This is a genomic window from Halosimplex marinum, assembly GCF_051414075.1.
In the GTDB taxonomy this organism is placed as follows: domain Archaea; phylum Halobacteriota; class Halobacteria; order Halobacteriales; family Haloarculaceae; genus Halosimplex; species Halosimplex marinum.
Window position 1 is genome coordinate 616,170 of the sequence record NZ_JBLKNY010000004.1, and the last position, 55,715, is coordinate 671,884.

The window sequence follows — 55,715 nt, forward strand, 5'->3', positions numbered from 1 at the left end:
ACGACCTCGCGGTCGACCCCCGACCGCGAGACGACCGTGTCGACGCCGACCGATTCGACCGTCTCGGCCAGTACGTCGCCGTACGCGCTCCGTAACTCCTCGGCCGACTGCTCGCCCGCGGACTCGAACTCGCCTCTGAGCATACCCCTCCTTCGCGGTCGGCCTACAAGTCACTGTCACTCTCGTCCGCCCGGCCGACTGCGGGAACCCGCGGTGGCGGCCCGGGGGGATGCGGACACCGACTCGACGGGAAACGGATACCACCTGGTCACGGGTACGGACACGGCTCGGCCGAGCCCTCGCCGGACCGATCCCCCGGTGTACAGCCCGACTGCGAGCTCCCGGCGGTCGTGTCGGTCGACAGCGGATACGTCTCGCCCGTCCAGGGCCACTCCCGGGGGCTCGGTCCGGGCTTGGGCCACCCGGCCGACTTCTCGACCATGTTGCCGTCGATGTCACCGACGCCGGTGCCGCCGGGCGGGACGACCACCGTCACCGCCGTCCGCGACGTGAACGTCACCTTCGAGGCGCGGCCCAGCACCTCGGAGGCGCCGTCGCCGTCCAGGTCCAGCGTCGCGTTCCCCCCGTCGCGGACGTACTGCAGCGACGCGTCCCCAACTGCGGGCGTCTGCCGAGGCACCTCGACGGCGAAGCGGGCGTACTGGCCACGGACGGTCACCGACCAGACGTTCGTCGTCGCCACCCAGTTGCCCAGCGGCGGCGCCAGCGGCAGTCCGGCCGGGATCTGGCTGATCGATCGGTTGAGGCGCCTGGAGGCGACCGACGAGATCTCCGACCGCACCTGCCGCCGGACGCGGTCTTTGACGACCGCGGTCGCACCCGTCACCGCCGGACCCGAGACCTTTCCCCGTTTCGACTCCAGCGCGTCGTAGAGCGCGGTTCGCAGCCCCAGGCGCGCCCAGTCGCGCCGTCGCGTCGTCCACTCGTCGTCCGTCCGCCGGACCGCCGCGGCGACGACCGGCTCGACGACCGACCCGTTCGCCATCGCGAGCGCCCGCGCGTCGAGCGCCGCCCAGCGGTCGAGTCCCGCTTCGACGATGGCGTCCCGGTCGGTCGAATCGTTGCCGATGCCGGCGTCCGCCAGCGCCGTCGCCAGCTCCCCCTCGACGGCCTCGGCCGTGTCGTTCAGCTGCTTCCGCAGGCGGTCGCGGCGCTCCCTGACGGTGGCGTTCGGCCGGTGCTCCAGCGTCCGGTTGGCCGCCCGGAGCGCCCGCGCGGCCGTCGAGAGCCGCTGCTCGCGGCTCGTCCCGCCGGGGAGAAGCGCGTTCAACACCACGTCCGTCGCGTCGCCGTACGGAACGGCGAAGTAGTTGACGTTCCGGGCGGTCAGCGGGTGCGTGGCGTTGTCGACCGCCGCGACCTGCCCCGGCGTGACCTCCGCGAGCGTCAGGTACGGCGGCGCGCCGTCGACCGAGTATTCCAGATCGGGCCCGTCGCTTCCGCCCGGTCGTCCTCCGGCGGCCCCGCTCGACCCGCTCCCCGGCCCGGCGTCGCGCCCGTCGGCCCGCCGGGCGTCGTAGCCCGACCGGAGTTGCGACAGCGACGGCCCGCCGACGTCCCCGATGGCGCTCGCGAACGCGTTCCCGCGCTCGGCCCGCTCGTCGGCCCGCCGCTCCAGCCGTCCGATCACGAGCGAGAGGTACCGCCCGCGGACGGCCGCCCGGGCCTTCGCGGCGACGCTGTCGTAGGCGGGCGGCGCGTCCACGAGTTCGGCCCGCCGCGCGCTCAGGTTCGCCGCGAGCTTCGCCGCGGGCGTCGCCTCGCGGGTGCCCATCCGCCCGCGAGAGACCGAGACGGACGCCTCACTGACCGTGCGCCGCAACTCGATCAGGTCGCGGTAGATCCACTGCGATACCTCGGCGGGCCACTCGCCGTCGATCCGCGTCGCCTCCTCGAGAAGCCTCCCTCGGGCCGCGCGGCGAGCCAGGCCGTCGGGGCCGCCCGCGAGTTCGATCGCGTCGCGGACCTTCGGCGGTACGTCGGCGAGGTTCGGCCCGCGGAACCGGCCACTCCGCTCGTGGACGGACGGGATGGGGCGGTCAGGGGCGTGGGGCGTCGGCGCGTGGCGGCCGACGACGGCGACCCGCACCCGTTTGGTCTCCGTGCTCGTCCGCGTCGTCCGGTTGAACGACCCGTTGTGGTGCCACACGGCTTCTCGCTCGTGGCGCAGCCGCACGGTCCGGACGTACGTCTCCAGCCGGTGGTACCCCGGCGGGTCCGAGACCGCCGGGGCGCGGCTCGCGTTCGACACCGCCACCACGTCGGTGTCGGTCGACTCGACGCGGAACTGCCAGTCGTCGCCCGCGGGCGGGCCCGGCCGGTCGGGCGTCCCGCCGGCGACCCGTTCGGTCGCCGCGAGCGTCCGGACCCGGGCGCCGAACACCGAGTCGACCGTCCCGTTGATACCGTCGTCGCCGACGAACTCGCGGAACGCCCTGTCCGCGGAGAGGCCGACCGAGACGGTCACGGTCTCGTTGGGCGCCGGCGCGTCGGTCCCGCCGGCCGCGAGCCCCGGCGCGCCCGCGCCCTCCGTGGGTCCGCCGGCCGTACGGATCCCCTCCTGCAGGAGCGCGCTCGCTGCGGGGTCGTTCGGGCCGTGGGACGCGACGATTTCCCGGAGCCCGACGCGGGCGATGGCCTTTGTCATGGCCTGCCGGCCGTCGGGGTCGCTCGCGCCGAACGTCGACCGCTGGACGCCCAGCATCGCTCCGTTGGTCATCAGTTCGACGTGGCGGTTGGCGACGACGTTGTCGATGGGCGCGCCGCCGTACTGGGCGTAGCCACGTGCCCAGGCGACGGCGTAGAGCCGGGCGGTCAGCCGCTGGCCCAGCCCCGGCTTCGTGACCCCGTGTTTGAGCCGCTCCTGGTAGGTCTCGACGCGCTCGTGGACGGCCAGTACCGGCGTCGGGACGATCACCGTGAACGAGACCCGTTCGGTCCCGACGACCCGGCCGTTCCGCGTCGCTTCGACCGAGACGTTGGAAACCTCGGCGCGGAGCTCCGTTCCGTCGGGACCCGCTCGCTCGACGCCGACCCGGGCCATCGCTTCCTCCAGTGCGCCCGGGGTGGGTGTCGCGGCCAGCGACGCCGACGCCCGGACCCCCCGATGGGTGCGCGCGACGGTCCGCAGCCGCTCCCGTGCGGCGAGGTAGATCCGGAGCTTCAGCGCGTCCCGGAACGCCGTGTCGGGGTCGAGCAGTTCGCCCCAGCGGTTGTTCGTCGGCGCGACGACGGGGTCGCTGGCCGCTTCGACGCCGGCCTCGGCGACGGCCGTCCGGACCGCCGCGCGGGCGTCCGCGGTCGTCCGCTCGACGGCCAGGTCGACCGCCGGTTCGGGCGTCGGCTGCGGGCGGTCGACGGCGCCCGCGAACAGCGCGCTCGTCAGCACCAGCAGGACGCCGACGAGCGCGAACGGGACGCGCCCGCGCCGCCCGAGTTCGAACCCGCGCCGGCTCATCCGGACCACGTCCTGACGACGATGCGAACCTGATGGGCTCGCACCGCTTCGGCCGCGGCGTCCGGCGAGTCGTACTGTCGTCGCAGGTCGGCCGCCAGCCGCTTTGCCAGCCCGCTGGAGAGGCGTTTGTTCGCCTGATCGAGATGCCCTGGGGTGAGGAATTTGGCCGTGTCGACGCCGAGTGTGGCCGATGCACGCCGGTAGCGGTGTGCGACCAGCGCGCGGTCGGGTCCCTCGCTGTAGAGCGCGTCGCGCGTCTCGCCCGGCGGGAACAGGCCGGCGACGACCGCGTCTGCGAGCACGCCCGCGACGCCGTCGTACCCGTTCGCCCGCGCCGCTCGTTCGGCCGGTCCGGTGACGTTCGGCAGGCCGCTCGCGGCGGCGACCGTTGCGACCGACACGTCGGCGTCCCCCGGCGGCGCCTCACCGACCGTAAACGACGAACGCAGCGTCGCGTCCGGGTACGGGCGCCAGGTCACCGCGACCTGCGCCGTCGCCTCGCGGGTGTGCAGCACGCGCTCGGTCGCGTTCCGGGCACCGACCCGCAGGTCCCCATCGACTCCGGTGAGGGCGGTGCCGCCGAGTGACGGGTCGGCCAGCGCGGCCGCTGCGAGCAGTTCCGCGCGCGTCCCGGCGGCCGTCCGGTCGGAAGTGACGGTCACCGTGTCGTCGCCGTCCAGCAGCGCCGAGGACGGGACCCGGGCCGAACGCGTGTAGGTCACCTCGGTCGTGGCCGTCGCCAGCAGGTCCGCCGTCTCCTCGGCGACGCGGTCCCCGCCGGGGGGCCGCCGGTCACCGACCCCCGCGAGCGTCCCGACGGCGACGCCGACGAGCAGGACGAACAGCACCGTGTCGAGCGCCGTGCTCGACGCCCTCAGGTCCATACTCGCACCTCCAGCCGAGCGGGCGCGACTTCGCCCGGACCCGTGCGGACGCTCACGCGTCGGGAGGCCGTGTCGGCGGTCCCCGGCGCGACCGGCCCGGCCCGTTCCGTCCGCCCCCCGAAGTCGAGGGTGGCGTTGATCCGATACCCGTCCGGGCCGCGGTCGAGCGCGGCGGCGAGGCGGTCGGGCCGGGCGACGCCGCCGGCAGTCAGCGCACGTTCGACCCGGTCGGCGGCCGCCTGGGCGTGGTTCCGTTCGACGGGTCCCGGAAAGTTCGCCTCGAAGGCCCCGGCGTAGAGCGCGAGCGCCAGCGCGACGACCACGACCGCTACGACCGCCGCCAGCGGCTCGGTCTGGGCCTCACGCCCCCACGAGCGTCGCATTCGTGTCCCCCCAGGTCACCCGTCTGACGAGCAGCCGCTCCGGCGCGGACCGCCACGACGGCTCGGTCGTCCGCGAGCGGTCGAGCGTCCGTGCGAACGTCGCCTCGCTGCCGAACACGCGTTCCGGCGGGACCCCGCGGAGGACGCGGCGGAGCCGGTCGCCGTCGCCGCCGACCGCCGGGACGACCGGGCCGTAGGCCAGCGAGGCGTGGGTGTTGCCGCCCGGGCTGCGCAGCCCGACCCGGTGGGCGCCGATCCGGATCTCTCGGGCGTCGAGCGGGTGGCGGGCGGTCGCCTCGTGGGGACTGGCAGCGACGCTGTCGACGGTGCGGGCGAGCCCGGTCGCGTCGGGCGGCGGCGCGGTCGGGACTCGCAGCGCGAGCCCGAGTATCCCGGCGCTCACGATTGCGAGCCCGAGCCAGACGTGCGTCGATTCGACGGCGGTGTCGAACATGGGCCGGCCTGGTCGCCCGTTTCGATTTAAAGTTTCAGACCAGCCACCCGGTGCCGACGAGGCCGGCGACGAAGACGGCGCTGGCGAGGCAGAGCGCGCGGCCGACGCGGTAGCCGACCAGCGAGCGGTCGAGCCCGCGTTCCAGCCCGGTCGCGAGGACCGTCAGGATCGCGGCGAGGGCCATCACGTACGCGCCGACGGCGAGCCCGAGCGCGGCGGGCGAGACGGCGGCCGTCAGCGGGCCGTCCGTGCTCATCTGGTCGGCCAGCGTGATCGTCGCACCGCCGACGAGCGGGCCGAACACCGCCGCCGTGTTCGCGAGCGTCGACGTGACCCGCTCCAGGTCGCGGCGGATCGTCCGCTCGACGCCCTGCAGGTCGTCGAGGTGGTCGGCCATCGCGACGACCGCGGGCCCCGCGGGTCGGCCCTCCGAGGCAGCGACGGCGAGCAGTTCCGCCGTGCTCCGCGCGCGCTCGCTCGGCACCGTCGCGAGCGCGCCGTGCTCGCCGAGAAAGGACTCGCGGACGCCCGCGCGGACCTGGCGCTGCTGGCGGACGGCGTCGGCGAAGACCTCGCCGGTCACCGAGTCGAGCAGTTCGACCGCGTCGTCTAGCGCTGCCTCGACGGAGCGGCCCCGATCCACCTCGCGGCCCACGAGGTACAGCGCGTCGGGCAGCCCCGACTCGACGGCGGCGACGCGGTCGCGGACGGCGGTCATCGGCCGGTAGGCGACGACGAGTCCGATACCGAGGCCGGCCGCAGGTGCCGTGACCAGGGCCGCCCACGGCGCCGCGACCCGGGTGACGACGAGCCAGGCGCCCGCACCTGCCGTCGCGCCGGCGACCGCGGCGGGCCACCGGCTGTCGGGCACGTCGGGGTGCGACCGGGAGACGGGCGCGGGCGGGAACGCGACGGGACGGCGGGCGAGCAGCCAGCCACTGGCGACCACCAGTGCGGCGGGCAACAGCAGGTCGTAGCCGACGACGACCGCCGCCAGCGGGACCTCCAGGCCGACGGTACCGGCCGTCGGGAGCAGGGCCACGAGCGCCAGCGGGAGGAGGACGCCGAACGCGTACAGCGCGGTCGCCGGCCCCTGGACCCCGGCGGCGAACTCGGCCATCGCCTCCCGGGTCCCCTCCAGCGTCACGTCGAGCGCGCCGTCCAGCGCCCGCTCGCGCTCCTCCGGCTGTGCCGAGCCCGCCGACTCGACGAGCGTGAGCGCGCGCCGGAGGGCGGGGAACCACTCGGCCCACTCGTCGGCGAACGCCGACAGCCCCGACCGGCCGGTCCCGCGCGCTCGGCGGACGTGCGCCGACAGGCTCCGCGCCAGCGGCCCGTCGCTCGTCTCGGCCGCGAAGGCCGCCGCCGTCTCGGGCGTCGGCGCCAGCCGCATCCGCAGGACCGCGCTGGAGACGAGTTCCGGCGCGGTCCCGAGCGCGCGGGTCCGCCGGGCGGTCGCCAGCCCGCGGGGCAGGTACCGCGCGGCGGCCGCGACGGCGAGCCCGACCAGCAGCCCGACAGCGACGGCGACTGACGGCGCTCCCAGGAGCAGAGTGAGCGGGACCGCGACCGCGACGGCAACGACGATGCCGGCGCCGTCGCCGGCTCGAAGAATCGTCTCGCCGTCGAGGTCCCAGCCGAGGAAGTCGACGGCGCGCCCGAGTTGCGGGTCTGCCCCCGGGTCCCACGGGGGGACCGCCGCAAGCGTCTCGACGGCCGCGACGAGGCGGCCGTCGCCGTCGCGGGTCGGGGCCGTCCCGCCCGCCGGCAGTTTCGGCCGCCGTCCGTCCGCACCGTCGGTGGCCGCCATCACGGACGCTCCCGGTCGACCCGCTCTCGTTCGACCCGCGCCCGTTCGACCATCTCGGGGTCGGTCCGACCCGTCTCGGCGAGGCGGTCGAGCCACTCGGTCCGGGCTGACAACTCGTCCCGCAGGTCGGCGTAGCTCTCCTCGGGTCGCGTCAGCGCGGCGACCAGCCGGCTGTTGCCCCGCTCGATCCGGTCGGTCGATTCCAGGCCGTCGCCGTCGCGCTCGTAGAGCGGGACGAACTCGACTGCCGGCCCGCCGTCGGGGCCTCCCTCTCCGCCAGCGTCCGTGCCGCCACCGCCGGTCCGCTCGACCTCCTCGATGGCGCGGACGCGGCGCTGGGTCCCGTCGGCGCCGTCGACGGCCTCGAGCGTGACCAGCAGGTCGGTCGCCGCGAAGGAACTCTCGGGGACGCCCAGGTCGGCGACGACCCGCTCGCGGACGGCGGCGCCGCCGTCGCCGTGGATCGTTCCGAGAACCGCGCCGTCGTTCGCGCCGACGCGCATCGCCTCGTACAGCGTCCCGGCCTCCTCGCCGCGGATCTCCCCGACCACCAGCGCGCCGCTACCGAGCCTGAGCGCGGTCCGGAGCGCCTCGGTCGGTGAGGTCCCGCTCTCGTCGAGCGAGCTGCGGAGCGCCTGCACGTCGCGGCCCCGGGACTGGAGCGCCTCCACGGGGAGTTCGGGCGTGTCCTCGATGACGACGCTGCGGGTCGCCGTCGGGATCTCCCACAGTAGCGCGCCCAGGCAGGTCGTCTTCCCGGCGCCGCGCGGGCCGGCGACGAGGCCGGCCGCGCCGCGCTCGACGGCGACCGAGAGCAGGGCGGCGGCGTCGGCGGACATCGTCCCGTTCGCGACCAGCGCGGGGAGCGTCCAGGCCTCCCGGTCGCCGGCCCGGAAGGCGAACGCGACGCCGTCGCTGACGGGGTCGGTCACCGCGGCCACGCGCACCCGGCGGTCGCCGGTCGCGACAGCGGCGTCCAGCGTCGGGTCCGCGCCCGAGAACGCCCGTCCGCTCTCGCGGCGGAACCGCGAGGCCAGCGCCGCGGCGCCCGCCTCGGTGAGCCGGACGTTCGTCCGCATCGCCTCGCCGTCGACGCGGACCCGCAGGGGCGTCGTTGCGACCGGCGCCGTCGCGAACACGTCCGAGACCCGCGGGTCCGCGAAGAGATCCGCGACCACGCCGTAGCCGCGGGCGTGCTTGCGGAGGACGGCCGCGATGTCCTCGACCGGGTCGTCCGGGTCGGCGACCGCCCGGACGGCCCGGCCCGGCGCCCGCTCGGCGCCCGCGACCTCGCCGCCGGCCAGCCGCTCGTAGGCCGCCGAGAGCGTCGCCGTCGTCGCCTCGTCGAACCGCGCCTCGACGGGTTCGAGGTGGTAGGTCGCGAGCGCGTCGGTCGGTCGCTCGTAGACTCGCGCGACGCCGCCGCCGTCGAGTTCCCGTCGGTCGCGCAGTCGCGCGTCGCCCGGCGGCCGCGCGGCGACCCTGGAGCGGCTGACCGTCGGCCCGACGAACGGCCGGAGCGCGTCCTCGTACCCCTCCACGCCGGCCGCGCCCTCGGCCAGCCCCGTCTCGCCTGCGATTCGCTCGACCGGACCCGCGCGGCCCGTCGCCTCCCGCGCGGCGGCGAGCGGGTCCCGTAGCGCCAGGTCGGCGAGTCGCTCGTCGCGGAAGGCGACGGCGTCGGCGAACCGGCCGGCCGCCGTCAGCAGCGCCGCGGCGTCACCCTCGTAGGCCCGGACCGCCCCGTCGGCCCGGGTTTCGACGGCCTCGGCATCTCGTTCGGTCAGCGCCCCGACGACCGTCTCGCGGCAGTCGGGCGCCGACGCCAGCCGGCCGCCGCCGGGGCAGTCGCTCGCGTCGACGACCAGCCGGTCGCCCTCGAACGCCGGGCTGCACGCGCAGGCCTCCCCGTCGTCGCTCCCGCGGAGTCGCGACAGCAGTGCGTCCATGGCCGCCGGTGGTCGCGCTCCCACACTTCAACTTTCGCGCCCGACGTGACCTCGTGTTCAGTACAGAACAGCTATCGAACAAACCAGATGGCGCGCGCTGTCGCGAGTCTCGTCTCGCGACAGCACTGCGCGAGGGATGAGCGGAGGAACGAAGTGACGGAGCGAATCGGCTGGGGAGGTTCGTGGCCCGCTGCGGTTGCTGTGCGTGGCGGTTGCGGTCCTGGTGGACTGAAAGGGCGAGGCGCGCTCGCGTTTATGTAGTCGCCTGAGCGACCTCTATCCGCGCGGGCCGTGCGGAGAGCGCGGATATGTCGCTCAGCGACCGCGAGCGGGCCGAGGGCTTTCATCGCTCGCTGTCGAGAACGATCACATCCATCTCACTTCCTTCCACACGAGATCGACCAGAAATCACGACTCAACTCGCACAGGTGGTCGAAAGCCGAAGCCGACGCGTCCGACATCGAGCGCCGGTAGCCTACCCGGCCACTTCGTCCAGATCGAGTTCGGGGGTCGTCCAGATGACGAACTCGCCGTCGCGGTCGACGACGCCGTTGATGTGGTCCTGGTCGACCGGGGAGTCGTTGACCTCGTCCTCGGTGATCGGCGTCACCTGGTTCACGTCGTCGACGACCCAGCCGACGGCGCCCTGGTCGTCGAACGCCTCCGGGTCGAAGACGACGATGAGGTCCTTGCTCCCCGCCCGGTCGATGTCCAGCAGCACCTTCGGGTCGAGGATGGTCGTGATCTGCCCGCGCAGGTCGACGACGCCCTCGACGCAGTCGGGGGTGTTCGGGACCCGCGTCACCGTCTCGCGCTTGACGATCTCCTCGACGTACTCGATGTCGAGACAGTACTGCTCGTCGCCCAGCGCGAACTCCAGCACGCGGGTCTGCTCGCCGGTGTCGGCCTCCGCGGCCGCGGCCCGGCCCGCGGCACCGATACCCATCTCGGCCGCCTCGGGCTCGCCCTCGCCGTCACCCGCTTCCGACTCCGCCGACTCCAGGCCGGCCTGGCGGGCCATCTCCTCGACGTCCACGTCCACGTCGCCCACGTCGGCGCCGGGGATGTGCATGGTACCGTCGCCCTCGTCGGCCGACCCGCCGGTCCCGCCGACCACGTCCTCGTTCACTTCCAGGTTCGCGACGGCCTCGGCGGCCTCCTCGGCCGACGGTCCGGCCCCGGTTTCGGTCGACCCGTCGCCCGTCGCGGACCCGGACTGCTCGTCGTCGGCTGCGGACTCGGCCAGGTGGTCGTCCGCCGGGTCCTCCTCGACCCCGGCGTCCTCCTCGACCTCGGCGTCCTCCTCGGTATCTGCCGGTGGCTCGTCTCGCCCGGTGTCCGTCGGTGTGTCGCCGGATCCGTCGACCGGGGAGTCGTCGGAGTCGTCGGACTCGTCCGGTTCCTCGGCCTCGGTCGTGTCGTCCTGTGCCTCGTCGTCCGGCCGGGAGCCCTCGCGCATCTCGCGGATGCGGCGAGCCCGGTCCATGCGTTCGTCGTCGGTCATGCTGGTGCCTCCGCGTAGCCGAACTGCCGGTCGAGATCCGCCGCGATGTCGAGGAACACGTCGGCCATGTCGACCGTCGGGTCGTAGGCGAAGATGGACTCGCCCGCCGAGAACGCACGCTGGAGCGCCACGCGCTTGCGGACCTCCCAGACTGGGTCGTCCGCGAAGACCGCCTCGAACCACTCCAGCATCGCCTCGTCCTCGCCGGTGGTCTCGACGCGGTTAGCGACCACGCCCAGGGTATCGACCGTGATGTCCGTCTGCCTCTCCAGCGCGGTCATCTGGTCGACGAGCAACTCAATGGCCCGCTCGGAGGTCGCCTCCGTCAGCGCCGGGACGAGGATATTTTGAGTCGCGTAGATGCCGGTGTCGGTCAGCTTGCCGTAGAACGGCGGCGAGTCGACGACCACGTAGTCGTAGTCGTCCTCGACGTGCCCGAGCGCGTCGTCGAGCGTATCCAGCGCGTGGCCGCCCGAGACGGTGTCGGTCGTGACGTTGACCGCCAGCGCCGACAGCGCATCCGGGTCGATGTCCACGTCGCCGTCAGTCGCGCGGGCCACCAGGTCCGCGATAGTCAGCTCGCGCTCGGCCTGGAGCATGTCGATGTTGCTCGGGACCACGTCCATCTCGGGGTGCTCGACGACGAGGTCGGCCAGCCGGTCGCGCTGGCCGCCGTCGGTCAGCACGTCGAACAGCGTCGGCGGCGCCGCGTCGTACTCGTCGAGCAGTCCCAGGCCCTCGGTCGCGTTGCCCTGCGGGTCCAGGTCGACGAACAGCACGTCCCGGCCGCGCTCGGAGAGCGCCCCCGCGACGTTGATCGCGACGGTCGTCTTGCCGGTCCCGCCCTTCGCGTTGGTCACGCAGATGCGCGCCGGTCCGGTGCTTGTCGCCACGTTGCCCCGGAGTCGACGCTACCGCCTCAAAAAGGTACGCGCCGGGCTATCAAACGTTGAAATCGGCGGACGGGGACCGGCCGGCGGGGAGTCGACGACCGGCGACCGCCCGCTGATCGCGCGCCCGAACCGGCCCGCGAACGACCGAACGCGGCCGAGACGCCGTCAGACGGGCGTCCGACCGTGTGGAAGATTTATCAGGACGGGGCGGGATAGAGTCGGTATCGATGACGATCAACCCCCGGGACTACGACCTGAACGAGCTGCGCGAGATGGCGCGCAAGCGCGACGACCTCGACGACCCGCGGTCGGGCGACGACCGCCCCGACGATCCACGGCCCGACGACCCGGGCGAGGAGTGGGCGCCGCTCGACGAGGTCGGCGACGCGAGCATGTCCGCCGGTGACTCCTTCCGCGCGGGGCTGTACCGCGAGTTGCTCCCGCTGGTCGGCGGCTCCGAGGACCTCGAAAAGCCGTACCTGCGGTCGGTGCCCGACACCTACGCCGCGGAGTTCGTCGTCTTCGAGTGGCTGGAGTTCCTGCTGATGCACGCCGGCTACAAGGGCGCGGCCGACGCCCTCGGGTACTACGAGTCCATCGACTGGATCACCGAGGACGTGGCCGGCCAGCTCAACGACTACCTCCTGGGGATCGACGAGAGCGGGTCGAACGAGGGCAACGACCTCGACGTGGACGACCACCTGCTCAGCCTCGTCTACGTCGCGAAGCTCACCGGGATGCAGTAAGGACGGCGAACCGCGCGCACGAACCGCAGCCGGGCCGGTCGCGGGGGTGACCGGCGCTACAGTTTTCCGTCGATGTCGTCGGCGAGGTGGCTCCGCAACAGCTCCAGCAGGACCGTCGCGATGCCCGTGTCGGCGCTCCAGATGGCTGTCTCCTTGCGGACGCCCGGCAGTTCCTCGCCGCCGAGCACGCTGAGCAGGACGGTGTGGCCGTCGACGGCGAGCAGCCGCCCGGCCGCGTCGTCGGTCGGGTCGTCGGGGAACGGCGCCAGCGTCACCGCGGAGTCGCCGAACGCCTCGACGAGGTCGGGGTCGTCGGCGTGGGCGCTGCAGACCCACACGTCGATCTCCGCGGCCCGCTCGCGCAGGGCCGCCGCGACCTCGTCGTCGAGCAGATCGATCCCGCCGGCGTAGAGGACGCTCTCCTCGGCGTCGGCGACGATCTGTCGGATCCGCGAGGAGACGTTGTCGCGGCCGTGGACCGTCCAGACGCCTTCCTGGTGTTCGTCCCTGTGGTCGGCGCCCCGTCGGACTTCTTCGAGGTACTCGAAGGCCCGATCCTGCTCGCGCTCGAAGCGCTCGGCGAGCGTCTCGCGGGCCTCGTCGAGCGGGACGGCGCGGTACTGGATCGGGTTGGACTGCTGGACCTCGACCAGACCGCGCTCCTCCAGGTTCTCGGCGGCGCCGTACACCTGCGAGCGTGGCACGTCGGTCATCCGGTCCACGTCGCGGGCCGTGCCGGTGCCGAGGCGTTCGAGCGCGACGAACACCCCCGCCTCGTACTTCGAGAGGCCGAGCCGCTGGAGCGCCTCGACCGCCTCGGCTTCCCCGTCGTCAGTCATCGTCCCCCTCGCTCGGCCGCTCGTCCGCGCGCGGGTCGGCCTGTGAGCCGCCGGGAGATTCCCCCCCGTCCGTCCCGTCGGCGGTCGATCCGTCGCTCGGTTCGTCGCTCGCGCGTTCGTCCAGCCACGCGTGGGCGACGCGCTCGAACGCCTCGGGCGAGAGCCGCCCGGCAGCGAGGTGGCGGCCCGCGTCGGACAGATCGCGCTCGTCGACGCCGTCCCCGGCGAGGATGGCGCCGGCCACGTCGGTCGTGGCCGGAACGAGGTCCGGGCCGGCCACCGGGACGACGTGGTCCGGCAGGAGCAACTCGCCGTCGAAGGCGACGGCGTCGCCGTCGGCCAGCCCCTCGGGGACCGCGAGCGTGTACTCGACTTCCGCGCGCTCGCCGTCCTCGGCGTCGCCGTCGAACGCCCAGACCGCGTACACCCGACCGTCGGCCGCGACGCGCTCGATGGGCTCGGGGGAGACGCTGTCGAGCGAGACGCGCCCGACCGACGGCGCCTCGCGGAGGACGACCCGGCCCGAGGCCGACGGGAGCGTGACCGTCACGCGCGCGGTCCCGCCGGGGTAGACCCGCCCCGGTTCCACGGAGCGGGTCGCGTACGGCACCGCGTCGCCGTTCGTCCGCGCCTCGGCCGTCGGGGTCACAGCGGCCCCGGCCACAGCATCCGACGGGCTGGCCGTACCGGCGCCCGCCGCCGAATCGGCGCTCGCTGCGACGCCGTCGCCGGCTCCCGCCGGGGCGTCGGCCGCCGGGGACTCGCCGTTCGCACCGCCGGACAGGGGATCGGCGGTCGACGCGTCGCCGTCCGGTCCCTCGTCGTCGGCCCCGTCGGGGGCGAAGTCGTCCGGTCCGAGGTGCCTGGTCCAGACCGCCAGCAGGCTCGGCAGGACGAACACGCTCGCGAGGAACGCGTAGACGATGGTCAGGCCGGTGATGAAGCCGAACTGCTGGAGCGGCGGCAGGATGGCGAAGACGAGCACGCCGAAGCCGCCGACGGTCGTCGCCGCCGACCCCAGCAGCGCGCCGCCGGTCCCCGTCACGGCGGTGTGCATCGCCTCGCTACCGGACTCCTGGCGGTCGAGTTCGAGGCTGAACCGCTCGCTCAGGTGGATGCTGTAGGCCACCCCGAGCCCGATGGTCAGGCTCGTGATCATCCCCGTCAACACGTTGAAGGGGATCTCCAGCAGGTACATCGTCCCGAGGATCCACGAGACGTTGAACACGACCGGCAGTAGCGTCACCAGCCCCAGGGTCGCCGACCCCTCCGCGAGGCGGTAGACGACCATCAGGAAGACGAACGAGACGACCAGGGTGATGATCAAACTCTCGACGACCGTGGTGAGCAGGTCGGACTGGACGATCTCGTTGACGATCGGCCGGCCGGTGGCGGTGACGGTCACGTCGCCGCCGGAGACGGCCGACTCGACGGCGTCCATCTGGGTCGTGACCGCCGACCCCGAGGCGCCGCCCCGTAGCGACGCCGTCAGCAGTAGCGCCTCGTACTCGCCGTCCTCGCGCTCGACGTACTGTCGGGCCTGGTCGGGCGCCGTCTCGTAGAGCGCGTCGAACACGCCCGCGACGTTGCGGTCGGGCACGCCGTCGCCGTCGGTGTCGCTCGCGGTCAGCGTCGCGTTGAACGTCTCGTTGGTTTCCGCGACCGACCGCATCACCGTCAGCGGGCTGCGCACGTCGGCCTCGCCGTTCGAGAGCTCGACGGTCACGCCCTTCTCGGCGGCGAGTTCGCTCGTCCTGTTCACCCGCTGGAGGGCGTCGGCGGTCGCCACGTCGCCCTCGAAGAGGAACTCCGCCGTGGCGTCCTCCCGCAGGAAGTTCTCGTTGACGTACTCGAAGGTCGCCCGCATCGTGTACTCGCCCGGCTGCATCTCCTCGGGCAGGTTGTCCATCCACTCGGGCGGCTCCTCCGCGATGAAGTCCTTCTGCGCGAAGGAGGTGTCGACGTTCGTAGCGCCGTACGCGCCGCCCGCACTGATCAGCAGCGTGACGAGGATGACCGCCCACGGCGCGCGGTCGGCGGCGGTCGCACCGGCTTCGAGCAGGCGGCCGAACGCGCCGCCGCCGGTGCCGAACGCCCGCTTGCGCCGGTCGAAGCCCCGACTTTCGAGGAAGGCGTCGACCTCGACCTTGATCGCGGGGATCACCGCGCCGAAGACGACGAGCGCGCCGACGATGCCGACGGCGCTGACGACGCCGAACTCCCGGATCGGGCCGACGGGGCTCGTGAGGTTCGAGAGGAAGCCGATGACCGTCGTCGCGGTCACCAGCACCAGCGCCGTGCCGACGCCGGCCAGCGCCGTCCGCATCGAGCCCGCGACCGCCGCGGGACCACCGTTGTCGCCCTCCGTGCCGCGCGCCTCCCGGTGGCGCATGAACACGTGGATCGCGTAGTCGATGGAGAGCCCGATCAGCAGGACCGGGATGGCGACGAACAGCTGGTTGAAGGCGACGCCCATCCAGCCCATGTAGCCGAAGGTCAGGAGGAGGGTGAGCGCCAGCCCGAAGACGCCCAGCAGGATATCCAGGGGGTCCCGGTAGGCGACCGTCAGCACCACGAGGACGAACAGGACCGCGAACGGTCCGACGACCGTCAGGCTGTCCTGCATCGACCGGTTGGTCTCGTCGGCGATGATGCCCGCGCCGAAGACCATCGCCTCGGCGCTCAGCTCCCCGCGGGCGAGCTCCTGGATCGCCGTCTGGGAGTCCTGGATGCGCGCGCTCGCCGACCCCTGGGCGACCTCGGACTCGGTCGTCTGCGTGACGACGATCATCGTCGCCGACGCGCTCGTCGACCCGGGGTCGTAGCTCGTCGGCATCAGCGCGAACGCCTGACTCCCGCTGCCCTCGCTCAGCACCCGCTCGACGGCTCCCTCGACCGCGGAGGCGTTCATCGACTCCAGCCGGTCGATCTGGTCGGCCAGCGGCGGCGTCGACCCGTTCTCGACGGCCGCCTGGAGGGCGGCCCGGTCGTCCTGCAGCGCCGCGGCCCGCTCCTGCAACGCGCGGGCATCCGGCGCGAGCACGCGCTCGATCCCGGCGTACACCTCGCCGAACTGCCGCTGGACCTCGCCGGCGCGCTGGCGGTAGGTCGACTCGTTGATCTCCCCCCGCGCGTAGGAGGCGTTCAGCGATGCCAGCTGCGACTGGAGCGCCCGCGTCTGCGAGGCTAGGCCCGCGAACGTCTCGCTCTGGTTCGTCGACAGCCCCGCGGTCGCGTCGGTCCGGACGGCCGTCAGGTTCCGTTCGATCGCGGCCGACCGCTGGCGGTAGGTCGCGTTGTCGATCTGTCCCCGCGCGTACGAGCGGTTGAGTTCGACGTACGTCTGCTGAAGTCCCCGCGTCCGGTTCAGGGCGTCGCTCAGCCGCGCGCCAGTCTCGTTGAGCCGCTGGCGCTCGGCCTGTAGCGCGCGGCCGCGCTCGGTGAGGTTCGCGACTCGCTCCTCCCGGATCGCGGCGGTCGCGACGACGTTGGCGATCCCCGCCGGCGGCTGTGAGGCGTCGAGCGTCCGGTTTATCGAGTCGTCCTCGCGGAGCGCGCGCTCGAAGCGCAACTGGTCGAGCAGCGAGTCCCTGTCGAGGACGTTGTCCTCCCGGACGATCACCTGGACCGTCGTGGTGTTCCCGCCGGTCCCGAAGTTCGAGTCGACGTACTCCAGCTTCTCGGCCTCCGTCGAGTCCGTCTCGAACTGCGACAGCGACGCCGAGTCCTCGACCTGCGCCGCGCCGGCGCCGACCGCGCCGATCACGACGAGCAACGCCACGACCACCAGCCGCCGGTGGCTGACGATGGCGTCCGCCACGTCGTCCATCCCGACCATCAGCGATCCCTCCGTCGACCGATAGCGATGTGTTCTCTCATCACGACAACCTTGTTGTTAGTATTCTACTAACGGCCTGCCTTAAGCGTACCGAAGCGACCGCCGGGTGAACGGCGGCAGGTGCGGTCGACACCGCCGGCTAAAGCAGTCGGTGCAGTCGGTGCAGTCGGCGCGCTCGCTGTCCCCTAATTTCCGGCCCGACGGGACCTAATTTCCGCGGGGTTCGACGTTCGCAGAAACGATAATTTCCGGGGTACATTTATCCGGGGTGGCGGTAAAGCCGGGAACATGAGCGACGACGAGCCGGTGCCCATCGGCGTGAAGCTCGGCAGTACCCGAACGGTGATCGCCTACCCCGACGACGACGGCGAGATCGAGACGATACGGACGCTGACCTGCCTGGCGACCTACGAGGACGCGCTCACCGGCGAGGAGCGGGTCCTCTACGGCGAGGAGGCGGCCACGGAGTACCCCGACGAGGTCCAGTTCATGCTCCGCTCGGGCCTGCCCGAGGACGAGGAGCGGGCGGAGCTGACGAAGACGTTCTTCGAGGAGGTCATCGACGCCAACGACGTGCCCGAGAACAGCGGCGTCGTCTACGCCATCCCGACCATCGACAACCCCGAGGGGCTGGCGAACCTCGAGGAGGTCATCGAGAGCTCCTCCATCGGCGAGGCCCTGGTCGAGAGCTACCCCGAGTCGCTCTGCGGGTCGATCCCCGCTCGCGGCGACGACCTCGAAGCGATCGAGGAGATCTTCGTCGCGGTCAACATGGGCTCGACGAACCTCGAAGCCTCGGGCTACCGCCGCGGTGAACAGCTAGCTCCCTTCACGACCGGCGCGGTCACCGGCAACGAGGTCGACCGGATGATCGCCAACTACGTCGAGGAGGAGACGCAGGGCCGGGTCAACATCGACACCCAGACCGCCCGCGAGTACAAGGAAGAACACGCCGACTTCGAGAGCTTCGAGCCCTTCACCGACATCATCCAGCAGCCCGGCGGCGGCTCCCACGAGTTCACCATCGAGCGGTCGGTGATGGACGCCTGCAACGAGTACCTCGACGACGCCGTCGAGGAGTTCTGCAACACCTTCCTCCCGGAACTCGCCAACGACTACATGAAGGTCTACCAGCTGGCGCTGGACAACCGCATCGTCCTCACCGGCGGCATGGCCTGCATCCCCGGCATCGTCTCCGAGTTCGAGGCGCGAGTCAGCGAGGAACTCGACCGCGAGGTCGAAGCCGTCGCCGCCGACCACCCCGACATCTCGCCGTCGCTGGGCGCCCAGCGCATCGCCGGGCGGCTCGTCGACAACCAGTAACTACGCCCCGGCCCAGCACTCGACCCAGGCGACGAACCCGCGGGTCGCCGCGTCGCCCTCGCCGCCGTCGGCCCGCGCTTCCGGGTGGTCCGTCCGGTAGCCGGCCGCGTTCGCGGCCGTCCGTTCGCCCGCCTCCGACCGGTCGCCGGCCTCCGTCCGTTCGCTCGTCGTTCCGTCGCCCGCCAGCTCCGCGGGCAACTGTATCGTGAATCGTGCCATCCACGGCTTGCTTTCGAAAGATCGCACGTAAAACTCAGTCAGACGCGCGTCTGCCGACCGCTCGGTCCCGTCGGTCGACCGCCCCCGGGGTGAGCGACCGGCACGTATCTGCCGACCTATCAGCGACCGAACCTAGCCACTCATTACGGCCCGGTCTGTACCCGGTGACATGGCCCCGATTATCAGCGGAGATACCGCGGAGGGCGTCGACGAGACGGCCCTGGAGGGGACGGGGCGCGGGGGGATCCTGTCGGACGGATATCTTCGGGAGGCGCCGCTCGCGTCGTACCTCGACGAGGGGGAACGGCCCGTGATACTGCGGGCCAACGCGAAGAAGGGAGTGTTCCGGAGCGAGGTCGGCAGCGACGAACGCGAGCGGACGGCGCCGGGCGAGGGGTACCGGGCGTTCGCGCTGGCGACGGACACGCGGCTGCTCCTCGTCGTCGGTGATAGCGACGGCGGGGACCGCTCGTTCAGCGTGCCGCTTTCCGACGTGGAGGTCGTCGAGCACAGCACCGGCCTGCTCGGGGGCGAGTTCGTCGTCACGACGGCCGCGGACGCGGAGTGGTACTTCCCGAGCCGGTCGGACCTGGGACCGATGGTCGAGTACCTCGACGCGGCGTCGCTGTCGTGGATCGCCGTCGAGGAACGCCTCGACGACGCGGGGGAGGCGCTCGCTGAGGCCGACCGGCTGATCCGCTCGCGGTGGTACGACGACGCGATGGCGGCCGTCCGCGACGCCATGGCCGAGACCGACGCCGCCCGACGCGCCGAGCGCGAGCTCCACGCGGAGGGCGTCGCCGCCGCGACCGAGCGGATCGAGCGCGTCGAGGCGCGCATCGAGGCGGTGCGCCTCGACGCCCTGGAGGGGCGCGCGGCCCGCGAGATCGACCGCGCCGAGCGACTGTGGCGCGACAGCGAGTACGAGCGCGCCCACGACGCCTACGGGCAGGCCCACGACGACTACGAGGAGGCCCTCGCCGCGGCCGACGACGGGTCGGTCGTCGAGCGGCTCGAGGCGAAACTCGACCGGGTCGAGCGCAACGTCGCCGCGCTCGAACGGGCGCCGGTCGAGTCGGCCGAACAGGCCCGCGAGCAGGCGGGAGAGACGGACGACCTCCGCGAGCGCGGCGACCGCCTGGAGTTCGCCCTGAATCGGTACCGCAGCGCCCTCGAACTCGACTGGGGGCGGTCGAACCGGCGGTTCGAGGGCGACACCGAGCGGATCAGGGACGCCGTCGACACCGTCGCGGGCGAACTCGTCGAGACGCGCCGGGAGTACGCGGCCCGGCGGGTCCGCGCGGGCGACGACCACCGCGAGGAGGGCCGGACCGCGCGGGCGGCCGCGTGCTACCGCGACGCCTACGACGCGCTCGGCGAGACCGTCCCGACGGCCCGCGAGCTGGTCCCCGGGGCGCTCGACGCGCTGACCGACCGCCGCGACGCCGTCGAACAGCGCCTGCGCGGCCTCGACACGAGCGACGACTGGACCCCGGTCCCCAGCGGCTCGCACTGACGAGCCGGGGGTTCTCGCCGTTCTCAGCTCTCTCCCCGTTCTTCCCGCTCTCGCCGTTCTCGCCCTCTCTCACCCGCGCAGAGCCGCGGGTATCGCAGTCGATACGCGGGAACGTAACTATTTATAGTGTGCACCACTGTATTAGGAATATAATGCCCGAGTGCCCGAACTGCGGCGAGCGCATGAGCCACAACGACGAGACGACGAAGCTGACGGAGTACGTCTGCGCTCGCTGCCACCGGACGGAGATCGTGCGAAAGCCCGCCTATCGCGTGACGGCCGAGGCGTCGGCGGCGGCCGGCGCGGTCGCCGACGACGACTGATCGATCCGGACGGGGGATCGTACCGGACACGGGGCTCGTTTTCCGCGTTCCCGCGGCTCGCGAGCGACAGCACTGTCGATAGCGGCGAGACCGACTGTGGCGTCAAGCGTGACTGCGGCGGCGACGCGCCTGCGGCGACGAGAGAGGACAGGCAGCGACCGCTCAGCGGTGGAGGACCGCGTGGCGCTCCATCGCGGACCCGGGGCCGACCGGCTCGACCGTCTCGGTCGGCCAGTCGCCGGTGCCCGTCAGGGGTTCGATCCCGTCGTCGGTGACGAGGTGGGTGTCCTCGCTCTTGGCGCCCTGGACCGTCGGGTTCCAGGCGTAGGTCATCGGGACGTGGACCGAGGCCGCCGAGTCGGGCGTCCCGAACCACTCGCGGCCGGCGTAGGCGGCGGCGCCGCCCTGGTGGTGGTTGCGCCACTCGCCCTCGTAGCCGACCTCGGCGTAGGCGTCGGCGATGGCGTCGAACACGTCGCCGGCGGTCCCGCCCTCTCGGCCGACGCGCTGGGTCGCAGCGAGGGCGCTGGCCTCGACGCGCATCGCGGCCTCGGTGCGGTCGTCGAGCCACTCGGGCGCGTCGAAGGCGACCGAGCGGGTGACGCTGGCGTGGAGGCCGTCGCGGACCGCGGTGACCGAGACCAGCGCGTAGTCACCGAGTTCGCTGTCGCGGGTCGTGTAGTGGCGGTACTTTCGGGTGCGCTCGCCGCTCCCGACGAGGACGACCGGCGAGTCGATGCCGCGGGCGAACAGCCGGTCGCGCAGGCGGCCGCCCACCTCCCGCTCCTCGTCGTCGGCGCTCGCCTCGCGGACGACGCCCTCGACCACCTCCGCGGTGTCCGCGCCGAGCGCCCGGAACCGCTCGACGTCGGCGTCGGTCAGCGGCTGGCGGAGGTCGGTCGGGTCGACCGACGCGAAGCCGGGCACGTCGAAGTCGGCGGCCGCCGGCGTCGGGCTGGAGCGCTCGACCCCCTCGGCGAGTCCCGCCTCGTGCCACTGGACGGTCTCGACGGTCGCGTCGTCGGGGAGTTCCTCGTCGACGAGTCGCTCCGCCTCGATGTTGTCGGTGACGACGGTGAGGCCGTCGCCGTCGTAGCCGGCGGCGGCGACGCCCACGTCGGCGGCGCGGTCGACGACGTTGTTGCCGCCGGTCAGCCAGGCGAACGACGGCGGACGGGCGAACCACACGGCTTCCAAGTCGTTCTCTGCGAGATACGCGTCGAGTCGCTCGCGGACCGCGTCGGTGTGGGACATGGTCGGTACTGCTCGGCTGCGGGAGTTAAAGGCGTCGCGAGACGGCGCGGACGGGAACGGGAGCAGTGCGGCAAAAAGCGGCCTGGCCGACCCTATTCGGTCTCGTAGCGTTCGAACAGCGCCGAGAGCTGCTCGGCGCGCATCGTGAGCATCTTCGCGTTGACGTACATCTCCGAGAGCGCGAGGTTCTGCTCCTCGGCGATGGCGGCGACCTGCTCGGCCTCCTCGACGTTCTCCTTGCTGGTCTCGGCGGCCTCGTCGGCGATGGCGGCGACCTCCTCGGAGGAGGCGGCCTGGTCGTCGGTGGCGTTGCTGATCTCGGTGACGCCCGAGGCGGTCTGCTGGACGTGTTCGAGGATCGACTCCAGGGCCTCCAGCCCCTCGCCGACGGTCTCCTTGCCCTCGTCGACGGTCGACTGCATCTCGGTGATCTCCTCGACGGTCTCGTCGGTCTGGTCCTGGATCTCGCCGATGAGGCCCTCGATCTCGTCGGTCGCGTCCTTGGTCTCCTCGGCGAGGCTCTTGACCTCGTCGGCGACGACGCCGAAGCCGTTGTTGTTCGCGCCCGCGGAGGCGTGGGCGGCCTCGATGGAGGCGTTCAGCGCGAGGATGTTCGTCTGCTCGGCGATGTCGTCGATGAGGTCGACGATCTGGCCGACCTCGTCCATCCGCTCGTTGAGCTCGGTGACCGTCTCGACCACGTCGCCGATCTGGTCCTGTGCCTCGTCCATGGTGTCCCGCGCCGAGCGGCCGGCCTCGATGCCCTCGACCGTCGAGCGCTCGGTCTTGTCGGCCATCTCCTTGACCTCGTCGGAGGAGGCGGCGATCTCCTCGATGGTCGCGGACATGTCGGACATCTCGTCGGAGATCTGGGTGATCTGCTGGTGTTGCTCGTGGAACACGTCGGCGATCTCCTGGATCCGCCGGGCGACCGTCTCGCTGGAGTCGGTGACCGCTTCGGTCGCGGTCGTCACCTGCTCGGAGGAGCCGACGACCTCGTCGCTGAACCCCGCCGCGGCGTCGAACGTCTGCTCGAAGGCCGCGGCCATCTCGTTGAACTCCGCTGCGAGCGCCGCGAGCGCCTCCGAGTCGTCGTCGGCGTCGAGCCGCTGGGTCAGGTCGCCGTCGCCGAAGGCGTCCAGCGCCGTCTCGACGGTGCGGACGCTGCCGTCGTAGTCGACGGTAGCACCGTCGTCGGCCGTCTGCACGCCGCCGTCGGGCGTCGCCACCGGCGGCGCTGTCGGCCGGGGCTCCAGTTCGGCTCGGAGGTCCGCGAGGTCGGCCTTCGCGTCGTCCAGCCGCTCGCGCAGGTCGTCGCGCTCGCGCTCGGTCTCGGTCAGTTCGGTCCGGAGGGTCCGACGCTCGCTCGCGCGCTCGTCGAGCGCCCGGCCGATCGAGCGATAGGCGTAGACGAGTCCGCCCGCGGCCGCGAGGACGCCCAGCCCGCCCAGCACCGGCCACAGCTCCGGCGCGACCAGGAGGACCACCACCTGATAGAGGGCGTGGGCGAACTGCCCGCCCAGCGCCGCACCGATCCGTCGCTTGAGGGTCGGTCGCATATCCCTACGGTATATCGAACTCTCATATAGTCCCTCCCCCCGCGGTACAAACTTTGAGAATGATGCTTTGAGAACGAAGCGCGCGGGCGGTCGCGGCCCCCGAGACTCGCTCCGGGACCGGCCGCCGGCCGCGGACCGCTCCGCACTACCCGGCCGGTACTCACTCCGCCGACCGGCGAACGACCGGCCGCCACTCGACACGCTTAAGTGAATGTACTGATTCGTACATCGTAGAACTAAACCGTCCATCGGTGATCCACATGGAAGCATACATCGAATCAGTCACGAACGGGGAGGACCTGACGCTGGAGGAGGCCCGCGAGGCGGCGACGGCCGTCTTCGAGGACGCGACGGAGGCACAGATCGGCGCGCTGCTGGCGGCGCTGCGCGCGAAGGGCGAGACGGAGGCGGAGATCGCCGGCTTCGCCCAGGGGATGCGCGGGGCCGCCCGGACCATCGACCCCGACCGGGCGCCGCTGGTCGACACCTGCGGCACCGGCGGCGACGACTACGACACGATCAACGTCTCGACGACCAGCGCCATCGTCGCCGCGGGCGCCGGCGTCCCGATCGCCAAGCACGGCAACTACTCCGTCTCCTCGTCGTCGGGGAGCTCGGACGTGCTGGAGGAGGTCGGTCTCGACATGGACACCGCGCCCGAGGCCGTCGAGCGGACCGTCGAGGAGGCCGGCATCGGCTATATGCACGCGCCCGCCTTCCACCCGGCGATGAAGGCCGTCATCGGCCCGCGCCGGGAGGTCGGGATGCGGACTATCTTCAACGTGCTCGGCCCCCTCACGAACCCCGCCGGCGCCGACGCGCAGGTCATGGGCGTCTACGACCCCGACCTGGTCGGCCTGATCGGCCGCGCCGTCGCGGAGATGCCCGTCGACCACGCCCTGATCGTCCACGGCTCGGGCATGGACGAGATCACCGTCCACGACGAGACGGCCGTCGCGGAGGTCGAGGACGGCGAGGTCACCGAGTACACGATCACGCCCGAGGACCTCGGGCTGGAGACCCACGACATCGAGGCGGTTTCGGGCGGGACGCCCGAGGAGAACGCCGAGGATCTGCTGGGGATCGTCGAGGGCGACGTGCGCGGCGCCAAGCGCGACATCATCCTCGCGAACGCGGGCGCCGCCGTCTACGTCGCCGGGAAGGCCGATTCGCTGGAGGCCGGCGTCGAGGCGGCCGCCGACGCCATCGATTCGGGCGACGCCGCGGCCAAGCTCGACGACCTGCGGGACGTGAGCGCCCGCGTCGCCGCCGACGGGGGCCGATGAGCGACGCGAGCGGAGCGGGCGACGAGCCCTCGGCGGGGACGGCGCCCGACCGCCCGGCCACCCGCGTCAAGGTCTGCGGCGTCACCCGCGAGGAGGACCGGGGAGCCGTCGTCGCGGCGGGCGCCGACGCCGTCGGCGTCATCTGCGACGTGCCCGTCGACACGCCCCGGGAGGTCGACGCCGATGCCGCCGCCGACCTGCTCGCGGGCGTGCCGCCGCTCGTGACGGGCGTGCTCGTGACGATGCCGACGACCGTCGAGGCGGCGGTCGGGCTGGTCGAGCGCGTCGAACCGGACGCCGTACAGGTCCACGGCGGGCTTTCGCCGGGCGAACTCGGCGCGCTCTCCCGTCGGCTGTCACAGGACCTCGTCGTCGCGGTCGACGCGGAGGGCGACGATATCCGGGAGTACGCCGAGCCCGCCGACGCCCTGCTGGTCGACTCGGTCGACGCCGCGGGCGGCGGCGGCACCGGCGAGACCCACGACTGGGAGCGCACCCGCGAGGTCGTCGCCGACCTGGACGTCCCCGTGGTCCTGGCCGGCGGGCTCACGCCCGAGAACGTCGCCGCGGCCGTCGAGACCGTGCGGCCGTTCGGCGTCGACGTGGCGACGGGGGTCGAGCGGGTCGAGGACGGTGATCGCGTCGGTGGCGAGAAGGACCACGAGGCCGTCCGCTCGTTCGTCGCCGCGACGACGGGGCGGGAGGTGGCCGCGTGAGCGACTCCGGTCCCGAGCCCGATCTCGAACTCGAACCGACGAGAGACGAGTTCGTCGAGCTGGCAGACACCGACGGCGACGACCCGGTCGTCGTCCGCGCCGCGGCCGAACTGGACACCGACCTGGAGCCGCTGGACGCCTACGCCGCGCTGTCGGGCCGGACGACCGACGTGGAGGCGGCCGACTACACCTTCCTGCTGGAGAGCGCCGAGAAGGTCGCCTCCAGCGACCCCGACGGCGCGTTCGCCCCGACGACGGAGGACCGCCACGCCCGCTACTCCTTCGTCGGCTACGACCCGAAGGGCGTCGTCACCGTCGACGCCGACGGCGCGACCGTCGAGACGTTCGACGACCGCTACGAGGCCTTCTTCGACGCCAACGGCGGCGACACCCTCGACAGCGTCCGCGGCGCGATGCCCGATGTGGAGCGGCGCGGGTTCCCCGACATGGACCGCGAGCACTTCGAGGGCGGCCTCGTGGGCTTCCTCGGCTACGACGCCGTCTACGACTGCTGGCTCGACGAGGTCGAGCTCGAACACCCCGACTCGCGGTACCCCGACGCCCAGTTCGTCCTGACGACCTCGACGCTCGTCTTCGACGAGGTGGAAGGCACCGTCTCGCTCGTGCTGACGCCCATTCTCGAATCCGGCGACGACGCCGCCGCCCGCTACGAGGAGCTGGAGGCGGAAGCCGAGCGCGTCGCCGACCTGCTGGCGGGCGCCGCCGACCTGGAGACGGGCGGGTTCGTCCGCGACGCCGAGACGGCCGGACCGAAGGACGAGTACGAGGAGGCCGTCGAGAAGGCCAAAGAGCACGTCCTGGCGGGCGACATCTACCAGGGCGTCATCTCGCGGACCCGCGAACTGTACGGGGACGTGGACCCGCTGGGGCTGTACGAGTCGCTTCGCTCGGTTAACCCCTCGCCGTACATGTACGTCCTCGACTACGACGGCCTCTCGATCGTCGGCGCCAGCCCGGAGACGCTAGTGGCGGTCCGCGGGGACCGCGTGCTCTCGAACCCCATCGCCGGCACCTGCGCCCGCGGGACCAGCCCCGTCGAGGACCGCCGGCTGGCCGGCGAGATGCTCGCCGACGGGAAGGAGCGGGCCGAGCACACGATGCTGGTCGACCTGGCGCGCAACGACGTGCGCCGCGTGTCCGAACCCGGTTCGGTGCGGGTCGAGGAGTTCATGAGCGTCCTCAAGTACAGCCACGTCCAGCACATCGAGTCGACGGTGACCGGAACCCTGGCCGACGACGCGGACGCCTTCGACGCGGCCCGGGCCTCCTTCCCCGCCGGGACGCTCTCGGGCGCCCCGAAGATCCGTGCGATGGAGATCATCGACGACCTGGAGCGGACGCCCAGGGGCCCCTACGGCGGCGGCGTCGGCTACTTCACCTGGACCGGCGACGCCGAACTCGCCATCGTCATCCGCACCGCCACGGTCGAGGACCTCGACAGTCGGTACGGCGTCGACGTTCCGGAGGAAGCTGCCGACAGCGCCGACCGCGTCACGGTCCAGGCCGGTGCCGGCATCGTCGCCGACAGCGACCCGGCCAGCGAGTACGAGGAGACCGAACAGAAGATGCGCGGCGTCCTCGACGCGCTGGAGGCCATCGAGGTCGACGCCGAAGACGCGACGGACGACCGCGGAGTGGGGACCGGCGACGCCGCCGAACCCGGGGAGGTGTCCCGATGAGCGCCGGCCAGCGCGAGCGCGGCGAGGAGCGCCAGGTGCTGTTCGTCGACAACTTCGACTCCTTTACCTACAACCTCGTCGAGTACGTCAGCGAGCACGCCGACACCGAGGTCGTCCGCAACACGGCCTCGCTGGACGACGTACGCGCCGTCGACCCGGACGCCATCGTGATCAGCCCTGGACCGGGCCACCCCGAGAACGACCGCGACGTGGGCGTCACGCTGGACGTACTCACCGAGGTCAGCCCCGACGTGCCGACGCTGGGCGTCTGTCTGGGCCTGGAGGCCGCCGTCTACGCCTACGGCGGCGAGGTCGGGCGCGCGCCCGAGCCCATCCACGGCAAGGCCTTCCCCATCAGCCACGACGGCGAGGGCGTCTTCGCCGGGCTCGACCAGGGGATCCGCGGCGGCCGCTACCACTCGCTTGTCGCCACGGCGGTCCCCGACTGCTTCGAGGTGACCGCCACCACCGAGGCCGAGACCGACGAGGGCGACACCGTCGACCTGGTGATGGGCATCCGCCACCGCGACCACCCCATCGAGGCCGTCCAGTTCCACCCCGAATCGGTGTTAACTGCGGTCGGCCACGACGTGATCCGCAACTTCCTCGACGACGTCTAGGCGTTCGATTTTCTTCGATTCTGGATTTCGTGACCACCGCCGGACGTGATGAAGCAACTCGCGTGACTCGCTCCGGATCGTCGACTGCATCAGACGGTGAGTGCTGAAAGCCCTCGGCCCGCTCGCTAGAAGTAGCCGTGACCGCCGGAGACAGCGAGCGCTGAAAGCCCTCGGCCCGCTCGCGGTCGCTGAGCGACATATCCGAGCTCTCCGCACCGCTCGCGCGGATAGGGGTCGCTCAGACGACTGAACTGTGCGCGAGCGCGCCTCGCCCTTTCAGTCCGCCAGGAACCGCAACCGTACGGCAACCGCCCCGCACAGCACCGCAGACAGCCACGAGCCTCCCCAGCCGATTCGATGTCTGCGGTCGACCCGAGCGTCGCCCGCACGGCCCGAGGGACCTCCGGTCCCTCGCTGCTCGTCGCACGCTCCTGTGCGTCTCATCCCTCGCGCGGCTCCGTCGCGCGCATGAAAGCGCGCTCCAGCGCGCGCCACCGCACCTCAACCCGACAGGTGCCGGAACGGGTGCGGTGGTAGGGCGAGCTGAGCGACAGGGATCCGCCGGACGGACGAGCCACAGGCTGCGCGCGGGTCGCGTGAGCACCTTTACCTGTGTCTCGGCGTTCGTACGGGCCATGGACCCGGTACTGCTCCAGGCGGCTCCGGAACTGGGCGAGAAGTACGTCGACCTGGGCTGGCAGCTCGCGGAGTTCGCGGCCGTCACCGTGGTCGTCTACCTCCTCGGGCGCTTCGTGGTCGAACCGCTCGCGGCGTTCGCGCTCGGTCGCTGGACCCTGGAGCCGACGCTCGAACGGGCGCTACTCAAGGTGCTGGGCGTCGCGGTGGTCGTCGTCGCGCTCGCCGCGGGGGTCGCCGCGGCGGGGTTCACGGCGCTTTTGGGCGGGTCGGCGCTGGTCGTCGCCGCGCTGACGCTGGCGGTCGGGTTCGCCGCCCAGGACGTACTCTCGAACTTCGTCGCCGGCCTGTTCATCGTTCAGGACCGCAACTTCAACATCGGCGACTGGATCGAGTGGGACGACCGCGCGGGGTTCATCGAGGACATCGGCTTCCGCGTCACGCGCGTTCGGACCTTCGACAACGAGACGGTCACCGTCCCGAACACCGAACTCGCGACGACTGCCGTCACCAACCGGATGAGCAACGAGCAACTGCGCATCTCCTACCCTTTCGGCATCGGGTACGCCGACGACATCGACGAGACGACCCGGATCCTCCTCGACGTGGCCGACGACCACGAGGGGATCCTCGACGACCCCGAACCGTCCGTGCGCGTCACTGACCTGGCCGACTCGGCGGTCGTCCTCCAGTCGCGGTTCTGGATCGACAGCCCCGACCGCGAGGAGTTCTCGGCCGCCCGCTCGACGTACATCCAGCGGGTCAAAGAGCGCTGCGCGGCGGCGGGCATCGACCTCAGCACGACCACGCAGCACGAGCTCTCCGGCGAAATCGCCGTCGAGGAGCCGCCGACGGTCGACCGCTGAGGCCGGCCGACTTACAGGACGGTGAAGCCGAGGACGCTCAGGATGTACAGCGTCCCCACGATGATGATGCCGATGATCACCAGCCGCCAGGCCATCGACAGCAGGAACCGGCCGATCAGGATGATCGCCGCCAGCAGGATGAGGACGCCGAGGATCCCGACGGGTTGCGTGAGAACGTCCAACTGGAGCGCCAGCGCGTTGAGCATACCCGGTAGACGCTCGCCCGGCACCATAAGCTTCCGGGGGCGTCCGACGCGCGTCTGACGGGCGAGCCGCCCGCTCGACGGTCGATTTCCGTTCGGTGGTCCCCGGAGAGCCGGGAGTCGGTATTCAGCCCTCGTCGGCGGGCTCGGGGGTCAGTTCTCCGGATTCGACCATCGCTTCCAGCGGGTTGTCGTCGATCCGCAGGGGGAGGTCCACCCGGCCGCGCCGCCGCGCGGACTCCCAGGCAGCGAAGATCACCTCTGTCACCGACAGCGCCCGCCGGGCGGAGAACTCCGGTTCGACGCCGTCGCGCAGGCACTCGACGACGTGGTCGATGGCCGGCGGGACCGCCGCCGCGTTCTCGACGCCGGAGACCAGCGGCTCCCAGCCCTCGCCGTCCCGGCGGACCCGAGCCTGCGTCTCGCTCCACGGGGTGACCTCGATGACCCCGTCGGTGCCGTGCAGCCGGTGGTGGACGCCGACGCCGTCCTCACCGAAGCCCGTCGTCGCGATGCCCTGGGTCCCGTCGGCGTACTCCCACTGGACGAGCCCCTGGTTCTCGTTGTGGGCGCCGTACTTGACGTGCTCCTCGCGGTAGTCGACCTGGCCGATGACCCACTCGACGGGCGCCTCGCCGGCGTACATGTGCGCCAGGTCGATGTGGTGGGTGCCGTTGTCCAGCAGGGTACTCGTCCCGACCTCGACTCGCCGGAGGTCGCCGATGGCGCCCTCCTCCAGCGTCCGCTTCGGCTCGCGCCACACCGGGGAGAACCGCCGCTGGTGGTTGAAGGTCAGTTGCACGTCCCGGCGGCTGGCCTCCTGAGCCATCAGGCGCGCGTCGCCCCACGTCGTCGCCATCGGCTTCTCGCAGTGGATCGCGTCGGGAACACCGCTTTCGATGCAGTCGAGGACGATATCGGCGTGGGTCGGCACGGGCGTCGAGACCGAGACGATGTCGGGGTCGGCGGCGTCGAGCATGGTCTCGTAGTCCTCGAAGGTCCCCGCGTCGTCGATGTCGAACTCCGCGGCGAACGCTTCGACGTTCTCGCGGACGATGTCGGCGGCGGCGACGATCCGGCAGTCGTCGCGCTCGCGGTACCCCTCGGCGTGGCGGTAGGCCATCGCCGCGCTCTCGCCCCACACCGGGTTGTCCGGCTCCGGCCCGGTGCCGACGAACGCGATGTCGTAGGTCATACCCACGGCCTTACCCCGACGGGAGAAAAGTCCACGCCTCCCGGAAGGCTGAGCCGACTCGGTGAAACCCGGACGGCGTTCGGAGGCGACGACGGATCGACCAACTGCGGTGGCGCGCGCTGTCGAGCGTGCTCGAACCTCGTGAGAGCCGCTCGAAACAGTCGCGCGAGGGATGAGCGAGCGACGGTGAGCGAATCGGCTGGGGAGGCGTGTGGCCGTCTGCGGTGCTGTGCGGTCGCGGTGCCGTGCGGTACAGTTGCGGTCCCTGGTGGACTGAAAGGGCGAGGCGCGCTCGCGCTCGTGTAGTCGTCTGAGCGGGCACTATCCGCGCGGGCCGTGCGGAGAGCGCGGATATCCCGCTCAGCGACCGCGAGCGCGGCGAGGGCTTTCAGCGCTCACCGTCGACTGCGGTCGAGTCGACTGCTAGCGAGCGCGGCGAGGGCTTTCGTCGCGTGCTGCCGCCTGTGGTCGGTCCAACTGTTAGGGCCGAAGGTTTTTCTCCGGGAACGCGCTACTCGACGGTATATGGCGAGTACGCCGCGGGGAGAACCGAGCGAGGAAGGCGTCGAGTTCATCCACGAGGAGGACGGCTCGATCACGGCTCGGGACACGGAGACGGGGGTGGCGTCGTTCGGGGACACCAAGGCCGAGGCGCTCCGGATGCTCGCGGAGGCGCTGGAGTTACACGAAGGGGGCGGCGAGCCGGTCACCGACGACGACCTCCGCGAGATGGGGTTGGACCCCGAGGCGGACGGCGACGAGGACCTCCCCGATTTCATGCGGTGACGCGATGGTCCGGCAGACGTTTTCGGGGCGCGAGATCGCGTCCGTGCTCCGCGACCACGGCTACCGGCCGGTCGGCCGGACAGGGAGCCACCTGCAGCTGCGGTGGGAGAGTCCGGACACCGACGAAGTGCGGACCGTGGCGGTCCCGATGGTGACCGAGGACCGAGATCCCGCCGGCGACGCTCCGGTCCATCGCGGACCAGTGCGGCGCCGAGGACTTCCGCGCGTGGTGTCGCTGGATCGACGAGAACTGTTGATCGGCCCGGCTCACACCCGGAGAGTCGCGCCCCGACCCCCGAACTGAAATCCCGCCGGACCGACCGTCCGCCATGGTACGCACCGCGATCAACCTCTACTCGGTTCGCGACCTGGACCTGCCGATGGCCGAGATCCTCGACCGCTGCGCGGCGGCCGGCTACGACGGCGTGCAGTTCTCCGGCGGCTTCGGCGGGCTCTCGGCCGGCGAACTCGCCGACCACCTGGACGACCTGGATCTGGACGTGACGGCGTCGCACGTCGACGTGGACGAGCTGGAGTCGGACCCCGCCGGGGTCGTCGAGTTCCACGAGACCCTCGGCGCCGACGGGGCGGTCGTCCCGTGGCTCGGCCCCGAGCGCTTCGAGACGCGCGAGGCGACGCTGGAGACGGCCGACCGGGTGGACGCCATCGCCGCGGACCTCGGCGAGCGCGGCTTCGACCTGCACTACCACAACCACGACCACGAGTTCACCGGCTTCGGTGACACCACGGGCTTCGGGCTGTTCGCCGACCACACCGACGCCTTGCTGGAGCCCGACGTGGGCTGGATCGAGACGGCGGGCCACGACCCTGTCGAGATCATCGAGCGCTACGGCGACCGGGTCGAGATCGTCCACATGAAGGACATGGACGACGGCGAGTTCTGCGAGATCGGCGACGGCGACGTGGATATGGGGGCGTGTGCCGACGCCGCCCGCGAAGTCGACGCCGAGTGGCTCGTCTACGAACACGACCAGCCCGAGGACCCGGGGGCCTCGATCGACACCGGCGCCGAGTTCCTCGCCGGGCTGTAGACCGCCGCGCGAACCGGCCGACCGCGTCCGCCGGCGCCGAACCATTAAGACGCGCGTTTCCTAACCCGTGGTATGGCACGGGCTGGCGGTCGTCGGGGCGTCGTCGTAGCGGTCGCGATGTTGCTTCTCACGAGCGCGGTCACCGGGGGCGGCCTCGCGGCCGTCTCGTCGGCCGGGGACGGATCTGCTCCGTCGGCCGAGAGCGGTGACGCCCGTCCGATCGGGAACGCGTCGGCGTCCGAATCACGGACATTCGCTGTCGACACCGCCGCGGCCGCCGAACTGCGTGATCCCGTCGAGCGGGTACGGAAGTCGGTCACGGCCTCGGGTGGGTCGGCTACGGCGGCGGGGACCGACGCGGTGTTCGCGAGCGCGCCGGCGAATATCACGGCGGTCCAGGAACTCCGGCTGACACCCGACGAGCCCGGGGAGATCACCGTCGTCCAGCGCTACCGGGTGCCCGACCGGGTGTCGTCGCTGAAGCCCGAACTGCCCGAGGACGTGACCGTCACCGGGACGACCGGCTTCTCGCGGGGGGAGGGGACCGTCTACGAGTGGGACGGCAACACGTCGAACCCGTCGCTCACGTTCGCGATGGACGTCAACGAGACGGTCGACCTCGCGGGGCCGGAGGGTGCGCGGGGACGATACCTCTTCGTCGACGCCGGCGAGTGGGCGCTCTTTCGCCGGCCGGCGGTGCCGACGAGCTGGTCGTGGAGCGGTTCGGCGCCGGTCGGGATCACGCGCGAGCCGCGGGCCGCGGGGGAGGGGCACGTCGGCGAGTGGTTCGCCTATCTCGGCGGCGTCGCGACCCGGGAGCGGACGGCGGACGGCCAGCGGTTCGAACTGGTCGTCCCGGAGCGGGCGACGCTGACGGAGTCGCCCGAGGCGATCCTCGACTCGCTCGCGGCGGCGAGCGACCGGATGCGCGTCGGCGACCGCGACCGGGTCGTGACCGCCTTCGCCGCGCCGACGACGAGCGTCGGCTGGGGCGTGCGCGGCCTGCAGTACGGCGACAGCGACATGTGGGTGCGCGACGCCGAGCCGCTGGCGACCGCCGAGAACACCTGGCTCCACGAGTACGTCCACACCCGCCAGGGCTACGAGACGACCCCCTCCGCGCGGTGGACCAACGAGGCGTTCGCCACCTACTACGCCGCCCTGCTCGCGCTGGAACAGGGCCACGTCGGCTTCCCGGCGTTCCGCGAGGCGCTGCGGCCGGGGACCGCCCGCCCGCAGTCCGACGCGGTCATGACCGAACCGCGGTCGTGGGTCAACGCCGCCAACTACCTGAAGGGGAGTCTCGTCGCCGGCGACGCCGACCTGCGGATCCGGCTGGCGACCGACGGGACGCGGTCGCTCCAGGCGGTCTTCTCCGCGATGAACGCCCACGCCGGGCCGGTCGACGCGCGGGTCGTCTTCGACTCCGTGGGAGCCGCCGCCGGGCCGGAGACTGCCCGGGCCGTCGCCACCTACGCGAGCACCGAGCGGACGCCCGACCTCTGGTCGGCCGGGACACACGCCGAGGCGTTCGGCTCGACGCCCGCGCTGGTCGAGGTCGGCGTCTCCCCCGACCCGGACGCGCTCGCGGTGAGCGGTCCCTACCGCAACGTGACCCGCTCGGGGTCGGATCTGACGCTCTACACGGGCGAGACGCTGGCGGTGACCGGGACGGTCACGAACGCGGGCGGCGCGACCGGCGAGTACGAGGCGCGGTTCGTCGTCGACGGGTCGGTCGCCGCGACCGAGGCCGGGACCGTCGCCCCCGGCGAGCGGGTGACCCATCGGTTCGAGCGGACCTTCGACGAGACGGGCGAGCACACCCTCGCGGTCGGCGGCGACAGCGTGACCGTGGAGGTGTACGACCCCGCGCGGGCGACCGTGACCGGCCTCTCGGCCAACCGGACCGAGCTGTCGGAGCCCGGTGGGGTGGCGTTCACCGCGACCGTCTCCAACACCCACGGCGTGCCGGCGCGGGGCAACGTCTCCCTCCGCGGCCCCGACGGCCCGATCATCGACCGCCGGGTCGCGCTCGGGCCCGGCGAGAACCGGACCCTGACCGGCGTCGCCCGCCTCGACCGCGGCGAGTACAACTTCACCCTCGGGGACGCCGACCCCCTGGTCGTGACCGTGGGGAACGTCGGGGACGGCGGAAGCGGGGACGGGGGTGACGGCGAAGGAGACGGCGACGGAGGCGGGTCCGACGACGGCGGGACCTCCGGCTTCGGTTCCGGGTTCGGCCCCGTCGCAGCGCTCGCCGGGCTCCTGGGGGCGCTCGCGTTGCTCGCCCGGCGGCGGGAGTGAGTGTCGGGTCCCAGCGGTATCGCGGTGTCGTCAGTCCTCGGCTTCGACGGCGTCGAGGGTCGCCAGCGTCCGGTCGACGAGCGCGTCGGGCGCCCGGGCGAGGACGAAGGCGATGGCCTCGTTGCCGTAGCTGCCGCGGTCGACGACCGCTGCGGGCGTCCCGTCGACCGCGTCGAAGGCCGTCTCGACGCCCCACTCGACGGAGTCCGCGCGGTCGTCGGCGGGGTCGAACTCGGCGACCGGGCCGTCGAGGTCGGCCAGCCCCGCGGCGACCGCGTCGTCGTAGCGGAGGTTCGCCGCGAACCGGAGGTCGGGGTCGTGCTCGCGGGCGGCCAAGAGGAGCCGCGCCACGTGGGTCGAGGCGCCGAATCGCACCCCGCGAGTGGGCTCGACCCCCGAACGCGTCCGGGTGAGGCGACCCTCCACGGCGGCGGTCTCGTCCGGCCGCTCGGCGTAGGGGGTCGCGCCGGCGACGTTCGTCCCGACCTCGGGGACCAGCGGGCCGACGTTCCCGTCGACGAACGCGCGGACGACGCCCTCGACGGCCTCGGCGGTGTCGTCGCGGGCCGCGCGGTCGCGCAGTTCGACCGCGTGGTGGACCGCGCCCGGTCCCTCGCCCACGTCGAGGTTGTAGCGGACCGCGCGGGCCAGGAGGTCGATCCCCGACGCGACCGCCGCCTCGACGTCGTCGCCGTGGGCCAGCCGAGTGGCGATAGCCGACGAGAGCGTACAGCCCGAGCCGTGCGTCGCGTCGGTGTCGACCCGCGGGTGCCGGAAGGTCTCCACGCCGTCGCCGGTGACGAGCACGTCGACCACGTCGTCGGAATCGCCCGAGACGTGACCGCCCTTCACGAGCGCGGCGTCGGCGCCCAGCTCGACCAATCGTTCGCCCGCCTCGCGGGCCTCCGCCTCGTCGTCGGGGTCGACGCCCGTCAGGACGGCCGCCTCGTCGGCGTTGGGCGTGACCAGCGTCGCCTCGGCGACCAGATCCTCGTAGGCCGACTCGGCCTCGCTGGCGAGCAGGCGGTCGCCGGAGGCGGCGACCATCACCGGGTCGACGACCGCCGGCGCCGCGGTCTCCCGGACGCGGTCGGTGACGAGTTCGACCACGTCGGCGGTGGCGAGCATCCCCGTTTTGACCGCCGCCACGTCGAAATCGGAGACGACGGCGTCGCACTGGGCGTCGATCTCCGCGGTCGGAAGGACGTGCGTGCTCTCGACGCCGGTGGTGTTCTGGGCGGTGACGCTCGTTATCGCCGTCGTTCCGAAGGCGCCGCCCGCCTCGATGGTCTTCAGGTCGGCCTGGATGCCGGCGCCGCCGCCGGAGTCGCTGCCCGCGACGGCCAGGACGACCGGCGGCGAGACCGGCGCTTCCCGTCGTGTCATGTCCGGGTGTTGCCCTGCCGACACCAAATGGCTGACGAGAGGCGACGCGGGTCGGCGGCGACGACCCGGACGGGACCGACGGGCCCGCCCGTCCCGCGGCGGCGACGATACGCTCGTGACTAAGCCCCCTTATACTATATTGAGGATGCGTACCACACCCACGGCAAGGTTTAACTCCCTCAACGACTGGTATCGAAGCGAGCGATGTCCGAGACGCAGCGGCCACCCGAGCGCGCGGCGGAACAGTGCGGGAGCTTCGAGACCATCGACGGCGACCTGGTGCTCTACGACCGGGAGAACGCCAACGCCTGGATCCAGACCAGCTACGCGATCGACTTCGAGGACGTGCGCGCGACCGGACCGGCCGAGTAATCCCTTCTCATACGGATCATTGCAAGTCATTCCGGGATCGACCGCACGCAGTCGTGCGGTCGACCCGGTAAACGCTTGCAATAATCCGTATCAGCCGACCGTTATCATCGTCACGCCGCCGATGGCGAACGCCGCGGCGGCCAGCCGGACGCGGAAGTTCTCCTCGCCGAGGACGACCCCGCCGAGCAGCACCGCCACGACGGCCTGCGTGTTGACCACCGGCGACGCGAGGCTCGCCGACAGCGTCGAGAACGCGAGCATCACGAAGTGCTCCGCCACGGCCAGCAACAGACCGACCCCCGCGAACAGGTGCAGGTCCGAGCGGACCCCGCCGTCCGCCCGGTCGGGCCAGCGCCGGGCCGCCAGCGGCGCGAGCGCCAGCGGCACCGCCGCGAACATGACGAGGTTGACCGTCTCCGGCGGTACCCGCAGCTCCTGGGTCAGCACGCGCTTACCCACGTCGACGACACCGAATATCGCGGCGCTGGCCAGCGCTAGCTGGGCGGGCCGGGAGTGGACCGCCCGGACGAACGGGTCCAGCAGCTTCCCCGGCTCGTAGTTGGCGACGTACACCGCCGCCGTCGCGACGAGGACGCCCGCGATCTGGAGGGGCGACAGGTGCTCGTTCAGGAAGACGAGTTCGATGGGGAGGACGAACACGGCGACGATCTTGCTGATCGGCGCGACGTAGGAGACGTCGCCGACCGCGATCGCCCGGAAGGAAGCGAGGAAGGCCAGTATCGACCCGCCGACGGTGAGCGCGAGCATCCCGACGCCCGGCGGGCCGAAGCCGGCGGGGAGCAGGGCGCCGTCGCTCGCGACCGCCGCGATCGGCAGGTACCACAGCAACGACATGACGAACGTGACCGTGACGTACACCGTCGAGGGGTAGTCACTGAAGTAGCGCTTGATGCAGAACAGGTAGACGCCGAGGATCAGCGACGCCGCGACCGCGTAGCCCAGCCCCGGTTCGAGCCCGAACACGACTCACGGTTCGTGTGGCCGCTAAAGAGCGTTCCCGTCCGCGCTCAGTCGTGATATCGAACCGAAACGTGGTCCGCTCTACACGCCGGGGACGCCGACCCCGGAGAAGACCCCGAGTCCGAGCGGCCCGAGGACCGTGAACACGACGACGAGCGTCAGCCAGGCGACGACGGCGATACCCGCGGCCTCGACCCAGCCGCCGTCGTACATCACGTTCAGGACCCCGAGGTAGGCGACGAACGTCACCACCGGACCCAAAAGCGGGATCCCGCCGAAGACGGCCCCCACCACCGTCCAGACGAGCGACCCGAGTATCGCCGCCGTGACCGCCCGCTCGTAGCTCCCGCCGCCGCCGAGCAGTTCCGCGCCGACGTAGATGCCGAGCCCGCCGACCAGTACGCCGACGACGAACGTGATCAGCCCCGTAACGAGTCCCATGCGCGAGGACACGATCCGCTCGCTGAAAAAGGTGAGCGTCGGGAAATGTTCGAACAGTGGGGCCAGGAGTGGGTGCGGCGGCGCGCGCTGTCGCGGCCTCCGTGCCGCGACGTAGCCGCGCGAGGGATGAGAGAGCCGAAGGCGAGCGAATCGGCTGGGGAGGTTCGTGGCCGTCTGCGGTGCAGGGCGGTGCGGTCGCGGTGCTGTGCTGTCCTGGTGGACTGAAAGGGCGAGGCGCGCTCGAGCTCGTTCAGTCGTCTGAGCGGGCACTATCCGCGCGAGTGCGGCGCGGTGCGGTTGTTCGACGCGCGGATATCCCGGTCAGCGACCGCGAGCGCGGCGAGGGCTTTCAGCACTCGCTGTCCGCTACGGTCACCGATACTGCCAGCGAGCGCGGCGAGGGCTTTCATCGCGTGCCGTCGAGCGCGGTCGAAACGAGGACCGAGGTCACCCGAGGAACGGCAGACTACCCTGGGTCATGTACACCATGTCGAGGATGAGCACGAGCTGGAGGGCGCCCTGAACGGCGCCGAGCATGGCGTTCTGCTTGCCGATAGAGGCGATGACCGACGGGTCGGGGTCGGCGGAGATCATCTCCAGGTACATCCGCACCTCGCCGGGCATCAGGAAGCCGAACCCCTGGACGGTGAGGATGGTGACGATGACCAGGGCGACAACGACCGTCGGCTCGGTCATCTGGAACGCGCCGATGGTAGTCGCGACCCACGCCAGCGATCCGACGGTCGCGACGGCGAAGACGGCCTGCCAGCGGCGGTCGCGGTAGCAGTCCAGTCGCTTGCCGATCAACAGCAACACCGGGATCAGGTTCGCAGCGGTAAAGAGCGCCAGCCACGGCTCTGCGTGGGTGAACACGCCGATCCGCTGAGCGAGCGCCAGCCCGGAGGCGATGGTGACGGTGGCCATCGACGGGAGGAAGAAGGCGGTCTTGGGCGTCAGCCGCCGGAAGACGGCGGCGCTCTGTTCGTCGTCGAGGCCGCCGACGACCGGGCCGAGGACGGCGCCGATGAAGATGTCCGTCCCCGTCCACAGCACGCCCGCCATGACGTGAACGTAGGTGTGTTGCTGGACCGATGCGACCGTCAGCGCGTAGCCGAGAGCGGCGAGCGGCAGGAAGACGACCGCGACCGCGAAGGCGGGGTTCGCCCGCCGCCCGAGGCCGCCCACCGTGCCCCTGATCGTCGTCGTCGACATATCATCCACAAGACCGGATCTCCCTGTTAAATCTGTCTGTGGCCGCAACGCCGGCCGGGAACGACGGCCGGGAATGACAGCCGGGAGTGACGGCCGGGAGCGAACCGAACGACGACACCCAACGACGGGGAGGCGATCAGGGACGCCGGAGTCGACGGCCGGTGACACCCGTGTTACCGGGCGCTTTTCCCCCTGTGGCCGCAATCGAGGGGTATGAGCGACACCGAATCCGACGCCAGCGTCGATACTGACGAGGGCGCCGACGCCGAGCCCATCGGGATCTACTCGGACTACGTCTGCCCGTTCTGTTACCTCGGCCGCGAGTCGCTGGCGCAGTACCAGGCCGAACGCGACGAGCGCCTGCGGATCGACTGGTACCCCTTCGACCTGCGGGCCGACAAGCGCCGACCCGACGGGACCATCGACCACTCCGTCGACGACGGCAAGGACGAGGAGTACTTCGAGCAGGCCCGGGAGAACGTCGAGCGCCTGCAGGAGGAGTACGGCGTCGAGATGAGCCTCGACCTCTCCCGGGAGGTCGATTCGCTGCCGGCACAGGTCGCCTCGTTCCACGTCAAGGAGACCTGCCCCTACGAGCAGTGGCTCGCGTTCGACGAGGCGATCCTCGACGCGCTGTGGCAGGACGAACGGGACATCGGTGACGCGGACGTGCTCGCGGACCTGGCGAGCGACGTGGACCTCGATCCCGAGGAGATCCGGGAGATCGTCGACGACGAACAGTGGCGCGAACGGGTCACCGAGCGATTCGACGCCGCCCGGCGCGAGGGCGTGACGGGCGTCCCCACCTTCACCTACGGCGAGTACGCCGCCCGCGGCGCCGTCCCCCCGGAGCACCTCCGGCGGCTGGTCGAGGGGCACTGAACGGGCGGCTGGTCGGGTCCGCCGACCGGGTCTCCGACAGTACCGGGGAGAGGTCGACCTTACCCTGCAGGCCCGCCACTACTTACTACCGCGGGCCCGGAGGGGAGAGTAATGCCCGTCAGGGAACACGCGTCGAGACACGACCGGATCGCCGAGCTACCGCTGGTGACCGAGTCGGCGACGGTCGTCGAGCGGGAGGCGATGGACCGCGACCGGACCGAGGAGGTCCGCCGAGCGGTCGACCACTGGTTCGAGCGCGAGGGCCTGGCCGACCGCTACGAGAGCGTCAGCGACTACGACGACTGGGAGCAACTCGTCGCGGAACTGCGCTCCGATGGCTATTCGCGGTTCGCGCGCCGCTGTGCGACGCTGCTCGAACGGTACGAGCGTCCCCACCCGATGCTCGTCCGCATCGCCTTGGAACCCGACGACACCTTCGAGTACCTCGCCGGCCAGTACGTCGGCCTTCGCTACTGCGGGGAGTCGCGGGCCTACTCGCTGGCGAGTTCGCCCACCCGCGACGCCGTCGAGATCTGCGTCCGGCGCGTCCCGGGCGGCGACCTGTCGCCGCGGCTCTGCCGGGACCTCCAGGTCGGCGACGAGGTGACGATGCGCGGCCCTCGGGGCGAACTCGTCCTCGACGGGCCCTCGACGCGGGACCTGGTGTTCATGGCGACCGGCACCGGCGTCGCGCCGCTGAAGGGGATGATCGACTACGTCTTCGACACCGGCGCCGACGTGGTCGACGGCGACCGGCGCGACGTGTGGCTGTTCCTCGGCGCCGCCTGGGAGGACGACCTGCCCTACCGCGAGGCGTTCCGCGCGTACGACCGCGAGCACGAACATTTCCACTTCGTCCCCTGTCTCAGCCGCGAGTCCTACCTCAGCGAGTGGACGGGCGAGACCGACTACGTCCAGCACGCGTTCGTCAAGCACGTCGACGAGTCGGCGGTGACCGAGCCCCTCGGCCGGGAACTGGAGGGGTGGCTCGACGAGGCGCCCGCCTCGGGCGTCGACGCGCGCATCGACCCCGGCAACGCCGAGGTGTACGCCTGCGGGATCAACGTGATGGTCAACAGCCTCGTCGACGCCGCCGAGTCCGTCGGCGTTCCCGGCCAGTATATCGAAGCCGAGGGGTTCGGGTAACACCGGGCCGGCGGGCGATGCCGGGCGGACCGTGTCCCGGCCGCACCGAAACGTTCCTGTGGCTGAGCGGAGACGATCCGGTATGGCGACCGCCCTCTCCAGCCCTCCCAGCGAGCGAATCCGCCGCGTCGACGTGATCGCGTACGTCTTCGGCCTGATGGGTGTCACGTTCGTCGGCGAGTTCGCGCTGGTCGCGCTCGCCGGCACCGCGACGACCTACGAGGCCGGTATGGCCGCCCTCGGCGGGTTCGCGCTCCTCGGGTCCGTTCAGATGTACCGCGACCCCGACACTCTCCGCAACGGGAAGGAGCCGGCGCCCGCCTATCTGTACCTCCTGCCCCTGATCTCGACCGGCGCTGTCCTCCTGGTGGTCGTCACCTGGGTCGCGACGCCCCCGTAGCGTCCCGGCGGGTCACCGGGTCGCTCCCCCGGCCCACAGTTTCCGGGTCGGAAAGCGTGTGGACCCTTTTATATGACCGCCGGGAAAACGGTCGGGTGATGGCAGCCGGGCAGGATCCCGAGGAGGCGGACGTGATCTCGTTGCTCGACGACGAGTACGCCCGCGCGATCCTGGTCGAGTCGAGCCGCGAGGCGCTGTCGGCCTCGGCGCTGGCCGAGCGCTGCGACGCCTCCGAGCCGACGATCTACCGGCGCATCGAACAGCTCCGCGAGTACGACCTCATCGTCGAACAGCAGCAGCTGGACCCGGACGGCCACCACTACAAGACGTATCAGACGCGCGTCGAGCGCGTCACCGTCGAGATCGAGGACGGCGAGTGCTCGATCGACGTGTCCCGGCGCGAGGTGGACGCCGCCGACCGGTTCACGCGCCTGTTCGAGGGACTCACAGAACCATGACATCGATCCCGGACCCCGCGCTCGCCCCCGGCGTCGCGCTGCAGGCCACCGCCACCGGCGGGTCCGCCCTGCTCGCCGCGCTGGCCCTGCTCGGCCTCGCCGTCGCGGCCGGCCTGTCGTTGCTGATCGCATACGAGGCGCTGAAGGGCTACCGCGGAACCCGCGACCGGGCGATGCTGTTCCTGGCGGTCGGGATCGTTCTCCTGACCGGCGGCCCCATCGCCCTCCGAATCGCCCTCCCGACGCTCACCGACGTGCCCGAGTCCGTCCGCCTGCTCTCGACGACGATCAGCGAACTGCTCGGCCTCGGCTGCATCCTCTACGCCATCTACGGACGACCATGACCGCACGCACACCGCACTCCCCTGACGAGCGCGACCCGACCGCCGGCCGCGGGGTCGGCTCCGCCGCCGCCCGCGAGTCCGACCCGCTCGCCGCCTGTCCGGCCCCGCGAACCGCCGGCCCGCACCGGGAGGTGGCGCCGTGATCGCCCCGCTCCCCGCCGTCGCGGCCTCCCCCGAGGCCGCGCCGCTCCAGACCGGCCCGGCGGTCACGCCGGCGACGTTCGCCGGGGCGCTGACCGCCGCAGTCGGCCTGTTCGTCGCCTACCAGGCCTACCGCGGGTACCGGCGCAACGACAGCCGCCCGATGCTGTTCCTCGGCGTCGGCATCTTCCTCGTGACCGCCGCCCCCTTCGTCGTCACGACGCTACTGGTCTCCGTGCTGCTCGCCAGCGACGCCGCCGCCATCCTCGCGTGGGCGCTCCTGGAGATCCTCGGTCTCGGGTCGATCCTCTACGCGCTCACCGGCGCGTGACGCCGACCGGCAGGCCGCCGATCCGCTCGTCGAACCCGGGCGGTCGCCGACAGGACCTGTAGCCGCACCGCTACGGACACTTTTAGTACGCCGGCGGGCGAGAAGTCGACAATGAGCCGATTGGTCCCCGTGCTCCGGGTACCCGACGGGCCGGGCTCCCTCCTCCGGCGGTTCGTCGGCGTGCCCCTCCGCCTCCAGACGTACGCGAACCTGCTGTACCTCTCGGCGCTGTTCCCGCTGGGGATGGCGTACTCGATACTGCTCCCGCTCGGCTTCGGCCTCGGGATCGGGCTGGCAGTGATACTCGTCGGCCTCCCCGTGCTCGCCGGGACGATACTGCTGGTCCGGGAACTGACAGCGCTCGAACGGTACGCGGCCGACCGGCTGCTCGCCGTCGACGTCCCCGCCGGCGAGGCCGACGTGCCGCCGCTCTCGGAGCCGGTCGCCCACCTGAAACACGCGCTCACGAGCCTCTCGACGTGGCGAGGGGTCGTCTTCCTCTTGAGCAAGGTGCTCGTCGGGACCGCGGCGTTCGCCCTGCTGGCCTTCCTGGGGACGATATCGCTGTCCCTGTTGCTCGTGCCGCTGTACTACCGGTCGGTCAACGTCGGCGTCCGGCCGGTCTCCGGGGAGATGGACTTCCAGCCGTCCGTCGAGATCGCGCTCCGGACGTGGGAGATCGGGCTCACGGTCCCGTTCCGGCTGACGACGTGGTACGTCACCACGCTGCCGGAGGCGCTCGCCGTCTCGGCGTTCGGGCTGGTGGCGACGCTGGCCTCGCTGCACGTCTGCAACTACGCGGCGCGGGCGGCCGGCTGGTACGCGTCGCTGGTGGTCGGCGGGACCGACCCGTCGGCGATCCGTCGGACCGTCGACGTGTAAGCCGGTCGACCCCGATTATCACAACCGAGGGACGGCCCCCGGGCCTTATTTACCTGCATCGCATACGGTGTCCGTAACATTCCGATGAGCCACCTCCTGGCGGACCCGACTGTCGCCCTCGTCGTCGGCGGATCCGCCGACGAACGGGACCGCGTCCGCGCCGCCGTGACCGGCGGCGACGGACCCGATATCGATGTCGTCGCCGACCGGGACGACCTGACCGAGACACTCTCCGCGCGCAACGACGTGGGCGGTGTCGTCGCGGTGGGCGTCGACGAGACCGGGTTCGACGGCGTCCGCGAGGCCGTCAGAGCGGTCAGCGACCACCTGCCGGTCGTCGCCTACACTGACGACGAGGCCGTCGCCGCGGCCGTCGCGGGGTGTGCCGACTGCCGGTACCTGCCCCGGTCGGCGCCCGTCGAGCGGCTCGCGGCGGTGGTCGACGACGCGATGGCGACCTTCCGGGAGCGCCGACAGACGGCGGCCGACAGCGGGATCCTCCGGACGCTACTCGAGCGGGGGCAGATGACGATGTTCGCCAAGGACGACGCGGGCCGGTACGTCCGGATGGCCGACGTGCCGTACACGCCGGACCCCGAGGAGTTCATCGGCAACACCGACCCGGAGGCGTTCGACCACAGTAGCGACGCCGACCGGCGGGCCTACGAGGACGACCTCCGCGTCGCCGAGACCGGCGAGCCGATCCGCCGTCAGATCGAGCATCTCGAGACCCAGGGGGGCGACCACTGGTCGGAGGTGACGAAACTCCCCTGGCGCGACGAGGACGGCCGCGTGATCGGGGTGGTCGGCTACGCGCTCAACGTCACCGAGCGGATGCAGCTCGAGCAGCGCCTGGAGGAACAGCAACGGCGCTTCGACCAGTTCGCCAGCTACGTCTCCCACGACCTGCGGAGCCCGCTGCAGGTGTCGATCGGCGCGCTCGAACGCGCCCGGGAGGGCCACGAGTCGGCCTTCGACCGGATCGAGCGGGCCAACGAGCGCATCGAGGAGATCCTCGAGGACCTCAGCGCCCTCTCGAAGGGCGACCGCTCGGTCGACCTCTCCGAGGAGGTGCTCGACGTGCTCGACGTGGGCGTCTCCTCGACGGAGCTCGCGCCGCTGGTCGAGCAGGTCTGGGACGTCCACGGCACCGACGAGGCGACGCTGGAAGTGGTCGTCCCCGACGGCACCGAGGTCATCGCCGAGACCGAGTCCGTCCGGCCGCTGGTCGAGAACCTCCTGAAGAACGCGCTCGACCACGCCGGACCGGACGTGACCGTCCGCGTCGGGACGACCGACCGCGGCTTCTACGTCGAGGACGACGGCCCCGGCATCCCCGAGGCCGAGCGGGAGCAGGTCCTCGAAGCCGGCTACACCACCGCCGAGGACGGCACCGGGACGGGGCTGGCCATCGTCACCGAGACGGTCGACCAGCAGGGCTGGGAGATCGACATCCGCGAGAGCGGGATCGGCGACGCTCCGGGCGCGCGCTTCGAGTTCACCGAGTGCCCGGTCGTAGTCCCCGAACCCGCCGAGCCGACCGGCGAGTCGGTGGCGCTCACCGAGAGCGTCGACGTGGGAGAGGTGTCCGTTCCCGGGTCGGCGACGGCCGGCGAGGACGGCTCCTGGCGGATCGTCGGCAACGGCAGGGACATCTGGCACGACATCGACGAGTTCCACTTCCGCCACGGGGAGGTGGACGGCCCCGTCCGGATCGAGGGACGGCTGGACGAACTGGAGGGCGTCCACGAGTACAGCAAGGCGGGACTGATGGTCCGGGACACGCTCGCGGAGGACGCCGCGTTCGCGTTCGTCGGCGCCACGAGCGACCACGGCACCGAGACGATGTGGCGCCACGAGGCCGGCGCCTCCGCCGGGAGCGACCAGATCGAGGAGCCCTACGACGCCTACCCGTGGTACCGCCTCGACGCCGTCGACGGCACGGTGACGCTGTCGTGGTCGACCGACGGCGAGGAGTGGCAGGCCATCGACCAGCGCCGGATCGACCTGGCCGACTCCGTGGTCGTCGGCCTCGCCGTCTGCAGCCACAGCGCCGACGACACCAGCGAAGCCGTCTTCGAGAACGTGACCGTGACCGAACTCGACCCGGTCGGGTGAGGCCGGGACTACCGACGGTTCGGCCGGTTCGCCGTTCTACCGACGGCCTCAGCCGCGCTCCGCGACGAACTCCTGCACTTCCTCGACGCTGAGGACGCCATCTTCGCGGGTCCCGGCGAGGTCGCCGTCGACGAACAACAGCAGTTTCGGGACGCTCAGCACGTCGTACTCGTCGATCAGTTCCGGGTCGTCCCTTGGGTTCATCGTCGCGACGACGGCGTCGGTCGAGCGGGCGACCCCGCTCAGGACCGGCTCCATCGCCGCGCACTTCCCGCAGCCCTCGGTGTGGAACTCGACGAGCACCCGGTCGTGGCTCGCGACGAGGTCGTCGAGTTCGGCCCGGGTCGACGGCGAGACGGGACGGTCGCGTGTCGCGGCCATACCCGGGCGTACGTCCCCGACGGGTGTAAGCCCTCGGCGACTGCGCTCGTGTGAGTGCTGGGGACGGACGGCGCTGGCGATATTCGATGCAGGACGGCGTGGTAGCGGTCGGCGCGCGCTGGAGCGCGCGTTCATGCGCGCGACCGTAGACGCGCGAGGTCTTCTCGAACTCCTGAGAGAAGGCTCGTCAGAGCTTGCCTCTGACGGTGGATGAGTAGCGCAGGAGCGCAGCGACGAGCAACGCAATCGGCTGGGGAGGCTTGTGGCCCTCTGCGGTGCTGTGCGGGGCGGATGCTGTCGCGGAGCGGTGCGGTCCCTGGTGGACTGAAAGGGCGAGGTGCGCTCGCGTGCAGTTTAGTCGCCTGAGCGGGCCACTATCCGCGCGGGCCGTGCGGAGAGCGCGGATATCCCGCTCAGCGACCGCGAGCGCGCCGAGGGCTTTCACCGCCTGCTGTCCCCTGCGTTCGAGTCGAGTGCGTTCGAGTCGAGTGCGTTCGAGTCGATACAGACACCAGTGACCGAGGTCACTACCACTCGACACCGGCCCACAGCTCTCTAACCCGAAACAACTCGGGGACGGGGAGCCGATGGATATAACCCGGGGGACCCGCTCTCACACACCCATGGACGCGGCACTGGGTGCGCCGGCGAAGATGGCCGAGCGGGAGGAGGACCTGACGCCGATGATGGCCCAGTACTTCGAGCTCTGCCGGGAGTACGACGACTCGCTGGTGCTCTTCCAGGTGGGGGACTTCTACGAGGCCTTCTGCGAGGCGGCCGAGCGGGTGGCCCGCATCTGCGAGATAACCCTGACCAAACGGGAGGACTCGACCGGCGAGTACGCGATGTCGGGAATCCCCATCGACAACGCCGAGTCGTACATCGAGCGACTGCTGGAGGCGGGCTACCGCGTGGCCGTCGCCGACCAGGTCGAGGACCCCGACGAGGTCAGCGGCGTGGTCGACCGGGCGGTCACCCGGGTCGTCACGCCGGGGACGCTCACCGAGGACGAACTCCTGCGGAGCGCCGACAACAACTTCGTCGCCTGCCTCACCGCGGACGGCCCGGGCGGCGATACGTCGACCCGGGACACGAAGCGGGCGGGCGGCGGCGCGGGCGCCGGCGGCGACGAGAACGGTCCCTACGGACTCGCGCTGCTGGACGTGTCGACCGGCGACTGCTACGCGACGGGCGCGGATCGACTCGACTCCATCGCCGACGAACTCGGACGGTTCGCGCCCGCGGAGGCCATCGTCGGCCCCGACGCGCCCGCCGACGTGTTCGACGGCGACTGCATGGTCTCGCCGTACGAGCGGACGGCCTTCGACGCCGAGCGCGCCAGCGAGCGCGTCGAGGCGTACTTCGGCGACCTCGGGCTGGCCGACGAGGCCGAAGTCCGGGCCTGCGGCGCCCTGCTGGCCTACGCCGAGTACACCCGCGGCGGTAACCCCGACGCCGGCGACATCGGCGACGACGCGACGGCCGAAGTGGCCCGGCCCGGCGCGACTGCCGGGGACGACGCCGGTGAGGGCGACGCCAGCGAGGACAATCCCACCGGGGACACGACGGGCGCCGCCACCACGCTCGACTACATCAACACCCTCACGCGGTACGACCCGCGGGAGTACATGCTGCTGGACCGCGTCGCGCTGGAGAGCCTGGAGCTGTTCGACCGCCGGGCGGTCCACGGCGACCGGGCGCTCACCCTCGTGGACGCGCTCGACGAGACGGCCTGCGCGCTCGGCCGGCGGAAGCTCGACGACTGGCTGCGCCGACCCCTGCTGGACGAGGACCGCATCGCCGCCCGCCACGACGCCGTCGCCGAACTGGCGGGTGACGTGGGGCTGCGCGAGGACCTGCACGACCTGCTCGACGACGTGTACGACATCGAGCGGCTCATCTCCCGGGTCGCCCGCGGCCGCGCGACGGCGCGGGACCTGCGCTCGCTGCACGACACGCTCGCGGTCGTCCCCGACGTGCAAGCAACCCTGGCCGAGGCCGACTCCGCGACGCTGGTCGAACTGCGCGAACACCTCGATCCTCTCGCCGACGTACGCGAACTGATCGACGAGGCCGTCCGGGAGGACCCCGACGCCGACCTCACGGAGGGCGGCATCGTCAAACCCGAGTTCGACGACGAACTCGCCGACCTCCGGAGCACGGAACGGGAGGGCAAGGCGTGGATCGACGACCTGGAGGCGAGCGAACGCGAGCGTACCGGCATCGACTCGCTGAAGGTCGGCCACACCTCCGTCCACGGCTACTACATCGAGGTGACCGACCCGAACCTCGATCGGGTGCCCGACGACTACCAGCGCCGGCAGACGCTGAAGAACTCCGAGCGGTTCGTCACGCCCGAGCTCAGGGAGCGCGAAGACGAGATCATCCGCGCCGAGGACCGCGCGGACGACCTCGAATACGAGCTGTTCTGCGAGGTGCGCCGGGACGTGGCCGACGAGTCGGAGCGCGTGCAGGCGCTGGCCGACCGCCTCGCCCGGCTGGACGTGTTCGTCTCCTTCGCGAGCGTGGCCGCGAAGTTCGACTACACCCGCCCCTGCGTCGGCGCCGAGGAGTTCGCCGTCGAGGCCGGGCGCCACCCCGTCGTCGAGCGGGCCGAGGAGCGGTTCGTCCCCAACGACGCCCACTTCGACGACGAGCACTTCTTCGCCGTGATCACCGGCCCGAACATGAGCGGCAAGTCGACGTACATGCGCCAGGTCGCGCTCACCTCCGTGCTCGCCCAGGCCGGGAGTTTCGTCCCCGCCGCCGAGGCCCGGCTCCCGGTCGTCGACCGCGTGTTCACCCGCGTCGGCGCCAGCGACGACATCGCCGGCGGCCGCTCTACCTTCATGGTCGAGATGACCGAACTCGCGGACATCCTGAACAACGCCACCGAGGACTCGCTGGTCCTGCTCGACGAGGTCGGCCGCGGGACCAGCACCGCCGACGGCCTCGCCATCGCCCGCGCGGTCACCGAACACGTCCACGACGAGATCGGCGCCACCACGCTCTTCGCCACCCACCACCACGAGCTGACCGCCATCGCCGACGAGCTATCGGGCGTGTTCAACCTCCACTTCGAGACAGAGCGCACCGACGGCGAGGTGGCCTTCGAACACGAGGTCGCGCCCGGCGCCGCCGCCGCCTCCTACGGCATCGAGGTGGCGAAGCTGGCCGGCGTGCCCGGGGAGGTGGTCGACCGCTCGCGCGAGCTGCTCGACGAGAGCGATCCCGGGTCGGGCGGTCCGGGGACGGTCGACGCCAACGGCCACGACCTCGACGAGAACGTCCGCGTGAGTAACACCGCGGACGAGGGGACCAGCGGCGACGACCCCGGCCCCACTTCGGACCTCGAACGGAAACTCGCCGCGCTCGACGTGGCGACGATGACGCCGCTGGAGGCGATGAACGCCCTCGCGGAACTGAAGGAGTCGCTGGACGAGTAGGGCTTAGACGGGCGAGCGGACGGGAACCGTTTAGTCCGACGCGTCGTCGGGCCCGGTCGGCGTCAGCGGCACGAACTCCAGCCCGCGCTCGGCGAGCAGCCGGCTCGCGCGGTCGGTGACCGACGGCGCGACGAGGATGCCGCGGACCTCGCGGTCGGCGTGCAGGTCCCGCTCCAGCGCGTCGACGTACCGGCCGAGTTGCCCCACGGCGTCCGGGCCCACTCGCCGGCGCTTGAGTTCGACGGCGACCGCCCGCTCGTCGGCGTCCTCGCCGTAGATGTCGACGGCGCCCGCGGGCGTCGACCGCTCGGTCGCCAGCGGGACGAACCCCTCCTCGACCAGCGACGGTTCGTCGAGGATCCGCTGGCGGAGGTCCTCCTCGGTGCCCTCCAGTGAGAGGTCCCGTTCGTCGGTCAGCCCGTAGGCCGACACCTCAAGCACCGCCTCGAAGTCGACCCGGAGGTGTTCCTCGGGCGTCTCGCGGTGGCTCTCGACGACGAGGTGGCCCTCCTCCGCGTGGGCTTCGTGGTCGCAGTCCGGCGGTTGCCAGTTGACCGGCTGCTGGCCCTCGTCGGTGTGGACCAGGGCGGCGCCGTCGGGCTTGAGCATCACCAGCCGCTCGCCGGGGCCGAGCGTGCTCGACGCGCGCCCCTCGTAGTCGACGGTGCAGCGGCCGACGACGGTCACCAGGGCGCCGGCGTCGATGGCCTCGGCCACGAGGTCCCGCGCGGTCTCGTGGCCCGGGCGCTCGCGCGTCTCCAGCCGGAGTCCCTCCTCGACGGCAGTCACACCACCTGGTTGGGCGTCGGGGGCTAAAAACCGCGCGACACGGGACCGGTCAGCGGTTCAGCGTCGCGGGTCACCTCCGTCGATCCACAGGATCGCGTCGGCGTCGGGCGTATCGGGGTGGCGGGCGACCCGGACGGCGAGGTACCGCGTCGCTGCGGGGGCGGGCACGAAGCCGGCGTCGACCGCGTCGCCGAGCACGTCCTTCGCGGTGCGCAGGAACCGCCGGAGTCGGCCGGCGGCGGCCTCACCGGGCCAGGGGACCAGCGCCGCCGGTTCGGCGTCGGTGGAGTGGGTCTCCGGGTCGGCGGCTGCGCCGGACGCGGTTCCGTGCCGCCGGCCGGTCTCGATGCCCAGCCGGGGGACCAGGAACGCCTCGGTCCGGTCGCCGGCGACGACAAGGACCTCGAACTCGCGGGGGTCCAGCGAGTCGAGGACCGCGTCGGCCGACGCGCCCGACCGGAACGGCTCCGGGTCGACGAGGTCGGGGGGCGCCTCGTCGGCCCGGACCAGCGCGACCAGTCGGTCGACGTGCTCGCCGCCCCACTGCGAGCGGTGCAGGTCGTACCCGCCGGCGTCGCGTTCGACCGCGACCAGCGTGCGCGCTCCCACGGCGAGGCGAAGTGGTCGCGGGTTCGCCCATAAACTCTCGGACGAACCCGGCGGACGGCGGGGCCGCTTGTCGGTCGAGTGGCCGCCGGCCGTCGGATTCCGCGACCGGCCCCCTCGACTCAGCCGTCGAACTCGACCAGGCGGTCCAGGGGCACGAGGCGGTGCTGGACCTCCGGCTTCGTGTAGCCCGACGACTCCTCGGAGACGCCCGCGGTGTAGACGGTGACCTTCTGCTGGAGGACGTGCGGTTTCCCCTCGGTGTTCCGGACGACCTCGACCGAGCGCCAGGCCTCGTCCTTCATATCACACCACGAGGACACCCTGCGATAAATCGCTTTGGCGGCGGGGCGGTCCCGACCGCCGATTCCGGTCCCGACCGCCGGTTCCGACCCGGCGACCTCGCCCGTCCGCGGCGACCGTCCCGACCGACTCACTCGTCGTCGTCGGCCGTCCCGTCCCCCGGGCGGAGCGTGAACCGGCGCGTCTCCAGGCCGGCGTCGTAGTAGGCCCGCGCGAGCGTCGGCTCGTCGGCGGCCGCCTCGCGGTCGACGGTCCGCACGGGGACGGACACCGTCAACGGCGCCGTCTCGAACGGGTAGGGATCGACCCGATAGGTGCCGTCCCCGAGCGCGGTGACCGAGAGCGTAGTCTCCTCCCCGCCAGTCGTGGGAACGGCGTCGACCTCGCCGTAGCCGGGCGGGGAATCGGTGATACAGAACGACAGCGAGAGGGCGTCCCAGACCTGGAGCCGCCGGTAGTCGTCCCACAGCCGGCCGGCGTACCCCTCCGGAACGCGCTTCCTGTCGTGGAGCGACCGCAACAGCTCCCGGTCGGCGGCCGTGACGGGCGCCGGCCCGTCGCGGTCGCCGCCGAGGAGCGCGTCGAGCAGGCGGCGCTGACGACGGTGCTCGCGGTCGACGAACTCGCGGAACGCCTCGGGCGTCTCGGGCCACGCCGGCGAGAGCCCGTAGCGCTGGTTCCGCAGGCCGGCGCCGTGCATCGAGACGAGCAGCCCCGCGTAGGCGTCCATCTCGACCACGGCCTCGATCCCCTCGTCGTAGAGGTCGACCCAGGTGTCGGCGGGCATCTCGCGGAAGTCGACCGGCTCGCCGCCCGCGAGGCGGGGACGGCGGTCGTAGGTCCGCCAGCCCGTGTCGTGGGCGTAGGCCGCGAGCGCGAGCGGGCCGAACGGCTCCGGGCGGTCGAACGACACCGGACGCGTCGACCCCTCCCCGCCCCAGGCGTCGGCGAACTGGCCCGCGAGGACGGCGTGGTCAGGCTGGGTGACGAACTGGTAGCCCTCCGCCGTCTCGGCGACTATCACACGCCGAGTTGGGCCGGCGCGGTGAAAGAGGCGTCGGCGGTTCGCGCCGTCCGGTGGCGGCGCCGGTCACTCGCGGTGGCGGTAGTAGGCGAGCACCCGGACCGGGACCGCGGCCACCGCGGTCGCGAGCGTCACGAGGACCGTCCAGCCGGGGGCGAGCCGCAGGAGCAGCTGCATCCCCATGATGAAGGCGAACAGGGCGACGAATCTGGGGGCGAAGTTTCCAGTCCAGAACGAGCGGACCCGCTCGCTCCCGACCGAGAGGACCACGAGCGCGACCGCGAGGGCGACGCCGGCAACGGCGGCGACGGCGACCCGCGTCCCGGTTACCGGCACTTCGACGGCGAACGGCTCGACGAGCGCGAGCCCGCCGAACACGGCGACCGCGAGCGCCAGCCAGCCGAGGTCGACGAGCGCGCCGGCTGTCGAGCCGGGCTCGCTCCAGTCGTCGGGGAGGGTCGACATACTGTCGGCCGTTCGACTCGTCGAGACGTAACCCTTTCCGTCGGTGAACGGGCGGGGAGAAACGGAGAATCCCGAGAGAAAAACGGCGCCGCTACAGCAGGTCCTCGACGTTGTCGACGACTTCCTCGGGGGTGTCGCCGACGGGGACGCCCGCGGATTCGAGCGCGTCGATCTTCGACTGGGCGGTGCCGGTGCCCGAGCCGGAGACGATGGCGCCGGCGTGGCCCATGCGCTTGCCCGGCGGGGCGGTGCGGCCGGCGATGAAGCCGGCGACGGGCGTGGTCATGTACTCGTCGATGTACTCGGCGGCCTCCTCCTCGTCCTCGCCGCCGATCTCGCCGCACATGACGACGGCGTCGGTCTTGTCGTCCTGCTCGAACAGCGCGAGCGCCTCGATGAACGAGGTGCCGATGATCGGGTCGCCGCCGATGCCGACGGCGGTCGACTGGCCGATGCCGCGCTGGGTGAGGCTGTCGACGACCTGGTAGGTCAGCGTGCCCGACCGGGAGACGAGGCCGACGCGGCCGGCCTCGAAGATGTTGCCCGGCAGGATGCCGAGTTTGGCCTCGCCGGGGGTGATGACGCCGGGGCAGTTCGGGCCGACGAGGTAGGCGTCGGTCTCCTGCAGGCGGCGGTAGACACGGGACACGTCCTGCGTGGGGATGCCCTCGGTGATGGTGACGACGAGGTCGAGTTCGTCGACGCCGAGCGCCTCGAAGCAGGCGTCGCCGGCGAACGCCGGCGGGACGAACACGACCGACGTGTCGGCGTCCTCCTCGGCGGCGGCCTCGGCGACGGTGTCGTAGACGGGGACGCCCGCGACCTCCTGGCCGCCCTTGCCCGGGACGGCGCCGGCGACGACGTTCGTCCCGTACTCGATCATCTGCTCGGTGTGGAACTTGCCCTCACCGCCGGTGATACCCTGCACGATGACGCGGCTGTCTTCGTCGACCAGAACACTCATGCTTCCACCTCCTCGGCGTAGTCGACCGCACGCTGGACGGCGTCCTCCAGCGTCTTCTCGACGGTCACGAGGTCCTCGTTGAGGATCTCCATGCCCTCCTCCCAGTTCGTCCCGGCGAGCCGGACGACGACGGGCTTGGGGATCTCGTCGAACTGTTCGAGCGCCTGGTTGATCCCCCGGGCGACCTCGTCGCCGCGGGTTATCCCGCCGAAGATGTTGAAGACGACCGAATCGACGTTGTCGTCGGAGAAGACCATGTCCAGGGCGTTGGCGATGCGGTCGGCCTTCGCGCCGCCGCCCACGTCGAGGAAGTTGGCTGGCTCGCCGCCGTAGTGGTCGACCAGGTCCAGCGTCGTCATGACGAGGCCGGCGCCGTTGCCGATGATGCCGACGTTGCCCGACAGGCGGACGTAGTCGAAGCCGTACTCGTCGGCCTTGCGGTCGAGCTCGCTCTCCGCGAACTCGCCTTCCTCCTCCATCTCCTGGAGCTCGGGCTGGCGAAAGAGGGCGTCCTCGTCGACGTTGAAGACGGCGTCGGCGGCGATGACCTCCTTGTCCGCGGTGACCATGAGGGGGTTGATCTCGGCGTCGGCGCCGTCGCGGTCGTCCCAGAGTTCGTAGAGCGTCGTCAGGACCGAGGCCACGTCGCGGGCGATCTCGCGGTCGACGCCGGCGTCGTAGACGGCCTTGCGGGCCTGGTAGGGATGCATGCCGAACGCGGGGTCGATGTGCTCGCGGGCGATGGCGTCGGGGTCCTCCTCGGCGACCTCCTCGATGTTGACGCCGCCGCGGGTCGAGACCATCGCGACGGGCTTGCCCTCGCCGCGGTCCATCGTCACGCCGACGTACAGTTCGTTCTCGAAGTCGACGGCCGCCTCGACGAGGACGCGGTCGACGGTGTAGCCCTTGAGGTCCATGCCGAGGATGTCGTCGGCGGCCTCGCGGGCCTCGTCGGCGTCGTCGACGAGTTTGATCCCGCCGGCTTTCCCGCGTCCGCCGACGTGTACCTGTGCCTTGACGGCGACCGGATAGCCGATCTCCTCCGCTGCGGCGACCGCCTCGTCGACGGTGCCGGCCAGTTCCGAGGCCGGTGTCGGGATCCCGGCGTCGGAGAAGACCCGCTTGGCCTGATATTCGTGCAGTCGCATGTCACTCGAACTCGCGGCCGGCGAGCGCTTAAATCCCGACGGTATCGACCGGCTCCCGGTTAAGTACACCGGCAGGTATCGTTCACGAAAATTGGGTCACAAGGCACTTATTGCCGCCGAAATCGATCACGCGTGTCGGCGCCCTTCGGCGCCGCATCCCACCCACCACACCCACCCCACCGATTCCACCCCACCTTTCCGCCGTTCCACCCACCTCTCTTTCCACCGTTCGCTCGCCGCCGGAGAGCGACCGCACCGCGTAGCGACTGCCGGGCCCACTCCTTACTCGCCATCCGCCGCTCGACGAGCGGCTTTTCCCGGTCTCGCCCGTCGGTACGGACATGGACGGCAACGACGCCGAGGGTGTAGACGGTGCGGACGGGGCGACCGACGCGGGCGGCGCGGACGAGGCGGCGCTGTCGGCGCTGGCGAGCGAGATGGCGGCCGCGGAACGGGTCGTCGCGCTCACCGGCGCGGGCGTGAGCGTCGCCTCGGGGATCCCGCCGTTCCGGGGGGAGTCGAACGACGACGGACCGGACCCGGTCTGGGAGACCCACGACCCCGACGACTTCCACCGGCGGCGCTTCGACGCCGACCCCGGGGGGTTCTGGACCGACCGGCTGGACCTCCGGGAGACGCTGTACGGCGACGGCGTCGAGCCCAACGCCGCCCACGAGGCGCTGGCGACGCTGGAGGCGCGGGGCCACCTCGACACGCTACTGACCCAGAACGTCGACGGGTTACACGCGGCGGCGGGCTCGGAGTCGGTGGTCGAACTCCACGGGACGAGCGCCCGCGTGGCCTGTGACCGCTGCGGCGCGACGCAGGCGGCCGACCCGGTCTGGGAGCGGGTCCGCGACGGGGAGCGGCCGCCGACCTGCGACTGCGGCGGCGTACTCAGACCCGACGTGGTGCTGTTCGGGGAGGGGCTGCCCGACGAAGCGTTCGATCGGGCCCAGACCGCCGCGCGCCGGTGTGACGTGTTCCTCGCAGTCGGTTCCTCGCTGACGGTGCGCCCGGCGGCGCTGCTGCCCGAAATCGCCGCCGAGTCGGGCGCGACCCTGGCCGTGATCAATCTCGAAGCGACCGACTACTCCGGGCGGGCCGACTACGACCTCCGGACGGACGTGACCGAAACGCTGCCGGCGCTGGTCGGGGC

The 55,715-nt window shown here is 71.8% G+C and carries 52 protein-coding genes and 1 pseudogene (2 of these 53 cut by a window edge); 25 read left to right on the top strand and 28 right to left on the bottom strand.

Going from position 1 to position 55,715, the window contains the following annotated elements; translation table 11 throughout:
- The 9 genes from ACMGFI_RS11155 to ACMGFI_RS11195 all read right to left on the bottom strand — a co-directional run.
- A protein-coding gene (locus tag ACMGFI_RS11155; protein ID WP_436909670.1) for a DUF5791 family protein crosses the window boundary here: on the bottom strand, positions 1-143 show its start. Its footprint begins 280 nt before the window's first position; 143 of the gene's 423 nt are visible here — the first part of the coding sequence; its start codon is at positions 141-143; its stop codon lies beyond the left edge, outside the window.
- A gap of 125 nt (positions 144-268) precedes the next feature.
- The gene (locus ACMGFI_RS11160; RefSeq protein ID WP_436909671.1) at positions 269-3,478 is read right to left on the bottom strand and encodes a DUF7286 family protein; all 3,210 of its coding nucleotides are present in this window, start codon (positions 3,476-3,478) and stop codon (positions 269-271) included.
- Positions 3,475-4,362 (bottom strand): DUF7284 family protein, encoded by an 888-nt coding sequence (locus ACMGFI_RS11165; protein WP_436909673.1) that lies wholly within the window; start codon positions 4,360-4,362, stop codon positions 3,475-3,477. The genes ACMGFI_RS11160 and ACMGFI_RS11165 overlap by 4 nt, the downstream gene beginning before the upstream one ends.
- Positions 4,353-4,745 (bottom strand): DUF7285 family protein, encoded by a 393-nt coding sequence (locus tag ACMGFI_RS11170; RefSeq protein ID WP_436909674.1) that lies wholly within the window; start codon positions 4,743-4,745, stop codon positions 4,353-4,355. The genes ACMGFI_RS11165 and ACMGFI_RS11170 overlap by 10 nt, the downstream gene beginning before the upstream one ends.
- Positions 4,723-5,199, bottom strand: a complete 477-nt coding sequence (locus ACMGFI_RS11175; protein WP_436909675.1) for a DUF7283 family protein — start codon at positions 5,197-5,199, stop codon at positions 4,723-4,725. Before ACMGFI_RS11175 ends, ACMGFI_RS11170 begins: the two co-directional genes overlap by 23 nt.
- Positions 5,200-5,233: 34 nt before the next feature.
- Positions 5,234-7,009: a type II secretion system F family protein gene (locus tag ACMGFI_RS11180; RefSeq protein ID WP_436909676.1), complete on the bottom strand. Its 1,776-nt coding sequence runs from the start codon at positions 7,007-7,009 to the stop codon at positions 5,234-5,236.
- Entirely contained in the window at positions 7,009-8,958 is a 1,950-nt protein-coding gene (locus tag ACMGFI_RS11185; protein WP_436909678.1) for an ATPase, T2SS/T4P/T4SS family, read from the bottom strand. The genes ACMGFI_RS11180 and ACMGFI_RS11185 overlap by 1 nt, the downstream gene beginning before the upstream one ends.
- A 475-nt stretch (positions 8,959-9,433) precedes the next feature.
- Complete coding sequence (locus tag ACMGFI_RS11190; RefSeq protein ID WP_436909680.1) at positions 9,434-10,462, bottom strand: chemotaxis protein CheW; 1,029 nt, start codon at positions 10,460-10,462, stop codon at positions 9,434-9,436.
- A complete protein-coding gene (locus ACMGFI_RS11195; protein ID WP_436909681.1) occupies positions 10,459-11,355 on the bottom strand; it encodes a ParA family protein in 897 nt (298 codons plus the stop codon). The genes ACMGFI_RS11190 and ACMGFI_RS11195 overlap by 4 nt, the downstream gene beginning before the upstream one ends.
- Positions 11,356-11,582: 227 nt before the next feature.
- On the opposite strand from ACMGFI_RS11195, the gene ACMGFI_RS11200 reads away from it, so the two are divergent.
- Positions 11,583-12,101, top strand: coding sequence for a FlaD/FlaE family flagellar protein (locus ACMGFI_RS11200; RefSeq protein ID WP_436909683.1), 519 nt, complete (start codon positions 11,583-11,585; stop codon positions 12,099-12,101).
- Between the two features lie 56 nt (positions 12,102-12,157).
- Here the strand turns inward: ACMGFI_RS11200 and ACMGFI_RS11205 are convergent, their stop codons facing one another.
- A complete protein-coding gene (locus ACMGFI_RS11205) occupies positions 12,158-12,940 on the bottom strand; it encodes a TrmB family transcriptional regulator (protein ID WP_436909684.1) in 783 nt (260 codons plus the stop codon).
- On the bottom strand, positions 12,933-16,778 hold the full coding sequence (locus ACMGFI_RS11210) for an MMPL family transporter (protein ID WP_436909686.1): 3,846 nt from the start codon (positions 16,776-16,778) through the stop codon (positions 12,933-12,935). Before ACMGFI_RS11210 ends, ACMGFI_RS11205 begins: the two co-directional genes overlap by 8 nt.
- Before the next feature lie 288 nt (positions 16,779-17,066).
- On the opposite strand from ACMGFI_RS11210, the gene ACMGFI_RS11215 reads away from it, so the two are divergent.
- Complete coding sequence (locus ACMGFI_RS11215) at positions 17,067-18,101, top strand: actin-like salactin (protein ID WP_436909688.1); 1,035 nt, start codon at positions 17,067-17,069, stop codon at positions 18,099-18,101.
- On the opposite strand, the gene ACMGFI_RS11220 is transcribed toward ACMGFI_RS11215, so the two are convergent.
- Positions 18,102-18,320, bottom strand: coding sequence for a hypothetical protein (locus ACMGFI_RS11220; RefSeq protein WP_436909689.1), 219 nt, complete (start codon positions 18,318-18,320; stop codon positions 18,102-18,104). It abuts the gene before it with no gap.
- A gap of 169 nt (positions 18,321-18,489) precedes the next feature.
- Here ACMGFI_RS11220 and ACMGFI_RS11225 point away from each other — a divergent pair, with 169 nt between their 5' ends.
- Together ACMGFI_RS11225 and ACMGFI_RS11230 are read left to right on the top strand one after the other, a co-directional pair.
- Complete coding sequence (locus ACMGFI_RS11225; protein ID WP_436909690.1) at positions 18,490-19,836, top strand: hypothetical protein; 1,347 nt, start codon at positions 18,490-18,492, stop codon at positions 19,834-19,836.
- A gap of 152 nt (positions 19,837-19,988) precedes the next feature.
- Positions 19,989-20,159, top strand: coding sequence for a hypothetical protein (locus tag ACMGFI_RS11230; protein ID WP_436909692.1), 171 nt, complete (start codon positions 19,989-19,991; stop codon positions 20,157-20,159).
- A gap of 162 nt (positions 20,160-20,321) precedes the next feature.
- Here the strand turns inward: ACMGFI_RS11230 and ACMGFI_RS11235 are convergent, their stop codons facing one another.
- The gene (locus ACMGFI_RS11235) at positions 20,322-21,413 is read right to left on the bottom strand and encodes a M24 family metallopeptidase (protein WP_436909693.1); all 1,092 of its coding nucleotides are present in this window, start codon (positions 21,411-21,413) and stop codon (positions 20,322-20,324) included.
- 92 nt (positions 21,414-21,505) lie between these two features.
- Entirely contained in the window at positions 21,506-22,972 is a 1,467-nt protein-coding gene (locus tag ACMGFI_RS11240) for a methyl-accepting chemotaxis protein (RefSeq protein WP_436909694.1), read from the bottom strand.
- Between the two features lie 260 nt (positions 22,973-23,232).
- Between ACMGFI_RS11240 and trpD the strand changes: the two genes are divergently transcribed.
- The 5 genes from trpD to ACMGFI_RS11265 all read left to right on the top strand — a co-directional run bounded on the left by trpD (position 23,233) and on the right by ACMGFI_RS11265 (position 28,796).
- Complete coding sequence (gene trpD / locus ACMGFI_RS11245; protein WP_436909695.1) at positions 23,233-24,258, top strand: anthranilate phosphoribosyltransferase; 1,026 nt, start codon at positions 23,233-23,235, stop codon at positions 24,256-24,258.
- Positions 24,255-24,974, top strand: coding sequence for a phosphoribosylanthranilate isomerase (locus ACMGFI_RS11250; RefSeq protein ID WP_436909696.1), 720 nt, complete (start codon positions 24,255-24,257; stop codon positions 24,972-24,974). Before trpD ends, ACMGFI_RS11250 begins: the two co-directional genes overlap by 4 nt.
- Positions 24,971-26,674, top strand: a complete 1,704-nt coding sequence (trpE, locus tag ACMGFI_RS11255; RefSeq protein WP_436909697.1) for an anthranilate synthase component I — start codon at positions 24,971-24,973, stop codon at positions 26,672-26,674. Before ACMGFI_RS11250 ends, trpE begins: the two co-directional genes overlap by 4 nt.
- Positions 26,671-27,294, top strand: coding sequence for an anthranilate synthase component II (gene trpG / locus ACMGFI_RS11260; protein ID WP_436909699.1), 624 nt, complete (start codon positions 26,671-26,673; stop codon positions 27,292-27,294). Before trpE ends, trpG begins: the two co-directional genes overlap by 4 nt.
- 635 nt (positions 27,295-27,929) lie before the next feature.
- Complete coding sequence (locus ACMGFI_RS11265; RefSeq protein ID WP_436909700.1) at positions 27,930-28,796, top strand: mechanosensitive ion channel family protein; 867 nt, start codon at positions 27,930-27,932, stop codon at positions 28,794-28,796.
- Positions 28,797-28,807: 11 nt separating this feature from the next.
- Here the strand turns inward: ACMGFI_RS11265 and ACMGFI_RS11270 are convergent, their stop codons facing one another.
- Together ACMGFI_RS11270 and ACMGFI_RS11275 are read right to left on the bottom strand one after the other, a co-directional pair.
- Entirely contained in the window at positions 28,808-29,002 is a 195-nt protein-coding gene (locus ACMGFI_RS11270; protein ID WP_436909702.1) for a DUF8029 family protein, read from the bottom strand.
- Positions 29,003-29,126: 124 nt separating this feature from the next.
- Positions 29,127-30,194 (bottom strand): Gfo/Idh/MocA family protein, encoded by a 1,068-nt coding sequence (locus ACMGFI_RS11275; protein WP_436909704.1) that lies wholly within the window; start codon positions 30,192-30,194, stop codon positions 29,127-29,129.
- Positions 30,195-30,719: 525 nt separating this feature from the next.
- Here ACMGFI_RS11275 and ACMGFI_RS11280 point away from each other — a divergent pair.
- The 4 genes and pseudogenes from ACMGFI_RS11280 (at position 30,720) to ACMGFI_RS11295 (ending at position 34,336) form a co-directional block, all read left to right on the top strand.
- Positions 30,720-30,980: a type II toxin-antitoxin system HicB family antitoxin gene (locus tag ACMGFI_RS11280; RefSeq protein WP_436909706.1), complete on the top strand. Its 261-nt coding sequence runs from the start codon at positions 30,720-30,722 to the stop codon at positions 30,978-30,980.
- 4 nt (positions 30,981-30,984) lie between these two features.
- Positions 30,985-31,237: pseudogene (locus tag ACMGFI_RS11285) on the top strand (type II toxin-antitoxin system HicA family toxin).
- 72 nt (positions 31,238-31,309) lie between these two features.
- Positions 31,310-32,032, top strand: a complete 723-nt coding sequence (locus tag ACMGFI_RS11290; RefSeq protein WP_436909708.1) for a sugar phosphate isomerase/epimerase family protein — start codon at positions 31,310-31,312, stop codon at positions 32,030-32,032.
- 72 nt (positions 32,033-32,104) lie between these two features.
- Complete coding sequence (locus ACMGFI_RS11295) at positions 32,105-34,336, top strand: peptidase (RefSeq protein ID WP_436909710.1); 2,232 nt, start codon at positions 32,105-32,107, stop codon at positions 34,334-34,336.
- A gap of 30 nt (positions 34,337-34,366) precedes the next feature.
- Here ACMGFI_RS11295 and thiD read toward each other — a convergent pair whose 3' ends face one another.
- Positions 34,367-35,722 (bottom strand): bifunctional hydroxymethylpyrimidine kinase/phosphomethylpyrimidine kinase, encoded by a 1,356-nt coding sequence (gene thiD / locus ACMGFI_RS11300; RefSeq protein ID WP_436909711.1) that lies wholly within the window; start codon positions 35,720-35,722, stop codon positions 34,367-34,369.
- A 204-nt stretch (positions 35,723-35,926) separates the two neighbouring features.
- Between thiD and ACMGFI_RS11305 the strand changes: the two genes are divergently transcribed.
- Complete coding sequence (locus tag ACMGFI_RS11305; protein ID WP_436909712.1) at positions 35,927-36,094, top strand: DUF7331 family protein; 168 nt, start codon at positions 35,927-35,929, stop codon at positions 36,092-36,094.
- Between the two features lie 90 nt (positions 36,095-36,184).
- On the opposite strand, the gene ACMGFI_RS11310 is transcribed toward ACMGFI_RS11305, so the two are convergent.
- The 3 genes from ACMGFI_RS11310 to ACMGFI_RS11320 all read right to left on the bottom strand — a co-directional run bounded on the left by ACMGFI_RS11310 (position 36,185) and on the right by ACMGFI_RS11320 (position 38,728).
- Positions 36,185-37,078, bottom strand: a complete 894-nt coding sequence (locus tag ACMGFI_RS11310) for an EamA family transporter (protein WP_436909713.1) — start codon at positions 37,076-37,078, stop codon at positions 36,185-36,187.
- A 78-nt stretch (positions 37,079-37,156) separates the two neighbouring features.
- Positions 37,157-37,516, bottom strand: a complete 360-nt coding sequence (locus tag ACMGFI_RS11315; protein WP_436909714.1) for a hypothetical protein — start codon at positions 37,514-37,516, stop codon at positions 37,157-37,159.
- A 447-nt stretch (positions 37,517-37,963) separates the two neighbouring features.
- Positions 37,964-38,728 carry a hypothetical protein gene (locus tag ACMGFI_RS11320; RefSeq protein WP_436909715.1) on the bottom strand — a complete coding sequence of 255 codons (765 nt, stop codon included), beginning with the start codon at positions 38,726-38,728 and terminating at the stop codon, positions 37,964-37,966.
- A gap of 213 nt (positions 38,729-38,941) precedes the next feature.
- On the opposite strand from ACMGFI_RS11320, the gene ACMGFI_RS11325 reads away from it, so the two are divergent.
- From ACMGFI_RS11325 to ACMGFI_RS11365, 9 genes are all read left to right on the top strand, one after another.
- A complete protein-coding gene (locus tag ACMGFI_RS11325) occupies positions 38,942-39,610 on the top strand; it encodes a DsbA family oxidoreductase (RefSeq protein ID WP_436909716.1) in 669 nt (222 codons plus the stop codon).
- Between the two features lie 111 nt (positions 39,611-39,721).
- Positions 39,722-40,756 (top strand): ferredoxin--NADP reductase, encoded by a 1,035-nt coding sequence (locus tag ACMGFI_RS11330; RefSeq protein WP_436909717.1) that lies wholly within the window; start codon positions 39,722-39,724, stop codon positions 40,754-40,756.
- 82 nt (positions 40,757-40,838) lie between these two features.
- The gene (locus ACMGFI_RS11335) at positions 40,839-41,156 is read left to right on the top strand and encodes a hypothetical protein (RefSeq protein ID WP_436909718.1); all 318 of its coding nucleotides are present in this window, start codon (positions 40,839-40,841) and stop codon (positions 41,154-41,156) included.
- A 98-nt stretch (positions 41,157-41,254) separates the two neighbouring features.
- Complete coding sequence (locus ACMGFI_RS11340; protein WP_436909719.1) at positions 41,255-41,614, top strand: helix-turn-helix domain-containing protein; 360 nt, start codon at positions 41,255-41,257, stop codon at positions 41,612-41,614.
- A complete protein-coding gene (locus ACMGFI_RS11345; protein ID WP_436909721.1) occupies positions 41,611-41,958 on the top strand; it encodes a DUF7521 family protein in 348 nt (115 codons plus the stop codon). The genes ACMGFI_RS11340 and ACMGFI_RS11345 overlap by 4 nt, the downstream gene beginning before the upstream one ends.
- Positions 41,955-42,101, top strand: a complete 147-nt coding sequence (locus tag ACMGFI_RS11350) for a hypothetical protein (protein ID WP_436909722.1) — start codon at positions 41,955-41,957, stop codon at positions 42,099-42,101. The genes ACMGFI_RS11345 and ACMGFI_RS11350 overlap by 4 nt, the downstream gene beginning before the upstream one ends.
- Positions 42,098-42,430 (top strand): DUF7521 family protein, encoded by a 333-nt coding sequence (locus ACMGFI_RS11355; protein WP_436909723.1) that lies wholly within the window; start codon positions 42,098-42,100, stop codon positions 42,428-42,430. Before ACMGFI_RS11350 ends, ACMGFI_RS11355 begins: the two co-directional genes overlap by 4 nt.
- Positions 42,431-42,541: 111 nt before the next feature.
- Positions 42,542-43,312, top strand: coding sequence for a sensor domain-containing protein (locus ACMGFI_RS11360; RefSeq protein WP_436909724.1), 771 nt, complete (start codon positions 42,542-42,544; stop codon positions 43,310-43,312).
- A gap of 84 nt (positions 43,313-43,396) precedes the next feature.
- The gene (locus ACMGFI_RS11365) at positions 43,397-45,430 is read left to right on the top strand and encodes a PAS domain-containing protein (protein WP_436909725.1); all 2,034 of its coding nucleotides are present in this window, start codon (positions 43,397-43,399) and stop codon (positions 45,428-45,430) included.
- 48 nt (positions 45,431-45,478) lie between these two features.
- Here ACMGFI_RS11365 and ACMGFI_RS11370 read toward each other — a convergent pair whose 3' ends face one another.
- Positions 45,479-45,811: a thioredoxin family protein gene (locus ACMGFI_RS11370; protein ID WP_436909726.1), complete on the bottom strand. Its 333-nt coding sequence runs from the start codon at positions 45,809-45,811 to the stop codon at positions 45,479-45,481.
- A gap of 623 nt (positions 45,812-46,434) precedes the next feature.
- On the opposite strand from ACMGFI_RS11370, the gene mutS reads away from it, so the two are divergent.
- Positions 46,435-49,257 (top strand): DNA mismatch repair protein MutS, encoded by a 2,823-nt coding sequence (mutS, locus tag ACMGFI_RS11375; protein WP_436909727.1) that lies wholly within the window; start codon positions 46,435-46,437, stop codon positions 49,255-49,257.
- A gap of 30 nt (positions 49,258-49,287) precedes the next feature.
- On the opposite strand, the gene nucS is transcribed toward mutS, so the two are convergent.
- From nucS to sucC, 7 genes are all read right to left on the bottom strand, one after another.
- Entirely contained in the window at positions 49,288-50,046 is a 759-nt protein-coding gene (gene nucS, locus ACMGFI_RS11380) for an endonuclease NucS (protein ID WP_436909728.1), read from the bottom strand.
- A 57-nt stretch (positions 50,047-50,103) separates the two neighbouring features.
- A complete protein-coding gene (locus ACMGFI_RS11385) occupies positions 50,104-50,655 on the bottom strand; it encodes a DUF6735 family protein (protein WP_436909729.1) in 552 nt (183 codons plus the stop codon).
- 119 nt (positions 50,656-50,774) lie between these two features.
- The gene (locus ACMGFI_RS11390) at positions 50,775-50,957 is read right to left on the bottom strand and encodes a hypothetical protein (protein WP_436909730.1); all 183 of its coding nucleotides are present in this window, start codon (positions 50,955-50,957) and stop codon (positions 50,775-50,777) included.
- 128 nt (positions 50,958-51,085) lie between these two features.
- Positions 51,086-51,979 carry a DUF3891 family protein gene (locus ACMGFI_RS11395; RefSeq protein WP_436909732.1) on the bottom strand — a complete coding sequence of 298 codons (894 nt, stop codon included), beginning with the start codon at positions 51,977-51,979 and terminating at the stop codon, positions 51,086-51,088.
- A gap of 66 nt (positions 51,980-52,045) precedes the next feature.
- Entirely contained in the window at positions 52,046-52,444 is a 399-nt protein-coding gene (locus tag ACMGFI_RS11400; protein ID WP_436909733.1) for a hypothetical protein, read from the bottom strand.
- 91 nt (positions 52,445-52,535) lie between these two features.
- Positions 52,536-53,408, bottom strand: coding sequence for a succinate--CoA ligase subunit alpha (gene sucD, locus ACMGFI_RS11405; protein WP_436909734.1), 873 nt, complete (start codon positions 53,406-53,408; stop codon positions 52,536-52,538).
- A complete protein-coding gene (gene sucC / locus ACMGFI_RS11410; protein ID WP_436909735.1) occupies positions 53,405-54,556 on the bottom strand; it encodes an ADP-forming succinate--CoA ligase subunit beta in 1,152 nt (383 codons plus the stop codon). Before sucC ends, sucD begins: the two co-directional genes overlap by 4 nt.
- A gap of 341 nt (positions 54,557-54,897) precedes the next feature.
- On the opposite strand from sucC, the gene ACMGFI_RS11415 reads away from it, so the two are divergent.
- Positions 54,898-55,715 carry the 5' portion of an SIR2 family NAD-dependent protein deacylase gene (locus ACMGFI_RS11415; protein ID WP_436909736.1) on the top strand. Its footprint extends 13 nt past the window's final position, so the window shows 818 of its 831 coding nt (coding positions 1-818); the start codon lies at positions 54,898-54,900; its stop codon lies off the right edge, out of view.

What these genes read in the sequence shown, in the direction of transcription:
- ACMGFI_RS11160 (WP_436909671.1), bottom strand. Translation starts at nt 3,478, where the DNA reads ATGAGCCGGCGCGGGTTCGAACTCGGGCGGCGCGGGCGCGTCCCGTTC.
- ACMGFI_RS11165 (WP_436909673.1), bottom strand. Translation starts at nt 4,362, where the DNA reads ATGGACCTGAGGGCGTCGAGCACGGCGCTCGACACGGTGCTGTTCGTC.
- ACMGFI_RS11170 (WP_436909674.1), bottom strand. Translation starts at nt 4,745, where the DNA reads ATGCGACGCTCGTGGGGGCGTGAGGCCCAGACCGAGCCGCTGGCGGCG.
- ACMGFI_RS11175 (WP_436909675.1), bottom strand. Translation starts at nt 5,199, where the DNA reads ATGTTCGACACCGCCGTCGAATCGACGCACGTCTGGCTCGGGCTCGCA.
- ACMGFI_RS11180 (WP_436909676.1), bottom strand. Translation starts at nt 7,009, where the DNA reads ATGGCGGCCACCGACGGTGCGGACGGACGGCGGCCGAAACTGCCGGCG.
- ACMGFI_RS11185 (WP_436909678.1), bottom strand. Translation starts at nt 8,958, where the DNA reads ATGGACGCACTGCTGTCGCGACTCCGCGGGAGCGACGACGGGGAGGCC.
- ACMGFI_RS11190 (WP_436909680.1), bottom strand. Translation starts at nt 10,462, where the DNA reads ATGACCGACGACGAACGCATGGACCGGGCTCGCCGCATCCGCGAGATG.
- ACMGFI_RS11200 (WP_436909683.1), top strand. Translation starts at nt 11,583, where the DNA reads ATGACGATCAACCCCCGGGACTACGACCTGAACGAGCTGCGCGAGATG.
- ACMGFI_RS11205 (WP_436909684.1), bottom strand. Translation starts at nt 12,940, where the DNA reads ATGACTGACGACGGGGAAGCCGAGGCGGTCGAGGCGCTCCAGCGGCTC.
- ACMGFI_RS11210 (WP_436909686.1), bottom strand. Translation starts at nt 16,778, where the DNA reads ATGGTCGGGATGGACGACGTGGCGGACGCCATCGTCAGCCACCGGCGG.
- ACMGFI_RS11215 (WP_436909688.1), top strand. Translation starts at nt 17,067, where the DNA reads ATGAGCGACGACGAGCCGGTGCCCATCGGCGTGAAGCTCGGCAGTACC.
- ACMGFI_RS11220 (WP_436909689.1), bottom strand. Translation starts at nt 18,320, where the DNA reads ATGGCACGATTCACGATACAGTTGCCCGCGGAGCTGGCGGGCGACGGA.
- ACMGFI_RS11225 (WP_436909690.1), top strand. Translation starts at nt 18,490, where the DNA reads ATGGCCCCGATTATCAGCGGAGATACCGCGGAGGGCGTCGACGAGACG.
- ACMGFI_RS11230 (WP_436909692.1), top strand. Translation starts at nt 19,989, where the DNA reads ATGCCCGAGTGCCCGAACTGCGGCGAGCGCATGAGCCACAACGACGAG.
- ACMGFI_RS11235 (WP_436909693.1), bottom strand. Translation starts at nt 21,413, where the DNA reads ATGTCCCACACCGACGCGGTCCGCGAGCGACTCGACGCGTATCTCGCA.
- ACMGFI_RS11240 (WP_436909694.1), bottom strand. Translation starts at nt 22,972, where the DNA reads ATGCGACCGACCCTCAAGCGACGGATCGGTGCGGCGCTGGGCGGGCAG.
- trpD (WP_436909695.1), top strand. Translation starts at nt 23,233, where the DNA reads ATGGAAGCATACATCGAATCAGTCACGAACGGGGAGGACCTGACGCTG.
- ACMGFI_RS11250 (WP_436909696.1), top strand. Translation starts at nt 24,255, where the DNA reads ATGAGCGACGCGAGCGGAGCGGGCGACGAGCCCTCGGCGGGGACGGCG.
- trpG (WP_436909699.1), top strand. Translation starts at nt 26,671, where the DNA reads ATGAGCGCCGGCCAGCGCGAGCGCGGCGAGGAGCGCCAGGTGCTGTTC.
- ACMGFI_RS11265 (WP_436909700.1), top strand. Translation starts at nt 27,930, where the DNA reads ATGGACCCGGTACTGCTCCAGGCGGCTCCGGAACTGGGCGAGAAGTAC.
- ACMGFI_RS11270 (WP_436909702.1), bottom strand. Translation starts at nt 29,002, where the DNA reads ATGCTCAACGCGCTGGCGCTCCAGTTGGACGTTCTCACGCAACCCGTC.
- ACMGFI_RS11275 (WP_436909704.1), bottom strand. Translation starts at nt 30,194, where the DNA reads ATGACCTACGACATCGCGTTCGTCGGCACCGGGCCGGAGCCGGACAAC.
- ACMGFI_RS11280 (WP_436909706.1), top strand. Translation starts at nt 30,720, where the DNA reads ATGGCGAGTACGCCGCGGGGAGAACCGAGCGAGGAAGGCGTCGAGTTC.
- ACMGFI_RS11290 (WP_436909708.1), top strand. Translation starts at nt 31,310, where the DNA reads ATGGTACGCACCGCGATCAACCTCTACTCGGTTCGCGACCTGGACCTG.
- ACMGFI_RS11295 (WP_436909710.1), top strand. Translation starts at nt 32,105, where the DNA reads ATGGCACGGGCTGGCGGTCGTCGGGGCGTCGTCGTAGCGGTCGCGATG.
- thiD (WP_436909711.1), bottom strand. Translation starts at nt 35,722, where the DNA reads ATGACACGACGGGAAGCGCCGGTCTCGCCGCCGGTCGTCCTGGCCGTC.
- ACMGFI_RS11305 (WP_436909712.1), top strand. Translation starts at nt 35,927, where the DNA reads ATGTCCGAGACGCAGCGGCCACCCGAGCGCGCGGCGGAACAGTGCGGG.
- ACMGFI_RS11315 (WP_436909714.1), bottom strand. Translation starts at nt 37,516, where the DNA reads ATGGGACTCGTTACGGGGCTGATCACGTTCGTCGTCGGCGTACTGGTC.
- ACMGFI_RS11320 (WP_436909715.1), bottom strand. Translation starts at nt 38,728, where the DNA reads ATGTCGACGACGACGATCAGGGGCACGGTGGGCGGCCTCGGGCGGCGG.
- ACMGFI_RS11325 (WP_436909716.1), top strand. Translation starts at nt 38,942, where the DNA reads ATGAGCGACACCGAATCCGACGCCAGCGTCGATACTGACGAGGGCGCC.
- ACMGFI_RS11330 (WP_436909717.1), top strand. Translation starts at nt 39,722, where the DNA reads ATGCCCGTCAGGGAACACGCGTCGAGACACGACCGGATCGCCGAGCTA.
- ACMGFI_RS11335 (WP_436909718.1), top strand. Translation starts at nt 40,839, where the DNA reads ATGGCGACCGCCCTCTCCAGCCCTCCCAGCGAGCGAATCCGCCGCGTC.
- ACMGFI_RS11340 (WP_436909719.1), top strand. Translation starts at nt 41,255, where the DNA reads ATGGCAGCCGGGCAGGATCCCGAGGAGGCGGACGTGATCTCGTTGCTC.
- ACMGFI_RS11345 (WP_436909721.1), top strand. Translation starts at nt 41,611, where the DNA reads ATGACATCGATCCCGGACCCCGCGCTCGCCCCCGGCGTCGCGCTGCAG.
- ACMGFI_RS11350 (WP_436909722.1), top strand. Translation starts at nt 41,955, where the DNA reads ATGACCGCACGCACACCGCACTCCCCTGACGAGCGCGACCCGACCGCC.
- ACMGFI_RS11360 (WP_436909724.1), top strand. Translation starts at nt 42,542, where the DNA reads ATGAGCCGATTGGTCCCCGTGCTCCGGGTACCCGACGGGCCGGGCTCC.
- ACMGFI_RS11365 (WP_436909725.1), top strand. Translation starts at nt 43,397, where the DNA reads ATGAGCCACCTCCTGGCGGACCCGACTGTCGCCCTCGTCGTCGGCGGA.
- ACMGFI_RS11370 (WP_436909726.1), bottom strand. Translation starts at nt 45,811, where the DNA reads ATGGCCGCGACACGCGACCGTCCCGTCTCGCCGTCGACCCGGGCCGAA.
- mutS (WP_436909727.1), top strand. Translation starts at nt 46,435, where the DNA reads ATGGACGCGGCACTGGGTGCGCCGGCGAAGATGGCCGAGCGGGAGGAG.
- ACMGFI_RS11390 (WP_436909730.1), bottom strand. Translation starts at nt 50,957, where the DNA reads ATGAAGGACGAGGCCTGGCGCTCGGTCGAGGTCGTCCGGAACACCGAG.
- ACMGFI_RS11400 (WP_436909733.1), bottom strand. Translation starts at nt 52,444, where the DNA reads ATGTCGACCCTCCCCGACGACTGGAGCGAGCCCGGCTCGACAGCCGGC.
- sucD (WP_436909734.1), bottom strand. Translation starts at nt 53,408, where the DNA reads ATGAGTGTTCTGGTCGACGAAGACAGCCGCGTCATCGTGCAGGGTATC.
- sucC (WP_436909735.1), bottom strand. Translation starts at nt 54,556, where the DNA reads ATGCGACTGCACGAATATCAGGCCAAGCGGGTCTTCTCCGACGCCGGG.